General features: G+C 56.9%; 53 protein-coding genes, 1 tRNA gene and 1 pseudogene (1 of these 55 running past the window's edge). 24 read left to right on the forward strand and 31 right to left on the reverse strand.

Features of this window, described 5'->3' with window-relative positions; genetic code table 11:
- The first annotated feature begins 550 nt into the window (after positions 1–550).
- Complete coding sequence (locus ACMGEE_RS11470) at positions 551–1,624, forward strand: acyltransferase family protein (RefSeq protein ID WP_369895599.1); 1,074 nt, start codon at positions 551–553, stop codon at positions 1,622–1,624.
- A gap of 86 nt (positions 1,625–1,710) precedes the next feature.
- Here the strand turns inward: ACMGEE_RS11470 and ACMGEE_RS11475 are convergent, their stop codons facing one another.
- On the reverse strand, positions 1,711–2,922 hold the full coding sequence (locus tag ACMGEE_RS11475) for a sugar transporter (protein ID WP_436830156.1): 1,212 nt from the start codon (positions 2,920–2,922) through the stop codon (positions 1,711–1,713).
- Positions 2,923–3,391: 469 nt separating this feature from the next.
- Positions 3,392–4,582, reverse strand: a complete 1,191-nt coding sequence (locus ACMGEE_RS11480) for a macrolide family glycosyltransferase (RefSeq protein ID WP_253459873.1) — start codon at positions 4,580–4,582, stop codon at positions 3,392–3,394.
- Positions 4,583–4,812: 230 nt separating this feature from the next.
- Between ACMGEE_RS11480 and ACMGEE_RS11485 the strand changes: the two are divergent.
- Together ACMGEE_RS11485 and ACMGEE_RS11490 are read left to right on the forward strand one after the other, a co-directional pair.
- Positions 4,813–4,999, forward strand: a pseudogene (locus ACMGEE_RS11485) (IS3 family transposase); the annotation flags it as partial.
- Positions 5,000–5,123: 124 nt separating this feature from the next.
- Positions 5,124–5,426, forward strand: a complete 303-nt coding sequence (locus tag ACMGEE_RS11490; protein ID WP_436830056.1) for a hypothetical protein — start codon at positions 5,124–5,126, stop codon at positions 5,424–5,426.
- Between the two features lie 436 nt (positions 5,427–5,862).
- Here the strand turns inward: ACMGEE_RS11490 and ACMGEE_RS11495 are convergent.
- From ACMGEE_RS11495 to ACMGEE_RS11505, 3 genes are all read right to left on the reverse strand, one after another.
- Positions 5,863–5,939, reverse strand: a tRNA-Pro gene (locus ACMGEE_RS11495).
- Positions 5,940–6,072: 133 nt separating this feature from the next.
- Positions 6,073–7,821, reverse strand: a complete 1,749-nt coding sequence (gene yejM, locus ACMGEE_RS11500; protein WP_436830057.1) for an LPS biosynthesis-modulating metalloenzyme YejM — start codon at positions 7,819–7,821, stop codon at positions 6,073–6,075.
- Positions 7,822–7,833: 12 nt separating this feature from the next.
- On the reverse strand, positions 7,834–8,061 hold the full coding sequence (locus ACMGEE_RS11505; protein WP_125288209.1) for a YejL family protein: 228 nt from the start codon (positions 8,059–8,061) through the stop codon (positions 7,834–7,836).
- Between the two features lie 156 nt (positions 8,062–8,217).
- Here ACMGEE_RS11505 and yejK point away from each other — a divergent pair, with 156 nt between their 5' ends.
- On the forward strand, positions 8,218–9,222 hold the full coding sequence (gene yejK / locus ACMGEE_RS11510; RefSeq protein WP_436830058.1) for a nucleoid-associated protein YejK: 1,005 nt from the start codon (positions 8,218–8,220) through the stop codon (positions 9,220–9,222).
- Between the two features lie 91 nt (positions 9,223–9,313).
- Here the strand turns inward: yejK and rplY are convergent, their stop codons facing one another.
- Together rplY and radD are read right to left on the reverse strand one after the other, a co-directional pair.
- Positions 9,314–9,598 (reverse strand): 50S ribosomal protein L25, encoded by a 285-nt coding sequence (gene rplY / locus ACMGEE_RS11515; RefSeq protein ID WP_125288207.1) that lies wholly within the window; start codon positions 9,596–9,598, stop codon positions 9,314–9,316.
- Positions 9,599–9,739: 141 nt separating this feature from the next.
- Positions 9,740–11,494, reverse strand: coding sequence for a DNA repair helicase RadD (gene radD, locus ACMGEE_RS11520; protein WP_301251151.1), 1,755 nt, complete (start codon positions 11,492–11,494; stop codon positions 9,740–9,742).
- Positions 11,495–11,659: 165 nt separating this feature from the next.
- On the opposite strand from radD, the gene rsuA reads away from it, so the two are divergent.
- The 3 genes from rsuA to ACMGEE_RS11535 all read left to right on the forward strand — a co-directional run bounded on the left by rsuA (position 11,660) and on the right by ACMGEE_RS11535 (position 14,234).
- On the forward strand, positions 11,660–12,373 hold the full coding sequence (rsuA, locus tag ACMGEE_RS11525) for a 16S rRNA pseudouridine(516) synthase RsuA (RefSeq protein ID WP_253459880.1): 714 nt from the start codon (positions 11,660–11,662) through the stop codon (positions 12,371–12,373).
- Between the two features lie 10 nt (positions 12,374–12,383).
- Entirely contained in the window at positions 12,384–13,592 is a 1,209-nt protein-coding gene (locus tag ACMGEE_RS11530) for a Bcr/CflA family multidrug efflux MFS transporter (protein WP_253459882.1), read from the forward strand.
- Positions 13,593–13,901: 309 nt separating this feature from the next.
- Positions 13,902–14,234 (forward strand): YejG family protein, encoded by a 333-nt coding sequence (locus ACMGEE_RS11535; RefSeq protein ID WP_253459886.1) that lies wholly within the window; start codon positions 13,902–13,904, stop codon positions 14,232–14,234.
- 8 nt (positions 14,235–14,242) lie between these two features.
- Here the strand turns inward: ACMGEE_RS11535 and yejF are convergent, their stop codons facing one another.
- The 8 genes from yejF to ACMGEE_RS11575 form a co-directional block, all read right to left on the reverse strand.
- Positions 14,243–15,826, reverse strand: a complete 1,584-nt coding sequence (gene yejF / locus ACMGEE_RS11540) for a microcin C ABC transporter ATP-binding protein YejF (protein ID WP_436830059.1) — start codon at positions 15,824–15,826, stop codon at positions 14,243–14,245.
- Entirely contained in the window at positions 15,826–16,851 is a 1,026-nt protein-coding gene (locus ACMGEE_RS11545; RefSeq protein ID WP_253459891.1) for a microcin C ABC transporter permease, read from the reverse strand. The genes yejF and ACMGEE_RS11545 overlap by 1 nt, the downstream gene beginning before the upstream one ends.
- Positions 16,851–17,942, reverse strand: a complete 1,092-nt coding sequence (locus tag ACMGEE_RS11550) for a microcin C ABC transporter permease YejB (protein WP_369895602.1) — start codon at positions 17,940–17,942, stop codon at positions 16,851–16,853. The genes ACMGEE_RS11545 and ACMGEE_RS11550 overlap by 1 nt, the downstream gene beginning before the upstream one ends.
- A gap of 10 nt (positions 17,943–17,952) precedes the next feature.
- A complete protein-coding gene (locus tag ACMGEE_RS11555) occupies positions 17,953–19,758 on the reverse strand; it encodes an extracellular solute-binding protein (protein ID WP_253459896.1) in 1,806 nt (601 codons plus the stop codon).
- Positions 19,759–19,860: 102 nt separating this feature from the next.
- Complete coding sequence (locus ACMGEE_RS11560; protein ID WP_253459899.1) at positions 19,861–21,435, reverse strand: cyclic di-GMP phosphodiesterase; 1,575 nt, start codon at positions 21,433–21,435, stop codon at positions 19,861–19,863.
- A 452-nt stretch (positions 21,436–21,887) separates the two neighbouring features.
- Entirely contained in the window at positions 21,888–22,463 is a 576-nt protein-coding gene (mepS, locus tag ACMGEE_RS11565) for a bifunctional murein DD-endopeptidase/murein LD-carboxypeptidase (RefSeq protein ID WP_125288197.1), read from the reverse strand.
- Between the two features lie 518 nt (positions 22,464–22,981).
- Positions 22,982–23,689, reverse strand: coding sequence for a phosphatase PAP2 family protein (locus tag ACMGEE_RS11570; protein ID WP_253459905.1), 708 nt, complete (start codon positions 23,687–23,689; stop codon positions 22,982–22,984).
- Positions 23,690–23,727: 38 nt separating this feature from the next.
- Positions 23,728–24,708: a CobW family GTP-binding protein gene (locus ACMGEE_RS11575; RefSeq protein ID WP_436830060.1), complete on the reverse strand. Its 981-nt coding sequence runs from the start codon at positions 24,706–24,708 to the stop codon at positions 23,728–23,730.
- Between the two features lie 97 nt (positions 24,709–24,805).
- Here ACMGEE_RS11575 and ACMGEE_RS11580 point away from each other — a divergent pair, with 97 nt between their 5' ends.
- On the forward strand, positions 24,806–25,105 hold the full coding sequence (locus ACMGEE_RS11580; protein WP_301730488.1) for a YmdA family protein: 300 nt from the start codon (positions 24,806–24,808) through the stop codon (positions 25,103–25,105).
- 135 nt (positions 25,106–25,240) lie between these two features.
- Here the strand turns inward: ACMGEE_RS11580 and yeiP are convergent, their stop codons facing one another.
- Entirely contained in the window at positions 25,241–25,816 is a 576-nt protein-coding gene (yeiP, locus tag ACMGEE_RS11585) for an elongation factor P-like protein YeiP (protein ID WP_370734304.1), read from the reverse strand.
- A 159-nt stretch (positions 25,817–25,975) separates the two neighbouring features.
- On the opposite strand from yeiP, the gene ACMGEE_RS11590 reads away from it, so the two are divergent.
- From ACMGEE_RS11590 to fruA, 4 genes are all read left to right on the forward strand, one after another.
- Positions 25,976–26,233 (forward strand): YkgJ family cysteine cluster protein, encoded by a 258-nt coding sequence (locus ACMGEE_RS11590; protein ID WP_125288192.1) that lies wholly within the window; start codon positions 25,976–25,978, stop codon positions 26,231–26,233.
- 251 nt (positions 26,234–26,484) lie between these two features.
- Complete coding sequence (gene fruB, locus ACMGEE_RS11595) at positions 26,485–27,618, forward strand: fused PTS fructose transporter subunit IIA/HPr protein (protein ID WP_253459917.1); 1,134 nt, start codon at positions 26,485–26,487, stop codon at positions 27,616–27,618.
- Entirely contained in the window at positions 27,615–28,553 is a 939-nt protein-coding gene (fruK, locus tag ACMGEE_RS11600; RefSeq protein ID WP_253459920.1) for a 1-phosphofructokinase, read from the forward strand. The genes fruB and fruK overlap by 4 nt, the downstream gene beginning before the upstream one ends.
- Before the next feature lie 16 nt (positions 28,554–28,569).
- On the forward strand, positions 28,570–30,276 hold the full coding sequence (gene fruA / locus ACMGEE_RS11605) for a PTS fructose transporter subunit IIBC (RefSeq protein WP_436830061.1): 1,707 nt from the start codon (positions 28,570–28,572) through the stop codon (positions 30,274–30,276).
- A gap of 56 nt (positions 30,277–30,332) precedes the next feature.
- Here fruA and nfo read toward each other — a convergent pair whose 3' ends face one another.
- Together nfo and ACMGEE_RS11615 are read right to left on the reverse strand one after the other, a co-directional pair.
- Entirely contained in the window at positions 30,333–31,175 is an 843-nt protein-coding gene (gene nfo, locus ACMGEE_RS11610; RefSeq protein WP_436830062.1) for a deoxyribonuclease IV, read from the reverse strand.
- Between the two features lie 60 nt (positions 31,176–31,235).
- Positions 31,236–32,276: a YeiH family protein gene (locus ACMGEE_RS11615; RefSeq protein ID WP_436830063.1), complete on the reverse strand. Its 1,041-nt coding sequence runs from the start codon at positions 32,274–32,276 to the stop codon at positions 31,236–31,238.
- Positions 32,277–32,381: 105 nt separating this feature from the next.
- Here ACMGEE_RS11615 and ACMGEE_RS11620 point away from each other — a divergent pair, with 105 nt between their 5' ends.
- The 5 genes from ACMGEE_RS11620 to ACMGEE_RS11640 all read left to right on the forward strand — a co-directional run bounded on the left by ACMGEE_RS11620 (position 32,382) and on the right by ACMGEE_RS11640 (position 37,278).
- Positions 32,382–32,753, forward strand: coding sequence for a YkvA family protein (locus ACMGEE_RS11620; RefSeq protein WP_253459930.1), 372 nt, complete (start codon positions 32,382–32,384; stop codon positions 32,751–32,753).
- Between the two features lie 9 nt (positions 32,754–32,762).
- On the forward strand, positions 32,763–33,629 hold the full coding sequence (gene yieE / locus ACMGEE_RS11625; protein ID WP_253459933.1) for a DNA-binding transcriptional regulator YeiE: 867 nt from the start codon (positions 32,763–32,765) through the stop codon (positions 33,627–33,629).
- A gap of 150 nt (positions 33,630–33,779) precedes the next feature.
- The gene (locus tag ACMGEE_RS11630) at positions 33,780–35,246 is read left to right on the forward strand and encodes an amino acid permease (protein ID WP_125288184.1); all 1,467 of its coding nucleotides are present in this window, start codon (positions 33,780–33,782) and stop codon (positions 35,244–35,246) included.
- Between the two features lie 164 nt (positions 35,247–35,410).
- Positions 35,411–36,493, forward strand: coding sequence for a FecCD family ABC transporter permease (locus tag ACMGEE_RS11635; protein ID WP_253459936.1), 1,083 nt, complete (start codon positions 35,411–35,413; stop codon positions 36,491–36,493).
- On the forward strand, positions 36,490–37,278 hold the full coding sequence (locus tag ACMGEE_RS11640; protein WP_253461271.1) for an ABC transporter ATP-binding protein: 789 nt from the start codon (positions 36,490–36,492) through the stop codon (positions 37,276–37,278). The genes ACMGEE_RS11635 and ACMGEE_RS11640 overlap by 4 nt, the downstream gene beginning before the upstream one ends.
- 106 nt (positions 37,279–37,384) lie before the next feature.
- Here the strand turns inward: ACMGEE_RS11640 and ACMGEE_RS11645 are convergent, their stop codons facing one another.
- The 6 genes from ACMGEE_RS11645 to ptrR form a co-directional block, all read right to left on the reverse strand.
- Entirely contained in the window at positions 37,385–37,723 is a 339-nt protein-coding gene (locus tag ACMGEE_RS11645; RefSeq protein ID WP_253459939.1) for a helix-turn-helix domain-containing protein, read from the reverse strand.
- On the reverse strand, positions 37,720–37,947 hold the full coding sequence (locus tag ACMGEE_RS11650; protein WP_253459943.1) for a hypothetical protein: 228 nt from the start codon (positions 37,945–37,947) through the stop codon (positions 37,720–37,722). Before ACMGEE_RS11650 ends, ACMGEE_RS11645 begins: the two co-directional genes overlap by 4 nt.
- On the reverse strand, positions 37,877–38,098 hold the full coding sequence (locus tag ACMGEE_RS11655; RefSeq protein WP_253459947.1) for a type II toxin-antitoxin system RelE/ParE family toxin: 222 nt from the start codon (positions 38,096–38,098) through the stop codon (positions 37,877–37,879). Before ACMGEE_RS11655 ends, ACMGEE_RS11650 begins: the two co-directional genes overlap by 71 nt.
- Positions 38,099–38,262: 164 nt before the next feature.
- A complete protein-coding gene (gene fghA, locus ACMGEE_RS11660; RefSeq protein WP_253459950.1) occupies positions 38,263–39,105 on the reverse strand; it encodes an S-formylglutathione hydrolase in 843 nt (280 codons plus the stop codon).
- 10 nt (positions 39,106–39,115) lie between these two features.
- On the reverse strand, positions 39,116–40,240 hold the full coding sequence (locus ACMGEE_RS11665) for an S-(hydroxymethyl)glutathione dehydrogenase/class III alcohol dehydrogenase (protein ID WP_253459953.1): 1,125 nt from the start codon (positions 40,238–40,240) through the stop codon (positions 39,116–39,118).
- 75 nt (positions 40,241–40,315) lie between these two features.
- Complete coding sequence (gene ptrR, locus ACMGEE_RS11670) at positions 40,316–41,197, reverse strand: putrescine utilization regulator PtrR (protein ID WP_253459956.1); 882 nt, start codon at positions 41,195–41,197, stop codon at positions 40,316–40,318.
- Positions 41,198–41,313: 116 nt separating this feature from the next.
- Between ptrR and ACMGEE_RS11675 the strand changes: the two genes are divergently transcribed.
- From ACMGEE_RS11675 to mglC, 7 genes are all read left to right on the forward strand, one after another.
- Positions 41,314–42,450: a YbfB/YjiJ family MFS transporter gene (locus tag ACMGEE_RS11675; RefSeq protein WP_436830064.1), complete on the forward strand. Its 1,137-nt coding sequence runs from the start codon at positions 41,314–41,316 to the stop codon at positions 42,448–42,450.
- A gap of 125 nt (positions 42,451–42,575) precedes the next feature.
- Positions 42,576–43,241 carry a GTP cyclohydrolase I FolE gene (gene folE / locus ACMGEE_RS11680; protein ID WP_125288176.1) on the forward strand — a complete coding sequence of 222 codons (666 nt, stop codon included), beginning with the start codon at positions 42,576–42,578 and terminating at the stop codon, positions 43,239–43,241.
- 52 nt (positions 43,242–43,293) lie between these two features.
- Positions 43,294–44,445 (forward strand): DUF418 domain-containing protein YeiB, encoded by a 1,152-nt coding sequence (gene yeiB / locus ACMGEE_RS11685; RefSeq protein WP_301251136.1) that lies wholly within the window; start codon positions 43,294–43,296, stop codon positions 44,443–44,445.
- A gap of 151 nt (positions 44,446–44,596) precedes the next feature.
- A complete protein-coding gene (galS, locus tag ACMGEE_RS11690; RefSeq protein ID WP_253459965.1) occupies positions 44,597–45,637 on the forward strand; it encodes an HTH-type transcriptional regulator GalS in 1,041 nt (346 codons plus the stop codon).
- A gap of 135 nt (positions 45,638–45,772) precedes the next feature.
- The gene (mglB, locus tag ACMGEE_RS11695) at positions 45,773–46,765 is read left to right on the forward strand and encodes a galactose/glucose ABC transporter substrate-binding protein MglB (RefSeq protein ID WP_253459968.1); all 993 of its coding nucleotides are present in this window, start codon (positions 45,773–45,775) and stop codon (positions 46,763–46,765) included.
- Between the two features lie 81 nt (positions 46,766–46,846).
- On the forward strand, positions 46,847–48,355 hold the full coding sequence (mglA, locus tag ACMGEE_RS11700; protein WP_125288172.1) for a galactose/methyl galactoside ABC transporter ATP-binding protein MglA: 1,509 nt from the start codon (positions 46,847–46,849) through the stop codon (positions 48,353–48,355).
- Between the two features lie 17 nt (positions 48,356–48,372).
- Positions 48,373–49,383, forward strand: a complete 1,011-nt coding sequence (gene mglC / locus ACMGEE_RS11705) for a galactose/methyl galactoside ABC transporter permease MglC (protein WP_125288171.1) — start codon at positions 48,373–48,375, stop codon at positions 49,381–49,383.
- 46 nt (positions 49,384–49,429) lie between these two features.
- On the opposite strand, the gene ACMGEE_RS11710 is transcribed toward mglC, so the two are convergent.
- The 7 genes from ACMGEE_RS11710 to metG form a co-directional block, all read right to left on the reverse strand.
- Complete coding sequence (locus ACMGEE_RS11710) at positions 49,430–50,182, reverse strand: SDR family NAD(P)-dependent oxidoreductase (protein ID WP_301251134.1); 753 nt, start codon at positions 50,180–50,182, stop codon at positions 49,430–49,432.
- Between the two features lie 96 nt (positions 50,183–50,278).
- A complete protein-coding gene (gene sanA, locus ACMGEE_RS11715; protein ID WP_253459974.1) occupies positions 50,279–51,016 on the reverse strand; it encodes an outer membrane permeability protein SanA in 738 nt (245 codons plus the stop codon).
- Between the two features lie 164 nt (positions 51,017–51,180).
- On the reverse strand, positions 51,181–52,878 hold the full coding sequence (locus tag ACMGEE_RS11720; RefSeq protein ID WP_253459977.1) for an NAD-dependent malic enzyme: 1,698 nt from the start codon (positions 52,876–52,878) through the stop codon (positions 51,181–51,183).
- A gap of 335 nt (positions 52,879–53,213) precedes the next feature.
- Positions 53,214–54,095, reverse strand: a complete 882-nt coding sequence (gene cdd, locus ACMGEE_RS11725; protein ID WP_253459980.1) for a cytidine deaminase — start codon at positions 54,093–54,095, stop codon at positions 53,214–53,216.
- Positions 54,096–54,221: 126 nt separating this feature from the next.
- A complete protein-coding gene (locus ACMGEE_RS11730; RefSeq protein WP_436830065.1) occupies positions 54,222–54,914 on the reverse strand; it encodes a CidB/LrgB family autolysis modulator in 693 nt (230 codons plus the stop codon).
- On the reverse strand, positions 54,907–55,293 hold the full coding sequence (locus ACMGEE_RS11735; RefSeq protein WP_301251132.1) for a CidA/LrgA family protein: 387 nt from the start codon (positions 55,291–55,293) through the stop codon (positions 54,907–54,909). Before ACMGEE_RS11735 ends, ACMGEE_RS11730 begins: the two co-directional genes overlap by 8 nt.
- A gap of 111 nt (positions 55,294–55,404) precedes the next feature.
- Positions 55,405–56,584: the 3' portion of a methionine--tRNA ligase gene (metG, locus tag ACMGEE_RS11740; RefSeq protein WP_253459989.1), read on the reverse strand. The gene runs 854 nt beyond the window's last position; only the last 1,180 of its 2,034 coding nucleotides appear in the window; the start codon falls outside the window, past its right edge; the stop codon is at positions 55,405–55,407.

Genomic DNA, 56,584 nt, shown 5'->3' on the forward strand with positions numbered 1-56,584 from the left:
ACCTGACACCTGACACCTGACACCTGACACCTGACACCTGACACCTGACACCTGACACCTGACACCTGACACCTGACACCTGACGCCTGACGCCTGAGCCTGAGCCCCGAAGGCTGTAAGTAATTATACGCGGCTGTATCAGGCTGTTGGCCAGTCAGCGCTGAACCACCATACCGCCTTGATCTGGCTGATATCTCAGTAAGCACTGGCTGGTACTTTCTGATAATAATTAATTAGCGCGATATTCAAGTGTGGAAAATGGTTACTTTCACTATCTGAATAAGCTGGGCGGTGGGCAAAAAGGCTGAATTGTAAACGTTTACAGACAGGCAAAGCTTTTTCAGAACTTTCCGGTAAGAGACGTCACCTTATGCTCGTTTTCGTTATACTTTGTAAGTTATTTAAAATTAAGGTGATTTTTTTTACAACCCTGCTTCTCTGGCGGCCAGCTTTTATGCCGCATCCTTTTCTAAGATTCCTCCCATGTGTGAAGTGTTGTTTATGAGTGCTATGTTGCCGCTTTTGTTGTTTTAGGCTATCAGAGGTCACCATGGAAACGCGAATAAAACACCTGGATGGAATGCGGGGACTAGCAATACTGCTGGTGATCGGCTTTCATGCCTGGGCCAGATGGCCTGAATACCTGGGGTACGTTTCGTTTACTAAGGATTTTCCTTTATTCGCCTGGGGCTATCTGGGCGTGCCGCTGTTCTTTATGATTTCCGGGTTCGTTATTTTTATGACCCTGGATAAATCAAAAAGCTTTATAAACTTTATGTTTAAGCGCTGGCTGCGGCTCTTCCCGGCCATGCTGATAGTGACGCTGCTGATCTTCGCTACGGCCAGCTTATTTAGCGAAAGACCGCTCGGCGTCCCGCATCCGGCCAATGCCATTCCGGGCCTGACTTTTATCAGTCCGGAGATACTCCAGTATTTGACCGGTGTGGCCTTTAAACCGCTGGAAGGATCGTTCTGGTCGCTTTACGTTGAAGCCGCGTTTTATATCTTTATCGGTGCCGTCTACTTTACGCTGGGCAGAAAATACTGCCTGCCTTCGCTGCTGGTGCCGATGTTTCTGGTGGCGGGCGCCTCCGCCTTCAAAATGATTGGTCATCCGGCCATTGCGGATTTTATCTCCAAGTTCGGCTTTATCCACTACTCATGGTTTATGATCGGTTGCCTGGTGTATGAGCGGCTGCATCAGCGCGACGCCAAATTCCATTACGCACTGGTGCTGGTGGCGGTGTTGATTAACTTCAGTTATTACATCAAAAACAATGGCTATATCGTTATTTTACCGCTGCTGCTGATGCTGGCGCTGTTTATCGTCAGCTTTTACAGCCGGCTTGTGGAACGACTGCTGTCAGGAAAGTTCCTGACGCTCACCGGCTTTATCAGCTACACCATCTATCTGCTGCATGAAAACATGCTGATCGCTACGTTAAGGAAGCTGGAGCGCCATATCAGCAGCGATTACGTGATGGTCTTTATGCCGATAGCGGTAGTCGCCGCGCTTTACCTGGTTGCCTGGCTGATCACTAAATACATTGAACCGGCCGTCAGAGATACGCTGAGGAACCTTATTCTGTTCCGAGGGAAAAAGAAGGCACTGCCCAACGGCTAAGCGCGAACGGGCAGGGCGGTTGCTGGCAGAGAGGGCACAGCGGCCGTAAAGCCGTAAAAAAGGGCGCAGATGACTGCGCCCTGAGTTTATTTCACTTCGGTAATCACGCTGCCTTCATGGGTAGACCGCTGCTCTTTGGTCTTGCGGAAGATCGCCACCGCCAGCACCAGCGCCGCGACGGCAGGTATAGCGCCGATATAGCCCACCGAGGACATGGAAAGATCCAGGCTAACCTTATTGCCCAGCAGCGCGCCCGCGCCGATGCCAATATTGAAAATACCGGAGAACATCGCCATAGCAACATCGGTGGCGTCCGGTGCCAGCGTCAGCACTTTCATCTGCATCCCCATGCCGATCATCATAAAGGCCATGCCCCAGAACAGCCCCAGCACAATCAGACCGGCCTTGCTGGCCGCTACCGACGCCAGCAGCAGCAGGCAGATCGACAGCAGTGCGATAGAGCCGGTCAGCAGCGGCGACAGGCGTTTTTCGCCGCTCTTGCCAAAAATAATGCTGCCGGTAATGCCCGCAATGCCGAAAATCAGCAGCAGAAGCGTGGCGAAGCTTTGGTCAAATCCGGCTACTTTCTCGACAAAAGGTTCAATGTAGGTAAACGCGGTAAAGTGCGCGGTCACCACGGCGACGGCCAGCACGTAAAGGCCCACCAGCGCAGGGCGGCGCAGCAGGTCCGGCAGGCTTTTCAGCGAACCGGTATGCTCCGACGGCACGCGCGGCATAATTTTTAAAATCAGACCCAGCAGCACTAAAGCCCCGACGCCAATGGCCAGGAAGGTGCTGCGCCAGCCGAATGCCTGACCGATAATTCTGCCCAACGGCAGGCCCAGCACGGAAGCCAGCGCGGTAGCGGTCGCAATCAGGCTCAGCGCCTGCGCTCTTTTACCCGGCGGGGCCAGCCTGACCGCCAGCGATGCGGTGATAGACCAGAACAGCGCATGGGCCAGCGCTACGCCCGCGCGGCTCAGCAGCAGCACGTCGAAACTCCAGGCGAAAAAGGCCAATACATGGCTAAAGGTAAACAGGCCAAAGATCGCAATCAGCAGCACGCGCCGATCGGTATTGCTGGTCATCAGCATTAGCGGCAGCGACATTAGCGCCACAATCCACGCATAGATGGTCAGCATAATGCCCGCCTGCGCCGATTCCATGCCGAAGCTATGGCCGATATCGGACAGCAGGCCAACAGGCATATATTCCGTGGTATTAAAGATAAACGCAGCAACAGCCAAAGCCAGAACGCGTGACCAGGCAACTTTGCGTGAAACGGTAACGGTGTTCATATCAGTCATAGGCTTCTGCTCCGCAAAACTCAAAACGCGTCATTCTAGAGCCGGCCGCATAAAATTCAATCCGAAAGTGATCGTCATCACACTTTTTACATAGTTTGAAGGTTTAGAAAAGGCTATATCCTGCGGCGACGTCGCTGGCCAAAAGACCTGGGGCGTTATCTGCGGGCAGGCAACAGCATGCGGTCACGCGTAGATGTTCAGCAAAGGAGGAAACAGATAAGGTTAAAGAGAGGCGCTAACGGGGGGGCCGAGGACAGTCTTGGTTACGCTGCGTTTACCACCTCGTTGATATCAGCCGCACGCTTTTGGCTTTTCCCTTCTGGTCATTTTCAGCCCCTGAATGCATTTGCGATAAAACAGCCCTGTGAGGGGCTTTGATCTATCTATAAAAGCCTGACGTCTGCCCATCAGTTCAGGCCGTCAGACCGTTGCGGGCCATCACCAGCGGTTTAAAAGCCAGTCAGGCGGCGTGTTGACCTGCTGCCATGATCCGATCGAACACGTCTACGGCAGCGCTGGCACCGCCTGCCTGAGAGATTTCTTGCTGTAAGACGGCCAGGTTTCTCTGACAGGCCGGATCGGCGCTTATCTCCTGCGATGCCATAAGCAGACTGGCTGCAGAAAGGGTTTCCCGAGGCAAATATTTTCCTATGCCCAGCGCCTGAATCCGCCGGGCATTGAGGCGTTGTTCGGCCTGCTGCGGTACGGCTATCATCGGCACCCCGAAATAAACGGCCTCCATCAGGCTGTTCATTCCGGCATGGGTGATAAACAGGCTTGCCGCCTGTAGCACATCAAGCTGGGGTATCTGACGGTGAATTTCAATATTGGCGGGCAGCTCTCCCAGCTGGGCAGAATCGACATAGCGGCCAATAGCCATTACGACATGCCACTCGCTATTGGTGAAAGCCTGAATGCAGGTGCGGAAAAAGGCGGTCTGATGCGTATAAACCGAACCCAGCGAGATGACGACAACCGGCCGTCCTGCTGTTTTTAGTCGCCAGCCAGGCTGCGCGGCCAGTGGCCTGATTTCGGGCCCGACAAAGGTTACGCCAGGGGGAATAGTGTCTGGTTTTTCCTGAAAAGAGCGCGGAATAAAGGCAATGGCAGTATCGCGGGCAGCCAGGATGGCACGAAGATCCACGTTCAAATTATTGTCGTGCAGCATTTTTTCCAGAATCGGTATGCAGGGCCACTCTTCGCCCGACAGGCCCAGCCACTCCTCGGACTGCCCCTGATAGCTGACGTGGGTAGGATTAAGGCTGATGGCCGGAACTTGCCAAAGATGGGCGAATATCTTGCCCAGCCAGCTAAGCGGGCCGTAGGCGATAATGTCGGGCCGGTCGTTCTCAAAGGCCGCCAGCAAAGGGCGACAGGTCGCCTGTGCTTCCCGTGCCAGCTCGCGGACAACGTAGCCCATCTCCTCTGGTCGTGGCTGCTCTTTAGTAAAAGTGGGTTCAAACAGAACCGGCGTGGCGCCGCAGGAAGCGACAAGAGAGGAAAACTCTGGCGAGGTGGTATAGCTGACCCTGTAGCCCCGCGCGACCAGTGCCTTGACCAGCCCCAGGGTCGGGTTGACGTGTCCTTGTTCAGCGCAGTTAAAAATGGCCACGTGCCGTTGGGTATTCTTGCCGCTTATATTCACCGTCATAGTCAGTTTTCCTGAAAGAATGAGAGTTAAAACCGCTTTAGTTTTCCCTGTGCCCGGTCACTGCTGTAACCGCCCGTATAGCTGGCCATTGCTATCAGTCACGTTGGCTCAGGGATTCTCAAAGATATCATTCAGTTAATGAAATTAATATGTCAGGATTTTCTCATAACAAAGAGTGCCGCCGGGCTAACAGCCTTGCACCGGGTATGAGCTGGCATGACAATATTTGGAATAATGTGGTGGCCGAGTCGTTCTTCGATTTACTGAAAAAAGAGCGTATAAGAAAAGGATCTACAAAACTCGCGATCTGGCCCGCGCCGATCTCTTCGATTACATTGAAGTGTTCTGAAATCAGGCCCGGTATCACAGCCATCCCGGGGCATCTGTTCGGAGGCCTTCGGACGGGCCTCAGCGTGAGGACAGGATCTGTCTATTGTTGAGAGGGCCGCGCGGATCTTAGTTTCTGTTGGATAGCTTTTGCCGTGTGTGGTATTGCTGGCTTTGCTGCTTCTCATCTTGTCAGAGAGTGGATGGATAAAAAATGAAAAAACTTTTACTTATAGTCGCTATTTCCATGAATATAGTTAACTTTGCCTGTGCATCTCCTACGCCCAATCATCCCGTTCCTGCTGGTAAGGTTGCGCAGTGGAAAGGGTATGATGTCATTGTTAAGAGGGACAGCTTAGGGATTGTCACTGTAGACGGAAAACCAGCGGCTGTAGATGAAATCACAGAGAAGGCTACAGCCTATCAGCAAGGGCTGTTTAGTGTGATTATCTATAAGAGCGGTAAAGTCGCTCTGATGAAGCAAGGGCAGTTTGTAGGATATTTGAAGAGAAACTGACCAGGAAGGGACTGATGAGCGAGGCATTTGGAAAAATGTACATCATACGAGGACAGGCTTATCAAGCGCTCTGTACTATCCTGATCCCAAAATGAGTCCCTGACTGACAGACACAGTAGTGATGCCTTTGCCAGGCCATACTACTGTGGATTGACCGTAAATAAGCCTTACTTTTGTGCATTACGATGCAAATAAATCCTTACAGCGTGGCGATGAGTGTACAGATAGTGACTATTAACGAAACGACTTACACCTGTCAGGAGCAGTTCGTTGCCCGGTCGGACAGAGTTGTGAGCCTCTCCAGGCCGATCTTAAAAAATCCATTTGTATACGTTAAATCCCGCTACCTACAGGCAACAAAAAACCCGCAAGCTCAAAGAGAATGCGGGTTCTTGCGGGGTTTCCATCAGTAACCGGTACTGACAGAGTATGTATTTGGTCGGCACGAGAGGATTTGAACCTCCGACCCCCGACACCCCATGACGGTGCGCTACCAGGCTGCGCTACGTGCCGACGCGTGAGCTAATAGTACGCAAATTCGCTACGATTGCAAGCGGCTAACACGTTGACTGCTATGAAAATAGCCAACGTTGCCGTCTGGTTTACGCAGAGCAGGGCGCGGGAAATAATCTTTAAAACCCGCGCCTCAGTTAGCGATAAAGCGTTTCTCTTCCGTCAGCACCTGCAACAGCAGCGTCAGCTGCGGCTTGTGATCTTTCAACCGCTGGCCCTGAGCATCCCAGGCGGTATAGCTGCCGTTGCTGTTCAGCTCCAGCGTCAGGTTCGGCGTAGTCACCACCAGCTGGCCGTCATGCATACTGGTTATCCAGTTATGGCTGCGGCGCACGGCAAACAGATCTTCGCCCTGCGAATAATCAGAAGCTGGCGTACGCACGTGCAGCAGCCGCTGCATCAGCGTAGTCATAATATCCTGATGGCTGGTCAGCTTATCAATCTGCTGCGATGGCGTATTCGGCCAGTGGATCACCAGCGGCACCTGTAGGTTTGCACGGTTGCCCATATCGTCATCGTCGTTCAACGCCACGCCGTGCTGCGCCGTGATCACCACCACCGTATTATCCAGCAGGCCTTTCTCCTGTAACGTGGCGAGCACGTTCTGGATTTGCCCATCCACCTCTGCCGCACTGCGCGCGTAGCGCCGTGCCGCTTCTTTCGCCACGCCAGCGTTTTTGCCGCCGGACAAAGAAAGATAGGAGAACCAGGGGGCGCTTTTCGCTTTCTGCGTCTCCAGCCAGCGTTGCCACTGCGCAACGGTTTGTGCATCGGACTGGCTTTCTGAAGTGGGCAGCGAATAGTCCGCCAGCAGCGCCTGACGATAGAGCGGCGAGGCAAAGCCGTCGCTGGCAAACAGGCCAAACTGGTAACCCTGTTTCGCCAGCGCATCCGTCAGCGCCGAAGGCACGCGCGAAGAGAGCACGCCGTCCATATAGCCTGCCGAAATACCGTAAAAGAGGCCGAACAGACCGCTGTCGGCCTGGCTGCCCGCGCTGAAATGCTGCGTAAAACGCACGTTGTCCTGAGCGAACCGGGCCAGATGCGGCAGCTGTTTCGGCATCGTGGCCTCGTTCAGGCCGTCCACGGTGACGATCAGCAGATTGCTGCGGGCGCCGCCATCGCGGAAAGTAATATCGTTCAGCGGATAGGCGACCGAAAGCGCCTCCGGATTACCCTGCTGCACCAGCCTGCGCTGATACTCCTGCGCATCCAGCAGGCCATGGCGTTCCAGAAAGCGGCGGGCCGTCATCGGATAAGAGAGCGGCAGGTTGGAACGCTGCATGGTGACAGGGCGATAGAAATTCGCATCGGCCCAGATATACATCAAATGGCTGGCAAAGAACGTGACGATAAACAGCACGGCCAGCGGCTTGCCAAAGCTGCGGCGATTCAGGCTGCGCAGCTTTTGCCAGCTCCAGGTAGCGAACAGCATCTCGACCAGGAAAATAGCCGGTACGCTGATAAACATCAGCTGCCAGTCACGTGCCATTTCGCTTTGATCGGGATTGACCACCAGCTCCCAGACGACCGGGTTAAGGTGCAGGTGGAAGCGGGCGAACACCGCGCTGTCAATAAGCAGCAGCGTCAGCCCGGTGGTAGCGATGATGGCGGAAAGAAAGCGCAGCAGTCTTTGCGACATCACCACAAACGTCAGGGGAAAAACAATCAGCAGATAGGCGGCGAAAACAATAAAGCTAAAATGGCCTGTCCAGCTGGTAAACGCATAGATACGCCCGACCAGCGAGGCAGGCCAGTCGGCAACAATCAGATAGCGACTACCCAGGATAAGGGCAAAGATAATGTTAAACAGGGCGAACCAGTGCCCCCAGCCAATCATCTGGGAGACTTTATCACGGTAGCGCGGCTGACTTGTTACCATAGCGGGATCACATCAGTGTGCTTTATCTTCACGTACCGAAGCCTGAAGCGCCTCGGCAAATGAACGCGCAAGCGCGCGGCGTTGCTCCGGAGCAACGCTGGTGTTCAGCAGGTTAGTCACCATATTGCCCAGCACCATCAAAGAGAGATCGGTGGGCGCCTTGTCTTTTTCAAGCACGTTGACCATTTCGGCGAGGAGTTTTTCCACGCGGTCGTCGCTGTAACGGGATGATTGTGGCATAGCGTCAAATTTATCGAGTATTAAAAGGCGGCATCTTACCGTAAAAGCGCGATTCTTTCTGCAATTTTATCATGTGGAAAAGGTTAATGTTGTTGCCTGTTGATCCCGACCACGCTCGGTGATTGAATACGCGCTTAAGTTTAAAGGAGAGTTTACATGAGTCTGGATATCGAGCAGATTGCCCTTCATCAGATGATTAAGCGTGACGAGCAGACGCTGGAGCTGGTGCTGCGGGAGTCGCTGCTGCCGGCCACTGGCCCGGTTACGGCGATGATGGAGGAGCTGCATCGCGTCTACAGCGCCAAAAGCAAGGCTTACGGCCTGTTTAATGAAGAGAGCGAGCTGGCCGACGCGCTGCGCAACTGCCGGAAGGGCCAGGATGATTTTCTGGCCTTCAGCCGCGCGGCGACCGGACGTTTACGCGACGAACTCGCTAAGTATCCCTTTGCGGACGGCGGCGTCGTGCTGTTTGCCCACTATCGCTATCTGGCGGTGGAGTATTTGCTGGTTGCGGTGCTGAACAGCCAGAACAGCATGCGCGTTAACGAAGAGCTGGATATCAGCACCACGCACTATCTGGATATCAACCATGCGGATATCGTGGCGCGTATCGATCTGACCGAATGGGAAACCAATCCGGAATCAACTCGCTACCTGACCTTCCTGCGTGGCAGAGTAGGGCGCAAGGTCGCCGACTTCTTTATGGATTTCCTTGGTGCCAGCGTGGGCCTGGATACCAAAGCGCAAAACCGTGGTCTGCTCCAGGCGGTGGACGACTACTGTGCCGAGGCGGCGCTGGATAAAAACGAGCGTCAGAACTATCGCCAGCAGGTTTACAGCTACTGTAACGAACAGCTGCAGTCGGGCGAAGAGATTGAGCTGGAAGGCCTGTCGAAAGAGCTGGCGCCGCTGGGCGAAAAAACCTTTCAGGATTTCACCCAGGAGCAGGGCTACGAGCTGGAAGAGAGCTTCCCGGCGGATCGCAGCACGCTGCGCCAGCTGACGAAGCTCGCCGGCAGCGGCGGCGGGCTGACCATTAACTTTGACGCCATGCTGCTGGGCGAGCGCATTTTCTGGGATCCGGCTACCGATACGCTGACCATCAAAGGCACGCCGCCTAATCTGCGCGACCAGTTACAGCGTCGCAGCGGCGGCAAATAAGCGCAGCGGCAGGGATGCCCGCTGCTGACAAACGCCCATAAAAAAACGCCGCATTAAGCGGCGTTTTCTTCACACAGAGATCGGTCGGCGATTAAGCGCGAACGAAGTCGATGTGGTGCAGTTTTGGCTTGAACGGGTGACGCTGTACAGCCTGCACTTTTACTTTAGTTTCTTTACCGTCAACAACCAGAGTCAGCACGTCGGTGTAGAACTCAGGCTTAACCTGCATGTTCATCACGTAGTCGTGATCCAGTTCGATAGCTACAGCTGCTTCGTTACCGCCATAGATGATGGCCGGGAATTTGTTAGCTGTACGCAGGCGGCGGCTCGCACCCTTACCCTGCTCTTTACGTTCTTCTGCATTGATAGTGAACATTGTTCAGTCTCTTTCTAAGTAATTATCCTGCTACAGGCGACCCAGCAACAGGTTGGATTGTTCAGCTTTCGCCAGCGGCAAAAGCGGGGCGCATTGTAGCAGGCAAGGCCGGTGCGGGCAACGCATTAAACACCGTGTGCCCTAACGGATCTCATTAGCGCGTCGAAAACGGCCCTGATAATCGAACACTTTTTCACGGATCTGCCAGAAATTGCGCTGTTTGCGGGCCACCACAAAATCGGGATGGCGTAGCAGCGGCTGCATCGCTACGATATCCGCCGCGTTTTCCCAGCCGAGCGGCACGCCGGGCGCTCGCTGATGCGGTCGCATAAACAGCTGCTCGAAGGCTTTGCGCTGCGCGGGCGTGCTCAGGCGGAAGCGCTCGCTCACTTCGGTTGCTTCCTCATCGAAATAGCGCGCCTTCAGCCACTCGCCTTTCTCATCGCGACCGTTTTCCAGCACCATCGCAGCGCAGCGCAGCACCAGCGCATCCTTCAGCTTTAGCGCCGCTTTCAGCATATCGTCGGGATCGACCAGCACCGCGTCACACTGATGGCAGCGGCGGGCGGCGATATCGTTCTCGGCGTTGCAGTGCGGGCAGCTTTTAAAGCGGAAGCGGAAGTCGCACTGCTCGCGCTCGCCGTCGTCGTCTTCCATCACGCCCTGACAACGGCGGCCAAAGTGCTCAATAATGGTGCCGTCGGCGGTGGTTTTGCCCCAGAACGTATTGGCAAAGCCGCAGGCCGGGCAGAAAACCTGCACCGGTTTATTGTCGCTTTTGCCCTTGGGCGCGCCCACTTCCGGCGTAAAGATATCGTGCGGATTACCCGCGTAGTCCAGGATCAGGCAGTCGGTTTTGCCAGGGCACAGCCGCAGCCCGCGTCCGACAATCTGCTGATACAGGCTGACCGATTCCGTAGGGCGGAGGATGGCGATAAGATCGACGTGCGGCGCGTCAAAGCCGGTAGTCAAGACCGCCACGTTAACCATGTAGCGCAGCTCGCGCGCTTTAAAGGCGGTAATAAGGGCATCGCGCTCGGCGGCGGGCGTGGTGGCGCTGATCAGCGCCTTGCTGTCGGGCAGCAGTCCCAGCACCTCTTTGGCATGCTCGACCGTGGCGGCAAAAATCATCACGCCCTGGCGATCCTGCGCAAACTCAACGATCTGCTGAATAATATGCGGCGTAATGCGCTGTTGCTGCTTCAGCTCCAGGTTGAGATCCGCCTCGCTGAACAGGCCGTTTTCCCTGGCGGTCAGGCGGCTGAAATCGTACTGCACCACCGGCATATCCAGCCTTTCCGGCGGCACCAGAAAGCCGTGTTTGATCATATAGCGCAGCGGCAGCTCGTAGATGCAGTCGCGAAACAGCGCCCGCTCGTCGCCGCGCACCATGCCGTGATAGTGGAACTGGTAGATCCAGCCCTTGCCCAGGCGATAGGGCGTGGCGGTCAGGCCCAGCAGGCGCAGCTGCGGATTGCGCTGGCGCAGATGGTTGAGGATCTGCTGGTACTGGCTGTCTTCGGCGTCGCCGATGCGGTGACACTCATCCACAATCAGCAGCGAAAACTCGCTGTCGAACTGCGCCAGATTGCGGGCCACCGACTGTACGCTGCCGAACACCACCTTGCTGCGGCTCTCTTTCTTTTGCAGACCGGCGGCAAAGATATCGGCCTGCAGGCCGTAAGCCTGATATTTGCTGTGGTTCTGCGCCACCAGCTCTTTGACGTGCGCCAGTACCAGCACGCGTCCGCGCGCCAGCCGTGCCAGTTCGGCGATCACCAGGCTTTTGCCCGCGCCGGTCGGCAGGACAATCACGGCAGGCTGGTGAGAGCGACGGAAGTAGCTGAGCGTGGCGTCAACGGCTTCCTGTTGGTAGGGGCGCAGGGTAAAGGACATGATTAAATCCGCGAGCAAAGCCGCATTATGCCACGAAAGTCCGCTCCGTGCGCGCGCGCCTCTGTGCCTGAGCCGCAACTCCCGATATACTTCTGCTGTTACTCTCTTCTGACGTTCCCTACAGGAACGGTGAATTCATTCATTGAAACAGGCAGTGCAGATTTAATGCGACTTGATAAATTTTTATCTCAGCAACTGGAAGTCAGCCGGGCGATTGCCGCTCGCGAGCTGCGCGCGCGTAAGGTGACGGTTGATGGGGAAGTGGTGCGCGAAGGGTCTTTTAAGCTCAGCCCGGAAAGCGAAGTGGAATATGACGGCAATCCGTTACGGCTGCAGATCGGCCCGCGCTATTTTATGCTGAACAAGCCGCAGGGCTACGTCTGCTCCACCGACGATCCGGATCACCCAACGGTGCTCTATTTTCTGGAAGAGCCCACCGCGTATAAACTGCACGCGGCAGGGCGGCTTGATATCGACACCACCGGCCTGGTGCTGATGACCGATGATGGCCAGTGGTCGCACCGCATCACCTCGCCGCGCCATCACTGTGAAAAAACCTACCTGGTGACGCTGGAAAACGCGCTGGCCGAGGATACGGCGGAGCAGTTCGCCGCAGGCGTGCAGCTGCATAACGAAAAAGACCTCACTAAGCCAGCCAGCCTGGAAGTCATCAGTGAAAATCAGGTGCGGCTGACCATCAGCGAAGGGCGCTATCACCAGGTAAAACGGATGTTCGCTGCGGTGGGTAACCACGTGGTGGCGCTGCATCGCGAGCGTATTGGCGATATCGTGCTCGATGAGGAACTGGAGCCGGGCGAGTATCGCGCCCTGACGGCGGAAGAGATCGCCAGCGTGAGACTGCCCGCAGAATTAAAATAAGGAAACAGGGATGCGTAAGGAAAAGAACTCGTCGGCGGGACTGGTCGTTATTCTTGGCCTGCTGGCTATGCTAATGCCGTTGTCGATCGACATGTATTTGCCTGCGCTTCCGCAAATCGCCCGCGAATTTGGCGTGTCGGCCGGCAGCGTGCAGATGACGCTGAACCTCTATATCCTGGGCTTTGCGCTGGGGCAGTTAATCTACGGCCCGCTGGCCGACAGCTTTGGCCGCAAGCCGGTGATAGCCGTGGGCACGCTGATTTTCGCCGTCGCGGCGGCGGCCTGCGCGCTGGCGCAAACCATCGATCAGCTGATCTTTATGCGTTTGCTGCACGGCCTGTCGGCGGCGGCGGGCAGCGTGGTGATCAGCGCCCTGATGCGCGACAGCTACTCGAAAGAGGAGTTCTCGCGCATGATGTCCTTTGTCATGCTGGTCACCACCATCGCGCCGCTGCTGGCGCCTATCCTGGGCGGTTGGATGCTGCTGCTGTGGAACTGGCACGCCATCTTCTGGGCTATCTCGCTGGCCGCCGTGGTCACCACGCTGCTGGTGGTCACGCAGATCAAAGAGACGCTGCCGCACGATAAGCGGCAAAAATTCAATATGCGCACCACGCTGCGCAACTTTCTGTCGCTGTTTCGCCACAAGCGCGTGTTCAGCTATATGATGGCCAGCGGCTTTTCCTTTGCCGGGATGTTCTCTTTCCTTAACGCCGGCCCCTTTGTCTATATCGAGCTGAACCATATTTCGCCGCAGGATTTTGGTTACTACTTTGCGCTGAACGTGGTTTTCCTGTTCCTGATGACGCTGCTGAACAGCCGCTGCGTGCGCCGCTTCGGCCCGCTGGCGATGTTCCGTCTGGGGCTGCTGATCCAGTTTACGATGGGCATCTGGCTGGTGGTGGTCAGCGCACTGAACCTCGGTTTCCTGCCGCTGGTGTTTGGCGTGGCAATGTTTATCGGCTGCGTGGCGATGGTTTCTTCTAACGCCATGGCGGTGATCCTGGAAGAGTTTCCGCATATGGCGGGCACCGCTTCCTCGCTGGCGGGCACGCTGCGCTTTGGCGTGGGCGCGCTGGTCGGGGCGCTGCTCTCCACCATGACCTTTACCAGCGCCTGGCCGATGGTTGGCTCCATTTTTATCTGCGCCGCGTTTTCCGTGCTGCTGTTTATCTACGCCACGCGCCCGCGTAAAAGCCGTCAGCGCAGCTTGCCATAACATTGACGCCCGTATCCGCGTAACAGCCTGACCCGCTTAATCCTCGCCAAAACGGGAAGCCTTGCTTCCCGGCTTTTCTGAAGCTTTGCTTCCCGGCTTTTCTGCTGATACACGCTATAATGTTGCCTTATTGTAAAAATAACTAAGCTTAAATTACTTTTGTGCAACAAAATTGATTGTTATTACGGCGCCGACGCGGTAAAAATGAGAACAAAATCACGAACTGGCGGTACTAAGCCCTCGCAGATGGGGTATGTCCACGACCAGAAACAGGCAGAAATGATGATGGCTACGGGCTGGGGAGTAGGGGTGAACAGATTACAACATTCGGTGGTGCATCGCCTGCCGCAAAGCTATCGCTGGGGAGCCGGAAAGCGGCTGGAGCCGCGTGCGCTCAGTGGTACAGAGGCGGAGGATGACCTGGTAGGCCTGAGCCTGCTCAGTCATCAGGGCGTACAGGCCTGGGATATCATGCAGATGCTGAAAGAGGCGCTGGCGGAAATTCAGCTCGACTGCGCCGTGGTCGAGTGGGAAGGCGAGCCGTGCCTGTTCGTGGCGCGTAATGATGAATGCGCCACTACCTGCCGCCTGAAAAACTTTGGCGTCGGCATTGCTGAAGCCTTTAAAAATATACCTGCCTGAGCCCGGCCTCAGGCAAGCGCAATTAGCTCCTGCGTATAGCGCGCTTTCGGCGCGGTAAAAATAGTTTCGCAATCGCCTTGCTCCACGACTTCTCCCTGGCGCAGCACCACCACCTGGTGGCACAGCGATCTGACTACGCGCAGGTCGTGGCTGATAAAAATATAGGCCAGCTGACGATCCCGCTGGAGCTTTTTCAGCAGCGCCAGGATCTGTTTTTGTACGGAACGATCCAGTGAAGAGGTTGGTTCATCCAGCACGATCAGCTGCGGCTGAAGGATCAGCGCGCGCGCGATGGCGATGCGCTGCCGCTGTCCGCCAGAAAACTCCGATGGATAACGATGACGGGTTTCGGCATCCAGTCCCACTTCCTGCATAGCCTGGATCACCAGCGCCTCGCGCTGTTCCGCGTTCAGTTCAGGCTGGTGCACCTGCAAGCCTTCCGCAATGATCTGCTGCACGTTCAGCCGGGGATTGAGCGCAGAATTCGGATCCTGAAAAACCACCTGCATTTCCCGGCGTACCGGCAGCATTTGCCTGCGATCCCACTGGTGCAGCGGTCTGTCGCCCAGCCAGATTTCGCCTTTGGCCTCGATTAGCCGCAGCAGCGCCAGGCCGGTGGTGCTTTTGCCCGAGCCGGATTCCCCTACCAGCCCCAGGCTTTCGCCCGGACGTAGCTCAAAACTCAGCGACTTCAGCGCCTGATGCGCACCCACTACGCGGCGCATCAGACCCTTTTTCAGGGAAAAAGCGACGCTGAGGTTGCTGACCTTCAGCAGCGGTGGCGCCGCGCTGTCGACAGGATCGGGGCTGCCTTCCGGCTCCGCATCCAGCAGCGTGCGGGTATAGGGATGTTCGGGCGCGCTGAACAGCTGGCGACTGGTATTGCGCTCCACGCCCCGGCCGTTACGCATTACCAGTACGTTGTCGGCCAGCTGCCGCACAATATTCAGGTTGTGGGTGATAAACAGCAGGCCCATATTCATCTCCTGCTTCAGCTCCTTCAGCAGAACCAGGATCTGCGCCTGCACGGTAACGTCCAGCGCGGTGGTCGGCTCATCGGCAATCAGCAGCTGAGGCCGCGTCAGCAGCGCCATTGCAATCATTACCCGCTGCCGTTCGCCGCCGGAAAGCTGATGCGGAAAATCGCCCATTCGCCTGGCGGGCTGCCGAATGCCCACCCGATCCAGACAGCTAAGGATCTCGGCCTTCGCCGCCGCCGCGCGCATGCCACGGTGCAGCGATAACACCTCATACAGCTGTTTTTCAATGCTGTGCAGCGGATTCAGCGACACCATCGGCTCCTGAAAAATCATCGCCATACGGTTGCCGCGCAGGCCGCGCAGCGTGCGCTCATCGGCCTTCAGTACATCCTGACCGGCGAACAGAATTTCGCCCTGCGGATAGACCACCGGCGGCGTGGGCAGCAGGCGCATCATCGACAGGGCGGTCACGCTTTTGCCCGAGCCGGATTCGCCCACCAGCGCCAGCGTCTCGCCCGCTGCGACGCTCAGCGACAAATTATCGACAACCTGACGCTCAACGCCGGCCTGGCGAAAGGCAATGCTTAAGTTTTTGACGGTCAGCAACGACATCAGTGCACCTTACTGGGATCGAAGGCGTCACGAACCGCCTCACCGATAAAGATCAACAGCGACAGCAGGATCGCCAGCGAGAAAAAGGCCGCCATGCCGAGCCAGGGCGCCTGAAGGTTATTTTTGCCCTGTAGCAGCAGCTCGCCCAGCGAAGGCGACCCCATCGGCAGCCCGAAGCCGAGGAAATCCAGCGAGGTCAGCGTGGTAATAGAGCCGCACAGAATAAAGGGCAAATAGGTCAGCGTCGCCACCATCGCATTCGGCAGCATATGGCGCAGCATAATAGTCCGGTCGCCGACGCCCAGCGCCTGCGCGGCGCGAATATAGTCAAAGTTGCGCGCGCGTAAGAATTCAGCGCGCACCACGCCGACCAGCTGCATCCAGCCAAACAGCACGTTAATGGCCAGCAGCCACCAGAAGCCGGGCTGCACCACGCTCGACAACAAAATAATCAGAAACAGCGTGGGCATCCCCGACCAGACTTCGATAAAGCGCTGGCCCCACAAATCTACCCGCCCGCCATAATAACCCTGACAGGCGCCGACGATGATGCCGACTACGCTGGACATCAGCGTCAGCATCAGGCCAAACAGCAGCGAAATACGCGTGCCGTAGAGGATCCTTGCCAGCACGTCGCCGCCGTTAGCATCGGTGCCCAGCCAGTTTTGCAGCGAGGGTGGCGAAGGGAAGGGGACGCTGGAGGCGAAATTGATGGTGCCATCGCCAAATTTGATCGGCGCCCAGATGGCCCAGCCTTCCTTATCCAGGCGGGATTTCAGCCACGGATCCTGATAGTCGGCTTTGGTCGCCAGCTGGCCGCCAAAATCGGTTTCGCTGTAGTCCACCAGCAGCGGAAAATAGAAGCGATGATCGTAGCGCACCAGCAGCGGCTTATCGTTAGCCAGCAGCTCGGAGCCAAGGCAGAGCACAAACAGAACGGCAAAAATCCACAGCGACCAGTAGCCACGACGGTTATGTCGAAAACGCTGCCAGCGCGCGTGATTAACGGGGCTTAATCGGCTCATCAGCGACCTTCAAAATCAATGCGCGGATCGACCAGCGTATAGGTGATATCGCTGAGGATATTCAGCAGCAGGCCGATCAGGGTGAAAATGTAAAGCGTGCCGAACATAACCGGATAGTCACGCTGAATGGTGGCGTCGTAGCCCAGCAGGCCCAGCCCGTTCAGAGAGAACATCACCTCAATCAGCAGCGATCCGGTAAAGAACATGCTGATAAAGGTGGCCGGGAAACCGGCGATCACCAGCAGCATGGCGTTGCGGAAAACGTGACGGTAGAGAATTTTGCTCTCGTCCAGCCCTTTGGCCCGCGCCGTGACCACGTACTGCTTGCGGATTTCATCAAGAAACGAGTTTTTGGTCAGCATAGTCAGCGTGGCGAAGCCGCCGATCACCGTCGCCAGCACCGGCAGGGTAATATGCCAGAGATAGTCCGTGATTTTGCCGTACCAGGGCAGCGAGTCGAACTGCGCCGACACCAGCCCGCGCAGCGGAAACCAGTCCAGATAGCTGCCGCCTGCAAACAGCACGATCAGCAGCGTGGCGAACAGGAACGAGGGAATGGCGTAGCCGATGATAATCAGCGAGCTGCTCCAGATATCGAAGGCGCTGCCGTTATGCACGGCTTTGCGGATGCCAAGCGGGATAGAGACCAGATAGATAATCAGCGTGCTCCACAGCCCCAGCGAGACGGAAACCGGCAGGCTCTCTTTAATCAGCTGCACAACCGAGCTGCTGCGAAACAGGCTATCGCCAAAATCGAAGCGCACATAGTTCCACAGCATATCCAGGTAGCGCTGATACATCGGCTTGTCGAAACCGTAACGTTTGGTGATTTCCGCCACCACTTCCGGATCCAGCCCGCGCGACCCGCGATACTGGCTGTCACCGGGCTGAGCGTTCAGCGCGCTGCGTCCCTGCGCCTGCGGCGTATTGCCGGCGCCCGGCATTCCGGTAGTCTGGCCGAATTCGATATTGGCCAGCGCCTGATCGACCGGGCCGCCCGGCGCAATCTGCACGATAAAAAAGTTAATCGTAATAATCGCCCACAGCGTGGGAATGATTAATAGAAGTCTGCGTAGCAAATAGGCGCCCAAACTGCTCTCCTTAACGACGCTGGGCCGGCAGCTGCGCGGCTTTATTAACGTCATACCACCAGCTGTCGAAGCCTAAAGAATAAGTCGGCCGCGTGGCGGGCATCGAAAATTTATCCCACCAGGCATAGCGATCGCTGGCACCATACCACATCGGTATCATGTAATAGTTCCACAGCAGCACCCGATCCAGCGCACGACCCAGCGGCAGCAGCGCGGCTTCATCGCTCTGATGCTGATTTATCTTTTCAATCAGCTGGTCGATTACCGGGCTGGCGACATGCGGCCGGTTGTAGGTGGAATTTACATAGGCGCTTGACCAGTAAATTTGCAGGTTGCTGTCGGGGTAGGGGATAGCCGGGTAGGGCGAAACCAGCATATCAAAGTCGCTTTTGCGCATGCGGGCCAGATATTGCGAGCTGTCTACCTGCCGGATGACCAGGTTGATGCCCAGGCGCGCCAGATTGTGCTGAAAAGGCAGCACCCACTGATCGTTGCCGCCGCTGCGCAGCAGCAGTTCAAAGGTGAAAGGCTGGCCGCTGGCGTTGACCAGGCGCTGATTTTTCAACGTCCAGCCGGCCTGCTCCAGCAGCGCCGTGGCCTTCAGCAGATTGGCGCGATCGTACCCGCTGCCGTCGGTGTGAGGCGGCTGATAAATTTGCGAGAAAACCTCATCAGGAATTTTGCCCTTAAAGGGTGCCAGAATTTCCAGTTCTTTAGCGTCGGGATAGTCGGTAGCGGCATAGTCCGTGTTTTGAAAATAGCTGCGGGTGCGCTTATAAGCGCCGTAAAATAACGCCTTATTCATCCACTCAAAATCGAACGCCAGCGAAACTGCTTCGCGCACGCGGCGATCGGCAAACAGGGGTTTCTGTACGTTAAACGCCAGCCAGTTTGAGGAGGTAGCCACGGTATTCGGCTTTGCGTCTTTTACGATGTAATGGCTGTCGAAATTCCGGCCGCGATACTGGGTGGCCCACTTTTTGGCGGAGCCTTCGGCACGAAAGTCAAACGCGCCCGCTTTAAACGCCTCGAAAGCCACATTGTCATCCAGATAGTAGTCGTAGCGCAGCGTATCGAAATTAAAACGGCCTTTATTGACGGGCAAATTAGCGGCCCAATAATCTTTGACCCGTGACCAGGTCACGGACTGACCAACTTTATAGGCCGACACGCGATACGGCCCGCTGCCGGGCGGCGGTGCAGGTAACGGCTCGCTGAGATTATGATCTTTCCAGAAGCTCTGCGGGAAAACGGGCAGCGTAAGCAGCGAAAGCATCATATCTTTGTTGCCGACCGGCAGCTCAAAGCGCACCGTCAGCTGCGCAATGGCTTTGACCGTGACGCCTTTGTAGAACACCCGAAACTGCGGTACGCCCTGCTGCATAAATTTATTAAAGGTAAAAGCAACATCTTCTGCGGTGATGGATGAACCGTCCTGGTAACGCGCCTGGGGATTCAGCGTGACTTCCACCCAGCGATAGCTATCCGGGTAGCGAGCGAATTCGGCAATCAGCGGATAGTAGCTGCCCACTTCGTCTTCTGAGTTCACGAACAGCGTATCGTAAAGCGTATCCGTGCCCTGCGCCGGATTGCCGCGCGAGGCGAAACGGTTAAAGTTATCGTAAGTGCCGATAGCGGCAAGCGTCGCGCTACCGCCCTTGGGCGCAGCCGGATTGGCGTAGTCAAAATGCGTGAAGTTCACGGCATATTTAGGCTCGCCCAGCTGAGCAAAGGCGTAGCTCTCATGAATTTCTTCAGCCCGAGCCGTCGTCGCGGCGCAGCAGAACAGCAGCAAAGCTAACCAGCGAAAAATCATCTTATTATCCGATCCTGATAAAAAACGCAGCGCGATCCCCAGCCTGCCAGAGCATTGCGCAATGCGCCAGCGAAGCACATTTAAAAAGCGTAGCGCAATAACTCATCCGGCAGCCGGTTCGCTGCGGGGCTCATGCTGAAAATAATCAATCAGCTGCGTCACCGTACGCGGGCGGCTGAATAAATAGCCCTGAAAATGACAGACGCCACGGTGGCGCAGCCAGCGCGCCTGCTCACCGGTTTCTACGCCTTCAGCTACCGTCAGCAGATTGAGTTTTTTCGCCAGCGCCAGCACCGCATCCAGCACCGGCGAAGAAAACGACTCGCGGGCGATGTTTTTTACAAATCCCCGATCTATTTTCAGGTAGTCAAAACGGAATTTTTCCAGATAAATTAAGGCACTGTGTCCGGTGCCGAAATCATCCAGCGCGATACGAATATTTTGGCCGCGCAGCCAGTCGAACACCGACTGGGCGTTGCGGGTTTCTACCATAGTCCGTTCGGTAATTTCAAAAACGTAGCTGAAGTGATCCTTAGGCATCGCTTCCAGCCACGCTAAAACGTCCTGGAAAAAGGTTTTATCGCCCAGGTGAGCAGGCGAAAGGTTCAGGTTGAGATTGATGCCGGCCGGCACGGCATGTTGCAGCGTATGGCAATCGCGCGCCACCAGTTCAAACAGGTGCCGGGTTAAGGGCACAATCAAATTTTTGTTTTCGGCGTAGCGGATAAAAACGTCGGGCGGAATGGCGCCAGCTTCGGGATGCGTCCAGCGCAGTAGCGCTTCCAGACCGCAGGCCTGGCCGGTCGCCGCGGCAATAACCGGCTGGTACTCTACGTGGAATTCCCCGCGCCGAATGCCCTGCAGGATTTCCTTGCCCGGTCGGATAAAGAGCGTGAGCAGGGCATAGCAGGCAAAGCCGCCGGTCAGGCTCAGCAACAAACCGGCCAGCAGCACCAGCGTAATATCGTCACTATTCAGCCTGCCGCCATAAAGCTTTAACTGTAAAGGATAGCCGGGTAGCGTCATGGTTTTTGACGGATCGTCGGGCAACGAGCTGGTTGCCGTTACGCGCTGTTCCCAGCTGGTTAACGCCCGCTTGCCGGTCACGATAGCTATACCTGACATCTCATGCTGCCGTTCGGTATACAGCAGCCAGGGCGTCAGATTAATCTTTAGCGTGACCAGCAGGCCGTTGCCTGCCTCGCCATTCTGCAACCAGAGGTGAAGAACCGGTTTATCAGGCGTCAGCGGCGCGGCGGCAAGCTGAATATCAAGCGGCTTGCGGGTGTCCGTCGTAGGGGAAAACTGGCGCATAGCGATTTGGGTTTCTCCGGCCAGCGAAGAGCACCATGCCCGATTGTGATTAACCATCAGGATAGCCTGAATATTATCATCCAGGGCGGCGCGCTCAATCAGGTCATTTTTTATGGCGGAGCAGGCAGGGCGAGGCGACGTTTGTAGCGGCAACAGTTTCCGCTTTAGTTCATCGAGCATCGTCAGCACATAGGCCTGGGTGTTTCTGGCCATTTCATCGTGATTGTCGGCCCGGCGATGAAGCATAACGGCCAGCGCGATGATGATAAATGCCAGAAAAAGAAGTAAGCCGAGGGTCGCGCTGAAGCAGGCAATCTTGCGAGGATTGAGAAGTGGCCGCGTAAGGCTTGATGAGAGTGGCATGGGGTTTATCTCCCGAAAGTGCCGGTTAAGTCATTGCGCTGTCCTGCACAACAGACGCCGTTTCAATCCGGCAGGATATACCGGGAAAGTGCCGTTTGTCTTCTTATTATTATGATTAGCTTCGGTTTTTTAACGCATTATGTCAGTTATTTCGCTCGTGCGCGCAGGCAGGGCGCAATAAAACAAACCATCAGAACGGCCGATGTAGCCAAAAAGCTTTTGAATATAAATATTTGTGCGTCTGTTATTAATAACAAATTAGTGCCAGTTAATATTAAAGCAAGAGTGTCAGGCTCAGCGGGAAACAGGTTTCTTTGTGCTGGCCTCTCTTTGCCGTTTTCCAACGGGGCTTTAGTGAAAAAGGGGAAGAGCCAGGAAGCAGCCAGCCTTTACCCATAAAAAACCCCGCTTATAGCGGGGCTCGGAACCGTTTTGCACAGACTTCAGGGGGATCAGCTTTGCGTTCGGCTTAGTACCCGGCGGCCTTCGCGATAGCGATTTTTCCAGTAGGCGTCGTTGAGATTGGAAATCATCACGCCGCTGCTGGTAGAGGCATGCACGAAATTATCGTTGCCCAGGTAGATGCCGACATGGCGGCCGGTAGAGCCGGCGCGGAACAGCACTAAATCGCCCGGGCGCAGTTTGCCGCGCTGGATGCTTTTGCCGGTGTCTTCCTGTTCATAGGTTGAGCGGGGCAGATCCAGGCCAAACTGTTCACGAAAGGTGGTCTGCACAAAGGCAGAACAGTCAATGCCGCGTTTACTGGTACCGCCAAGACGGTAACGAACGCCCTTCCAGTCCGAATATTGATCCATCAGGCGGGATTTAATATCCACATTCTGAACCATCTGTTCGAATTCATCCTGAGACGCCTGAAGTAAAAAGCCGTTATGGCCATTAACTGCATGCGTATCAGTTTGTGCATTGCTGTTGGTATTCGTCGAGCTACAGGCTGAAAGCAGCGTGGCTAAAGCCACTGCGGGCAATACCCGCCATATATATCTCAGAATCGGTTGAGACTTGACCATTATGTTTGTGATCCCTTGAAGTCCTTAACGACAGAAGTCGCTAGCTATGCGAAACGGAACGAGATTAATTAGCGCACACGGGCAAAACAATTCCACAAAATTCAAATTGTGCGAAAGCGCACAGTTTAAAATGTAAATAATGGAAATATCTTACAGCTTTGTCCTAATCGGAAATGAGATTACCCGATTAACTGCGTGCTGGCGAGGGGTTTTAACGACTTTTTTATTGATTTTTATCATAAGAAACAGAGAGGTCGTAGTCTGGCCACTTTATCGGCACAAACGCTGAAAACCTGAGGCGTGAAAGGCTAAAAGAGCGTTAAAAAATGCGTGTTAGCCACAATTCAGTTTAATCCTGCTGTACGTTTCTTAAAGGCAGAAGATTCCGCTGGGGATCAAACATCACGGCAGCTGTAGCATAAAGTGGGATTTTGAGAGCTACATCGCATAAAAAAGCAACGAAAGTGGCGTAAATCACTTTTCGTTGCTTCCTGAAAACGGTAAAAAAAGCGGCTTAATTAATTAGCCGGCTTATATTTACCTGGTAAAGCACGATATAAAATATTCACCAGCCAGTCGCTGCCCGGCGTAATTAACCACCAGCTCGTCCCTACCAGCACCACGGAAAGCGAGCCTACCGCGACATCGGTAAACCAGTGCGCGCCAATCATAATGCGCGGCGTAGCGAATATCAGCACGATCCCCACGGCAATTAAAAAAGCACGAACGCCAAAGTAGCGCAGCATAAAGCTGGCAAAAATCATCAGCATCATGCCGTGATCGCCAGGAAAACTATCGGAAGAGGCATCTTTAGTTGGAATGCCGGTTAATGTCGTCACGTGATGAACGTCCGGGAAATATTTGGTCGGGCTGGGATGCGAAACCGGGATCAGATGACCAAGCTGGTTCAGCACCACCGCCGTCAGCAGCATAGCGATGCCGATAGCCAGCAGCCGCCTGCGCCCCTGGGGCGTTTCACGCCGCCAGAAACTGTAATAAAGCGCGCCCATCGCCAGCAGCGACACCGCGTCAAAAGGGCGAAAGTTGGTAATAGCAACCAGCCATAACAGCGCTTTATTGGTTGCCAGCCGCTCGTTAAACCAATAAAAAAGGTTTTTATCGAGCGTAAACCAGGCGCCGTGATTCTCCGGCAAATACCAGGAAAAAAAGAGCGCCAGTCCCAGCGCGTTAAGCACCAGGATAGTGATCAGTTGATTAGCACGCATTTTATTAAGATTAAGTTAAGAAGAAGTGACGGCGTACATTATACAACAGCAGTTAAACGAAGTTTCAACAAAGATGCCTGGAGGCTGTTCCAGTCGGCTTCTTCTTCATGAATAATTTCGATCCGGCTGTCTGGCGGCGCAGCCTGACGCGTTTCGATATTAAGATCCTCGCCCTGACGATTCACGCTCAGCAGGCCTTCCTGAATGCGCACCACGCCTTTTACCCGGCTAACCGGAGCGAGCCGCGCCCACTCCAACAGGCCAACCGTATCGAACATGGTTTCTGCATCAAACACCCAGCCGCAGGAATAGTAGCCCTGGCCCTGATTCAGCGAACGCCGCCAGCGCGTATTCTGCACGGGCGCCAGCGCCGCCAGTCGCGAAGCGGGCCTGGCATGATGGTGTGCCGCCTGCGGCAGCGGCTGCTGATTCAACCGTGGACGCGTCAGCAGTTCGCCAGCGATCTGGCCGAAACGCGCGGGAATAATGGGGCGCTGTAAAGCGTCCTGCGCGCGCCAGTCTTGCAGCGCTGCCAGCGTGGCCTCATCCCAGCGATCCTCTTTATTGGCCACGATAATATCGGCGGCGGCGAGCTGATCGCGGAAGTTTTCATTAGCCGTAATGCGGGCATCGCCTAGCTGACGTGGATCGAGCAGGCAGAGCGTGGCATCCAGCGTCAGCCAGGGCTGATAAACCTCCGCAGACAGCAGGTCGAGGATCTGTTTAGGGTGACCAAGGCCGGTCGGCTCAATCAGCAGACGGTCGGGCCTGGTTTGCTTCAGCAGCATATTCAGGCCCACCTGCATCGGCAGGCCGTTAACGCAGCACATGCAGCCGCCGGGGATCTCTTTTAGCACCGCGCCGCTTTCCGCCAGCAGCGCGCCGTCTATACCTACCTCGCCGAACTCATTAACCAGCACCGCCCACTTTTCTCCCTGTGGTTTCTGCGCCAGCAGATGCAGCAGCGTAGTGGTTTTGCCGCTGCCCAGAAAACCGGTAATCAGGTTTACGCGAGTCATTATTTTCTCCTTGAGTTGTGGCCGGTTGTGCTTATCGGCTTTCGGAAAGCGTATTGCCGACTATGTTAATTAAGAGACGCTAATAAATGAGGTAAGTATGAGCAAACTTAACTTTTCGCTGGCCCTTTTTTTGATGGTTCCGGCAGGTAGCGCGCTGGCGACGGTAGCCGCAGGCACCGGCGTTATCACTTTTTCCGGGGCGATCACGGAGCCGGGTTGCGCTGTGCAACAGGAACAGAATCAAATCAGCGCTACCTGTTATCGCGACGGCCAGCTAAAAGTATCGCCGATCTCGCTACAGGCCAACGGTACGCTGCCATCCGGCATCGCCCGTATCGACGTTGAATGGCTGGACCAGGCGCGACGACAGGGCATACTGATCGTTAACTATCGCTAGTAGTGTAATAATATAACAATAACGGCGAGGCGTGGCGCGCTTGCCGTTTTATTAGTCTGCGCGGCCTATGAGAACTGGCGCGCTTGCCGTTATTGTTATTCTGCGTGGCCCATAAGGGCAGGCGCGAATACCTTTTTATGAGTCTGCGCGGCCCATATAGCGGCGTTCGGCAATATGGATGCGGATGCGCTCGCCGCTGCTGAGGTATTCCGGCACCTGGATCACCAGGCCGGTGCTCATGGTGGCAGGCTTGGTACGCGCGCTGGCGGAAGCGCCTTTAATGCCCGGCGTGGTTTCGATAATTTCCATATCCAGCGTTTGCGGCAGCTCAAGCGCCAAAATTTGCCCGTCCATCGTCAGCACCTGAATGCCCGGAATGCCGCCTTCCGGGATAAACAGCAGCTCTTCTTCGATCTGATCTTTTTTGAAGACGTAAGGCGTGTAGTCCTCGTCATCCATAAAGACGTATTCGTCACCGTCTACGTAAGAGAAGGTAACCTGACGACGGCTCAGCGAGATCGCTTCCAGGATGTCGTCACCCTTGAAGCGCTCCTCGACTTTCATGCCGGTACGAATATCGGTAAAACGCATTTTATAAAGGGTAGAAGCCCCGCGCGCGCTGGGGCTTTGGACATCAATATCTTTGACTAACAGCAGCTTACCGTTATGGCTGACGGCCATGCCTTTTTTGATTTCGTTTGCTCTTGGCATTGTGTTATCTCGATGAAAGGGGCAATGAAAATGTTCGCGACAAATTACTCTTGCTGACGGCTTCAGGCAAGTGCTGAACGAGGAAGAAAAGCGGGGATGGCGACCATAGTATTCCCACTGCGCGCCTGCTATTGTCGCGTCTCTTAAAGGGGATAACCAATGCAATGTCGAGCTTCCTGCGGCGCCTGCTGTACCGCGCCGTCTATTTCCACACCGATCCCCGGAATGCCCGACGGCAAACCGGCCAACACGCCCTGCGTTCAGCTGGATGAACAGCAGCGCTGCAAAATCTTTACCTCGCCGCTGCGGCCGTCGGTCTGCGGCAGCCTGAAACCCGATGCTGAAATGTGCCGTAACAGTCGGGAAGAGGCGATGGTCTGGCTACTGGATCTGGAAAAACAGACCGCCTGGTGTTAATTGCCTGTTGGCTAAAAGTAAGGCATCAGCCATCCATCGGCCGATGAGACCTTTTTCCCAAAAAGAAAAGTCGAAGTGTGCGTCGCTTCAAAAATCTGCTATGCCGTTGGCAGTAAAACTTGCCATAAACGCAGGAACGGGGCCAAAATCATTGAAACGTTTCAGCGTCGTCTGCACAGGCAGTTAGCGGCCTGAAAGCTTATTTTTCCGTCCGCCAGCTGAAACGATTCAATGAAGCAGTGAGGAGAACTATGTTCCAGCTTGAACTGAATGCAATCCATCCCGGTGCCAGGGCCGGAGATAAAGAAGAGGCCATCCGACAGGTGGCAGCCGCTTTAACCTCAGCCGGCAACGTGGGTGAAGGATATGTTAACGGTATGCTGGCCCGCGAGCAGCAAACCTCGACCTATCTGGGTAACGGCATCGCTATTCCCCATGGCACGACCGACACGCGCGATCTGGTGTTGAAAACCGGCGTGCAGGTTTATCAGTTTCCGCAGGGCATCGCCTGGGGCGAAGACCAGACCGCCTATGTGGTGATCGGCATCGCCGCTAAATCGGACGAGCATCTGGCGCTGCTGCGTCAGCTGACGCACGTGCTGAGCGATGACAGCGTGGCGGAACAGCTGAAAACCACAGACTCCGCAGAAACGCTGCGCGGTTTGCTGATGGGGGAAAAGCAGGGAACGGAATTTAAATTCGACACCTCGCTGATCACAGTTGACGTGGCGGCCACCGATCTGATGACGCTCCAGGCGCTGAACGCCGGTCGCCTACAGCAGGCCGGCGCGGTTGATGCGAGCTTTGTCAGCCGCGTTATCGCTTCGCGTCCGCTGAATTTAGGGCAGGGCGTCTGGCTGAGCGACAGCACCGAAGGCAACCTGGGCAGCGCCGTCGCCGTAAGCCGTAGCGCGACACCCTTTGAAGTAGACGGCGAAAAAGCCGCGCTGCTGGTGACGGTTGCCGTAGCCGACGAGCAGCCGCTGAACGTGCTGAACTATCTAAGCGATCTGCTGATTAAGCAGAAAGCGGATCGCCTGCTGAGCGCCGATGCCGCAGGGATCCTGGCGCTGCTGACCAGCGAAGTCTCCGAGCAGGCCGATACGCTGACGGAAGAGTTTACTATCCGCAACGAGCACGGCCTGCATGCCCGTCCGGGCACGGCGCTGGTCAGCGTCATTAAAAAATTCAACTGCGACGTCACGGTGACCAACCTTGACGGCAGCGGCAAGCCGGCTAACGGCCGCAGCCTGATGAAAGTAGTGGCGCTGGGCGTGAAAAAAGGCCACCGCCTGCGCTTCACCGCCAGCGGCGAAGATGCCCGCGCGGCGCTGGATGCGATCGGCGAGGCTATCAGCGCTGGTTTAGGCGAGGGGGCGGCATGAGCAGACGCGTAGCAACCATCACGCTGAACCCCGCTTACGATCTGGTGGGCTATACGCCGGAAATCGAGCGCGGCGAAGTCAACCTGGTGAAAACCACCGGCCTGCACGCCGCCGGGAAAGGCATCAACGTTGCCAAAGTGCTGAAAGATTTGGGCATCGATGTCACCGTTGGCGGCTTCCTGGGCAAAGAGAATCAGGATGGCTTTCAGCATTTGTTCAGCGATCTGGGCATTGCTAACCGTTTTCAGGTGGTCGAAGGCCGGACCCGCATCAACGTTAAGCTGACTGAAAAAGATGGCGAGGTCACCGATCTTAACTTTTCCGGTTTTGACGTCACCCCGCAGGACTGGGAGCGCTTCACCACGGATTCTCTGACGTGGCTGGGCCAGTTCGATATGGTCTGCGTCAGCGGCAGTCTGCCCGCAGGCGTCAATCCCGATGCCTTTACGGAGTGGATGATCGCGCTGCGCACGCACTGCCCGTGCATTATTTTCGACAGCAGCCGCGAAGCGCTGGTGGCGGGCCTGAAAGCCGCGCCCTGGCTGGTTAAGCCAAACCGTCGCGAGCTGGAAATCTGGGCCGGGCGCAAGCTGCCGACCCTGCAGGATGTGATTGAGGCGGCGCATGCGCTGCGTGAACAGGGGATCGCCCACGTAGTGATTTCGCTGGGCGCAGAAGGCGCGCTGTGGGTTAACGCTTCAGGCGAATGGATCGCCAAACCGCCGGCCTGTGAGGTGGTGAGTACCGTGGGGGCCGGGGATTCAATGGTGGGCGGGCTGATTTACGGCCTGCTGATGCGCGAATCCAGCGAGCATACCCTACGCCTGGCTACCGCCGTAGCAGCCCTGGCCGTAAGCCAGAGCAACGTGGGCGTAAGCGATCGTACCCAGTTGGCCGCGATGATGGCGCGCGTCGACCTGAAACCTTTTAACTGACAGCAGGAGAGGCATAATGAAAACGCTGCTGATACTTGATCCTTCGCTGGGACTGGCTACCGGTCATCTGGCAAAAAATATCACCAGAGCGAGCGCGGCCGCAAAAGGACTGACGCTAACGGAAAATCTGGCCGAAGCGGACCAGGTGATCCTGGTGGGCGACACGCAGCCCGCCAACATCGACCTGACGGGTAAAACCGTTTATCAGACCACGGCGGAGCAGCTGCTGCGCCAGCCGGAAGCAGAGCTGGCCCGCGCGCAAACCGAGGCGAAAGCCTGGCAGGCGCCTGCCGCCGTAGCTAAACCTGCCGCGGTGAACACGGCCGACGCGGTTGCCAGCGGGCCAAAACGCATCGTCGCCATTACCGCCTGTCCAACCGGCGTGGCGCACACCTTTATGGCGGCCGAAGCCATTGACGCCGAAGCGAAAAAACGCGGCTGGTGGGTGAAAGTCGAAACGCGCGGCTCCGTAGGCGCGGGCAATGCCATTACGCCGGAAGAAGTGGCCCAGGCTGACCTGGTTATCGTGGCGGCGGATATTGAAGTCGATCTGGCTAAGTTTGCCGGTAAGCCGATGTATCGCACCTCGACCGGCCTGGCGCTGAAGAAAACCGCACAGGAGTTTGATAAGGCGCTGGCGCAGGCCAAACCTTATCAGCCGCAGGGCGGCGGTCAGCCAGCGGCGCAGGGCGAGAAAAAAGAGGGCGCAGGCGCCTATCGTCATCTGCTGACCGGCGTTTCCTATATGCTGCCGATGGTGGTGGCGGGCGGCCTGAGCATCGCACTCTCTTTCGCCTTCGGCATTACCGCTTTTAAAGAGCAGGGCACGCTGGCGGCGGCGCTGATGGAAATCGGCGGCGGCAGCGCCTTCAAACTGATGGTGCCGGTGCTGGCGGGCTTTATCGCCTTCTCAATTGCCGATCGTCCTGGTCTGACGCCTGGCCTGATTGGCGGCTGGCTGGCCAGCACCATCAACGCCGGTTTCCTTGGCGGCATTATTGCCGGTTTTATTGCCGGTTACGCCGCGAAGTTTATCAGCGCTAAGCTTAAGCTTCCGCAGAGTATGGAGGCGTTAAAACCGATCCTGATTATTCCGCTGGTCGCCAGTCTGATCACTGGCCTGCTGATGATTTATGTGGTTGGCGGCCCGGTTGCCCAGATTATGGCGGGGCTGACCCACTGGCTGAGCAATATGGGCACGGGTAACGCGGTTCTGCTGGGTGCGGTACTGGGCGGCATGATGTGTACCGATATGGGCGGCCCGGTGAACAAAGTGGCCTATGCGTTTGGCGTCGGCCTGCTCAGTTCGCAAACCTATGCGCCGATGGCGGCCATTATGGCGGGCGGCATGGTGCCTCCGTTGGCGATGGGCGTCGCTACGCTGGTGGCGCGCCGGAAATTCAACAAAGGCCAGCAGGAAGGCGGCAAAGCGGCGCTGGTGCTGGGCCTGTGCTTTATTTCCGAAGGCGCTATTCCGTTTGCGGCGCGTGACCCGATGCGCGTTCTGCCATGCTGTATCGTTGGCGGCGCGCTGACCGGCGCTATCTCTATGTGGGTAGGCGCGAAGCTGATGGCGCCGCACGGCGGGCTGTTTGTGCTGCTGATCCCTGGCGCTATTACGCCGGTGCTGGGCTATCTGATAGCGATTATCGTCGGCACGCTGGTTGCCGGACTCTCTTACGCGGTGCTGAAGCGCCCGGAAGCGGAAATGGCTAAAGCCTGATCCAGGCGGGCATAATAAAAAAGCGCGGGCGACCGCGCTTTTTTTTCGTCTATAGATCAGACCTGCTGCGACTTGAGCCAGGCGATTTCATCTTTCCAGATATCAGGATTGACGGTTTCCAGGATCAGCGGAATACCGTCGAAGCGAGCATCCTTCATCAGCCAGCTGAACACCGTATTGCCGATATTACCTTCGCCCAGGCTGTGATGACGGTCAACGCGGCTGGCAAACGCGCTTTTGGCATCGTTAAGATGCATCCCGCGCAGATACTCAAAGCCCACCACGCGACCAAACTCCTCAAAGGTTTTCACGCAATCTTCTTCAGTACGCAGATCGTAACCGCCCGCAAAGGCGTGGCAGGTGTCAATACAGACGCCGATGCGCGACTTATCCTCTACGCCGTCGATAATGGCCGCCAGATGCTCAAAGCGAAAGCCCAGATTGCTGCCCTGACCGGCGGTATTTTCAATCACGGCGGTGACGCCCTGGGTTTTATCCAGCGCGACGTTAACCGATTCGGCGATGCGCTTCAGGCAGGCGTCCTCGTCAATCTGCTGCAAATGGCTGCCGGGATGGAAGTTCAACAGCGTCAGGCCCAGCTGCTCGCAGCGCTGTAGTTCGTCGATAAAGGCGACGCGGGACTTTTCCAGCGCCTCTTCCTGTGGATGGCCCAGGTTAATTAAAAAGCTGTCGTGCGGCAGGATCTGGGCGGCGCTGTAGTGATATTTTTCGCAGGCGTTGCGGAAAGCGGCAATCACCTCTTTGCTCAGCGGGGCCGCGCGCCACTGACGCTGATTTTTAGTGAAAAGCGCAAAGGCCGTCGCCTCGATTTCATGGGCGCGAAGCACCGCCTGATCCACGCCGCCGGATGCGCTGACGTGGGCGCCGATATATTTCATGCCTGCTCTCCTGTTGGTTTTACTGTAAAGCGGGCCATGATAACCGGAAACGGCGCGGATTTATGCCAGCAAATGCTGGATAGCCAGGTTTATCGCGCCGCCGCCCAGCAGCAGCCAGATGAATAACAGCAGGCCCAGCAATAAAGGCCTTAGTCCTGCCTTTTTCAACAGGCTGAACTGCGTGGTTAATCCCAGCGCCGCCATCGCCACGGCCAGTAAAAAATTGTCCAGCTCGTTCAGGCCGCTAACCAGCGACGGCGGCAGCAGATGCAGCGAGTTAAACAGCGCCACGCCGATAAAACCCAGCGCGAACCAGGGAAAGCTTACTTCGCCGCCGCCGCTGTCGTCGGCACGCACGAAACGGCTGAGCAGCAGCAGGAAGGGCGCCAGCATCATCACGCGCAGCATTTTAGTAATGACCGCCGCGTTCTCCGTTTCCGCGCTCACGGCGTGCCCGGCCGCCACTACCTGTGCCACTTCATGCAGCGTAGAGCCGGTAAAGATCCCCCATTGCGTCGGCGTCAGGCCCGGCAGCAGAGCGGCCAGCTCATGCCATAGCAGTGGATAAAGAAAGATGCCGAGCGTGCCGAACAGCACCACGGTAGCCACCGCTACCGCCACTTTTTGCGGCTCCGCTTTAATTACCGGCTCCGTCGCCATAATCGCCGCCGCGCCGCAAATGCTGCTGCCCGCGCCAATCAGCCAGGCGGTATCGCGATCCAGATGCAACACGCGACGGCCCAGCCAGCAGGCCAGCAGAAAAGTGGAGGTCAGCAGCAGCAGATCGGTCAGCACGCCGCTTAAGCCGATATCGGCAAGTTGCTGAAAGGTCAGCCGAAAACCGTACAGCATGATGCCAAGCCGCAGCAGCTGCTGTTTGGCAAAGTGTACGCCTGTGCCGCAGCGCGCAGCCAGGCGGCCATAAACCGTATTGCCTGCTACGATCCCCAACAGCATCGCCAGCGTTAAGGTGCCCAGCCCGGCCGTTTTCAGCACGGGCAGGTTGCCAGCCTGAAGGGCAGCAGCGGCCAGCAGCATTGCCAGCCCGAGGCCTGCGCCATAGCGCAGCGGACGAGAAGAAGGAAATGCCAGTTCAGCCATATCAGCCTCCTTAGTAGACAGACGCAGCATGGCGCAGGCTGGCTTAAAAGAGAAATTGATTATATATTTATAATTAACCAGAATAAGTGATATGAGAGGGCGGGGATGTTCAGGCGATTAACAAGATGGGTAAGCGTAATCAGAAAAGATGGCGTCACGCTGTGGTATGCCTGCCGCGATCCGCGTACGCCACTGTGGCAAAAGGGCATGGCCGTGCTGCTGGCGGTTTATGCGCTAAGCCCCGTTGATTTTATTCCCGACGTTATTCCCTTTGTTGGGCTACTGGACGACGCTATTATCGTGCCGTCGGGCATGATGCTGCTGCTGCGCCTGCTGCCGGCGGAGGTCAGGGCCGCCAGCCAACAGCGAACCGCCCGGCAGGCCCACAGGAAAAAGAAGCTTGGCGGCTGGCTGGCGATAGTGCTGCTGGTATGGCTGGCGATGATTATCTGGCTGGTGAAGACATGGAGTCAGTAAGGAAGAACAATGCATATCACATTAAGGCAGCTTGAGGTCTTTGCTGAGGTGCTGAAAAGCGGCTCGACAACTCAGGCCTCGCAGGTGCTGTCGCTGTCGCAGTCGGCGGTCAGCGCGGCGCTGGCGGATCTGGAAAATCAGCTGGGCGTTCAGCTGTTCGACAGGGTCGGAAAACGGCTGGTGGTTAACGAGCACGGCCGCCTGCTTTATCCACGGGCGGTGGCGCTGCTGGAGCAAACCACTGAAATCGAACAGCTGTTTCGCGAAGATAACGGCGCGCTGCGGGTTTACGCCAGCAGCACCATTGGTAACTATCTGTTGCCGGGCATGATTGCCGGCTGGCGGCGCGACTTTCCCGAGCTGCCGCTGGAGCTGAGCGTGGGCAACAGCCAGGATGTGATTAACGCCGTGGCTGATTTTCGCGTCGATGTGGGTTTTATCGAAGGGCCGTGCCACGTCAGCGAGCTGGTTGGCGAACCCTGGCTGGAAGATGAGCTGGTGGTTTTTGCCGCCGCCGACGCGGCTATTCTGCGTCAGCCGGTGACGCTGGAAAGCCTGGCGGCCGCGTCGTGGATCCTGCGCGAACACGGCTCCGGCACGCGCGAAATCGTCGATTATCTGCTGCTTTCGCATCTGCCGCAGTTTAGCCTGGCGCTGGAGCTGGGCAACTCAGAGGCAATCAAGCATGCCGTGCGCCACGGGATGGGCATCAGCTGTCTGTCGCGGCGGGTTATTGCGGAACAGCTGGCGGCAGGCACGTTAAAAGAAGTGCCGATCCCGCTGCCCAAACTCAAACGCACGCTGTACCGTATTCATCATCGGCAGAAGCATCTCTCGAAGGCGCTGCTGCGTTTTCTAAGCTACTGCGCGGAATAAAGCGGAGCAGTCAGAAAAACGGGGCTTAATCAGGCGCTAATAATTCGCCGCAGATCATGAAGCTATCTTATAACGTCGCGGAATGACTTCTTCTGACGAAGGAGTTTGTTACAATCGCGCCTCATTTTAGCCAGAGCACAGCATTTACCAATGGATCATGACACAAAAACAACACAACAGCCTGAATTACAGCGCAAACTAAAGGCGCGTCATTTGACGATGATCGCCATCGGCGGTTCCATAGGCACCGGCCTGTTTGTCGCTTCCGGCGCGACTATCTCCCAGGCTGGCCCCGGCGGCGCGCTGCTTTCCTATGCCCTGATCGGCCTGATGGTCTATTTCCTGATGACCAGCCTCGGCGAACTGGCCGCCTTTATGCCGGTATCCGGCTCCTTTTCTACCTACGGCTCCAACTTCGTTGAAGAAGGCTTCGGCTTTGCGCTGGGCTGGAACTACTGGTACAACTGGGCCGTGACCGTGGCGATTGAACTGGTTGCCGCGCAGCTGGTGATGACCTACTGGTTCCCCGATACGCCCGGCTGGATCTGGAGCGTACTCTTTCTGAGCGTTATCTTCCTGCTCAACTACATCTCGGTAAAGGGCTTTGGTGAGGCAGAATACTGGTTCTCCCTGATCAAAGTGGTCACGGTAGTGATTTTTATCGTAGTGGGCGTGATGATGATCCTCGGCATTCTGCGCGGCGACCAGCCGGTCGCGGGCTGGGGTAACTGGCAGATCGGCGATGCGCCTTTCTCCGGCGGCTTTTCCGCCATGATCGGCGTGGCGATGATTGCCGGCTTCTCCTTCCAGGGAACGGAACTGATTGGTATCGCCGCAGGCGAATCGGAAGATCCGGCCAAAAATATTCCGCGCTCGGTTCGTCAGGTCTTCTGGCGCATCCTGCTGTTTTATATCCTGGCGATCCTGGTGATCAGCCTGATTATCCCTTACACCGACCCAAGCCTGCTGCGTAACGATGTGAAAGACATCAGCGTCAGCCCGTTCACGCTGGTGTTTAAACATGCCGGGCTGCTTTCAGCGGCGGCGATCATGAATGCCGTGATCCTCACCGCTATTCTGTCAGCGGGCAACTCCGGCATGTATGCGTCGACCCGTATGCTGTTTACGCTGGCGCGCGAAGGCAAAGCGCCGCGTATGTTTGGCAAGCTGTCAAAAGGCGGCGTGCCGCGCAATGCGCTGTATGCCACCACCGTGGTTGCCGCGCTCTGTTTCCTGACCTCAATGTTCGGCAACCAGACGGTCTATCTCTGGCTGCTGAATACTTCCGGCATGACCGGTTTTATCGCCTGGCTGGGGATAGCCATCAGCCATTACCGTTTCCGTCGCGGCTTTGTCTCGCAGGGCTACGATATCAACGATCTGCCGTACCGCTCTAAGTTCTTCCCGCTGGGGCCGATCTTCGCTTTCGTGCTCTGCCTGATCATCACCCTGGGGCAAAACTACCAGGCGTTCCTGGCGGATCGCATCGACTGGTACGGCGCGGCGGCAACCTATATCGGCATCCCGCTGTTCCTGATTATCTGGTTCGGCTACAAGCTGACGAAGCGCACGCGCTTTGTGAAATACAGCGAAATGCAGTTCCCCAAATTTAAATAAGGGTGAAGGCGCGGTTTCCGCGCCTTTTTCTTTGACATACTCTGTTACATATAGGATTGATAACTATTATCATTTCCTTTATTGTTAGCGCCGTACGTTTTCCGCTTTGCTAATTTTCAGGGTTTGCAGCCGGCCTGGTGCGAACTCCATGACAGGTAGAAACCATGAGCGTGACCCACAACACCGACCGCTACGCCAGCGTCCAACAGCACGAAGGCGCGATGGATCGTTATCATCATCTGCTGCGCCGCCGCCTGTTTTTTATGGGCGTGCTGGTGTTGGCTATCCTCGCTTCGCTGCTGTTCGACTTTACTTTAGGCCCGTCGGGCCTGTCGCTGGAAACGCTGTGGCAAACGCTGCTGTCGCCGCAGAGCGTGGATGCCGGTTCGCGCGTTATCGTCTGGGATATTCGTTTACCTTACGCGCTGATGGCAGTGGTGGTCGGGCTGGCGCTGGGGCTGGCCGGGGCGGAAATGCAGACTATCCTGAATAACCCGCTGGCCAGTCCGTTTACGCTGGGCGTCTCTTCCGCCGCCGCCTTTGGCGCCGCGCTGGCTATCGTGCTGGGCATCGGTTTGCCCGGTATCCCGGATCAGTGGTTTATCTCAGCTAACGCCTTTATTTTTGCGCTGCTGGCCGCGCTGATGCTGGACGGCGTTACCCGCTGGACGCGCGTGGCGACTTCCGGCGTGGTGCTGTTCGGCATCGCGCTGGTGTTTACCTTTAACGCGCTGGTATCCATGATGCAGTTTATCGCCAGCGAAGATACGTTGCAGGGCCTGGTGTTCTGGACGATGGGCAGCCTGGCGCGCGCCTCCTGGGAGAAACTGGGCGTGCTGACGCTGGCGCTGCTGCTGGTTCTGCCGTTCTCCATGATGAGCGCCTGGAAGCTCACCGCGCTGCGCCTGGGCGAAGATCGCGCCGTCAGTTTTGGTATTGACGTGCGCCGCCTGCGTCTGGGCACGCTGCTGCGCATCAGCGTGCTTTCCGCGCTGGCGGTGGCTTTTGTCGGCCCAATCGGGTTTATCGGCCTGGTGGCGCCGCATATCGCTCGCCTGATCTTTGGCGAGGATCACCGTTTTTACCTGCCAGCCAGCGCGCTGACCGGCGCGCTGGTGCTGTCAATGGCGTCGGTGGTGTCGAAAAACCTGGTGCCCGGCGTGATTATCCCGGTCGGCATCGTCACTTCTCTGGTCGGCGTGCCGTTCTTCCTGAGCATTATTCTGCGTCATCGGGGGAGCGTCTGATGGACGGTTTAGCTATTAAAGGCTTTCACGCCGGTTATCCTAAACGCAAGATTATCAGCAACCTGAACGTGCCGCTGCTGCCGCGAGGCAAAATCACCGTGCTGCTGGGGCCGAACGGCTGCGGAAAATCCACGCTGCTGCGCTCGATTGCCGGACTGAATCAGGCGCAGGGCGAGCTGTGGCTGAACGGCACGGAGCTGCTGAGCCAGCCGTTTGCCCGCCGGGCGGAAAAAGTGGTGTACCTGCCGCAGTCGCTGCCCGCTGGCGTGCATCTGCACGTGCTTGAATCCATTATTGTCGCCCAGCGCGCTTCCGGCGCACGCGGTAGCGCGACGAGCGAGGCGGAAGTGATGGCGCTGCTGGAAAGGCTGGGCATCGCGCATCTGGCGCTGAGCTACCTCGATCAGCTTTCCGGCGGCCAGAAGCAGCTGGTTGGCCTGGCGCAGTCGCTGATCCGTCGCCCGGAGCTGCTGCTGCTGGACGAGCCGCTAAGCGCGCTGGATCTTAACTATCAGTTCCACGTCATGGATTTAGTGCGCCGGGAAACCAGCAAGCGGAATATCGTTACCGTAGTCGTGGTGCACGATATCAATATCGCTCTGCGTCACGGTCAGCACGTGCTGATGCTGCAAAACGGCGGCCTGATTGCTGACGGTCTGCCGGAAGAGGTGATTACACCGGAAAGCCTGGCGAAGGTATACGGCGTGCGGGGCCGTATTGAGCGCTGCTCGCAGGGGACGCCGCAGGTGCTGATTGATGGCCTGGTCAGCGAGCCGGTTTCCTGAATGGACGAGTCGGTTTCTTGCCGGCTCTCTTGTGCATTGCTTCCCTCTCTGTCTGGCGCATCATTGTTAATTCCCTGACGCTCAGATTTTTACCCTGCGTTTGTGCTCAAATAGCGAAAACATCCGGGCCTTTTACCGCCAGCGTGTTCAGTATGCGCAGAACCGGGCCGCTTGGGGTAATCTCGCCACGCTCCCATTTGGAAACGCTGTCTACTGTCATGCCCAACGTATAGGCCAGCGTGGCCTGGGTCAGTCCCCAGCGGGCGCGAACGGCTTTGATTTCGCTGGCGGACATGGTGCGGACTGCGGCAATACGTTGACGAAACTCACGCAGGCTGACGCGGGCAGCGATTTCCTGCACATCGTTATTGCTCATTAGCCCCAGCGCCTGTAGCTCTTTAGCATCGTCAAGCATCTCATGTAACTCGGCCGGTTTCGTTTTCATTGTTTTACCTCTCTGAACGTCCCGCTTGCTTTCAGTCGATCCAGCATGTTTTTATCCGCTTTAAAATAAGCTCTGGCGAGCTTCTTATAAATCTCCAGCTCATCCTCGCCAATCTCTTTTGCCGCTTTTTTCGAACCGTCTTTCAGCCAGCCATCATAAAAAAAACAGATTGTTATCTTTTTTAAAAAATACCACTGTGCGGGCGCCGCCGCGTTTGCCTGCATTCAAAGCAATCCGCTTTTTTTTAACGCCCCCGCCCAAATCTGCCTCATAGTTGCCGCACTCAATCTCCCTTGCGGCCAGACAAAGGTCGGTATCTGCAATGCCAGCTTTTGCAAACATCTTGTCCAGGCGCTTATGGATATAAATCGCCATTTCCCTGGCCTCCGCTCCATATAGTAACCATTATTATAATAACCATTACGGCTTCACTACAAGTGGTTATGGCCATGCCGACAGGAGGATGTATTGCTATTGCAGGGCGGATCCTGAGGGGAGCGCAAGAAAAAAAAGGCCGGGAAGATCCCGGCCCTGAAGGGTTACGCCAGCAAATAGCGGGCATGGAAGCGCAGATGATCTTCCACGAAGCTGGCGATAAAGTAGTAGCTGTGATCGTAACCGGGCTGAATGCGCACGGTCAGCGGATAGTTTTTCTCGCTGGCCACCGCTTCCAGTCGTTCCGGGCGCAGCTGATCGGCGAGGAACTGATCGCTGTCGCCCTGATCCAGCAGCATCGGCAGCGGATGCGTCGCCTGCTGCATCAGCAGACAGCTGTCCCAGGCTTCCCACAGCGCGCGATCCTCGCCCAGATAGGCCGTAAAGGCTTTTTCGCCCCACGGCACCTGCGTTGGATTAACGATCGGCGCAAAGGCGGAGGCCGAAACATAGCGCTGCGGATTACGCAGCGCCAGCATCAGCGCGCCGTGACCGCCCATAGAATGGCCCATAATCGCCTGCTTATCGCTGACGTTAAAGTTGCCGGCAATCAGCGCGGGCAGCTCTTCCGTCAGGTAGTCGTACATCCGAAAATGCGCATCCCACGGCGCCTGGGTCGCGTTCAGATAGAATCCGGCACCCTGGCCCAGATCGTAGGCTTCGTCATTGGGCACCACTTCGCCGCGCGGGCTGGTATCCGGCATCACCAGCACCAGACCCAGCTCTGCCGCCGCGCGCTGCGCGCCCGCTTTGGTCGAGAAATTCTCGTCGCTACAGGTCAGCCCGGCCAGAAACCAGAGCACCGGCGGGGCGGTATCGCCTTTCGGACCCGGCAAAAAAATGCTGAAGGTCATAGAGCAGTTCAGCGTGGCCGACTGGTGGCGATAGCGCTGCTGCCAGCCGCCAAACATGCGGTGTTCTTCCAGTAACTCCAGGGTGGATACCATCCTTGTCTCCTTATTTAGAAAAATGCACCACGGAACGGATAGATTTCCCTTCGTGCATCAGATCGAACGCGTCGTTGATCTCTTCCAGCGGCATATTGTGGGTGATGAAATCATTCAGCTGGAATTCACCATCCAGGTAGCGCTGGACGATCCCCGGCAGCTCCGAGCGGCCTTTCACGCCGCCAAACGCGGAGCCGCGCCAGACGCGTCCGGTCACCAGCTGGAACGGGCGGGTAGAAATCTCTTCGCCTGCACCAGCCACGCCGATAATCACGGACTCGCCCCAGCCTTTGTGGCAGCACTCCAGCGCGGAACGCATCACGTTAACGTTGCCGATGCACTCAAAGGAGAAATCGACGCCGCCATCGGTCATTTCAACAATCACATCCTGAATGGGCTTATCGTAATCTTTTGGATTAACCAGGTCGGTGGCGCCCAGCTTTCTGGCGAGATCGAACTTGCTGGTATTGAGATCGATACCGATAATCCGGCCCGCTTTCGCCATCTTCGCGCCGATAATCGCCGAAAGGCCGATGCCGCCCAGACCGAAGATCGCCACGGTATCGCCTTCTTTTACCTTGGCCGTGTTCATCACCGCGCCCATACCGGTGGTGACGCCGCAGCCCAGCAGGCAAACTTCTTCCAGCGGCGCTTCTTTACTGATTTTCGCCAGTGAAATTTCCGGGATAACGGTGTACTCAGAGAAGGTCGAGGTGCCCATATAGTGGAAAATCGGCTTGCCGTCCTTAAAGAAACGGGTGGTGCCGTCCGGCATTAGTCCTTTGCCCTGGGTGGCGCGGATAGCCTGGCACAGGTTGGTTTTGCCGGAGAGGCAGAACTTACATTTGCCGCATTCCGGCGTGTACAGCGGAATGACGTGATCGCCGACCGCCACGCTGGTAACGCCTTCGCCAACCGCTTCGACAATACCGCCGCCTTCGTGGCCCAGAATAGCCGGGAACACGCCCTCAGGATCTTTTCCTGAAAGGGTATAGGCATCGGTGTGGCAGACGCCGGTCGCGACGATGCGTACCAGCACTTCGCCTTTCTGCGGCGGCATCAGGTCGACTTCTTCAATCGACAGCGGCTCGCCGGCGGCCCAGGCAACAGCGGCGCGAGTTTTAATCATCTGCATATCAGTTTATTCCTTGTAGAGGTTGCCATTTGGCAGGGATCTGGCGAGCGGCCTGACGCCGCTCAAACCATTTAATTATGGCTGAATTTCATCGTCCGGGGATTGCTCTATAATCAGGTACTTCAGCGCCTTGACGTTGGGGGTAAACGCATCCCGACGCCACACCAGGTAAGTCGTGGTCTCGCTGATATCCGCAGGCAGCGCATGTTTTTGCACCTGGCCCGGCGCGGCGATCCTTTCCAGCACCGATTCCGGCAGTATCGCCAGCCCGGCGCCGCTGGCTACGCAGGCCAGCATGGCGTGATAGGACTGGATCTCCATAAACGGGCCGGGTGAAATCCCCGCCTGACGAAACCAGTTTTCTAAACGAAGACGGTAAGAGCAGCCGGGACGGAAGGCGAACAGCGTATCGCCTGCGGCATCTTCAGGGCGCTGAATGGGCGCATGGTGCAGGTTGCTGATCAGCACCATGCGCTCGCTAAAGGTTTTGCAGCTGTTCAGCTCGTCGGCCACGACCGGGCCTTCGGCCAGCGCGGCGGCCAGCGTGCCTTTCCGCACCTGCTCAATGATTTCACCCGAGGTACCGGTGACCAGCGACAGCGTGACCTCAGGATAGCGCTGATGGTAGGTTGACAATAAAGAGGGCAGGTGGACAGCGGCGGTGCTCTCCATCGATCCCAGCGCAAATATGCCGCCAGGCTCGCCGTTGTGCGTCATTGCCAGCGCTTCCTCGCTGAGCGCCAGGATCCGCTGCGCATAGCACAAAAAATTATGGCCCATCGGCGACAGCCGCAGGCGCTGCTTTTCGCGGATAAAAAGATCGATGCCCGTTTCCTGCTCCAGCTGGCGCAGCCTGGTCGTCAGGTTGGACGGCACGCGATGCAGCTGTTCGGCGGCGCGCGCCAGCGAACCGGTCTCCGCTACCGCGCAGAACATTTTAAGCTGGGTCAGATCCATTTATTCTCTTTTCGTAAACAAGTTGGTTTGTATTATTCACTTTTTGTAAGTCTATCCATGATGCAGACTGACTGCAACACTTTCATCAAGCCGGATAAAGCCGGAAGGGAGAACAAATGGCAATACGGGTAGCGCTAAGCGCTTTTATTACGCTGATTGTCGCGATGGGCATTGGGCGGTTTACCTTTACGCCGCAGGTGCCGCTGATGATTACGGAGCATCAGCTGACGCTGACCAGCGCGGCGGTGGTCGCGGCCTTCAACTACCTGGGCTACCTCTGCGGCTCCTGGAACGCGATGCGGACGACCACGCACGTGGAGGCCAGGCTTAAGGCAGGCATCGGCGGCGCGGTGATCCTGACGCTGCTTTCCGCCTGCGTGTCCGATGCCTGGCTGCACGGCGTGGTGCGCTTTGCGATCGGCTGGGCCAGCGGCTGGGCGATGGTGCTGGTAGCGGCATGGAGCAACGAGCAGCTGCATAAATATGGCCGTCCCGGCTTAAGCGCCGCCGTCTTCGCCGGGCCGGGCATGGGCATCTTTCTGAGCGGGCTGCTGGCCGTGTTTCTTCACGCACAGCAGGTCAGCGCCGCGCAGGCCTGGTGCGCCTATGGCGTGCTGGCGCTGGTGCTGGCTTCTCTTATTTTTCGTTTCCTGCCGCGTAAAGGCGAGCTGCACCGGCCCGAAACCACGCCGGAACCGCTGGTGCTGACCAGCGGGCTGAAAAAGCTGGTCTGGAGCTATAGCCTGGCCGGCTTTGGCTACATCATTCCCGCCACGTTTCTGTCGCAGATGGCGGCGGCCCGTTTTCCTGCCAGCGCTTTTGCGCAGTTTGTCTGGCCCATTTTTGGCGGCACGGCGGTGTTAGGCGTCGGGCTGGGCATTGTTATGCGGCATATCGGTTCATCCAATACGCGGCTGGCGTTTAACCTGTGGGCGCAGGCGCTGGGCGTGCTGTGCGCCGCCGTGGTGCCGGGTTTGAGCGGGCTGGTGGTCGGTTCAATACTGATGGGCATTGGCTTTCTTAACCTGGTGTCGCTTTCGCTGCAATATGCCCGCGAGATGGCGCCGCGCCATAGCCGGTATATGGCGGGTCTGCTGACCACCGGTTACGCTATCGGCCAGCTGGCCGGGCCGCTGGTTTCCGCACTTTCCACCACTTTTACCCATCGCCTTGAGCCAGCGCTTTACGTCGCGGGCGCGGGACTGCTGGTGGCCGGGCTGCTGGTCTGGCGGCGCGATCCCGGTGCTGCATGAAACAGTTTCAGGGTGGTTTAGCTTGATTCGCTGGATTAACGACGCGTTGTGTACCAAAATACGCCCTCTGAAATTGTACCGGTCCCGTCGGGACCGGCGTTACACCTGCTGGAGAATAGATCGCCATGGCTACGTTAAGTCAGGAAGCCACACTTGTTCACGAAGCGCTGCTTGCGCGTGGACTGGAAACACCCCTACGCTCGCCTGCGCGTGATATGGATGACGAAACCCGCAGGCGGCTGATCGCCGGGCACATGACCGAAGTCATGCAGCTGCTTAATCTTGATTTAGAAGATGACAGCTTGATGGAAACGCCGCACCGCATCGCTAAGATGTATGTGAATGAGGTGTTCTCCGGCCTGGACTACGCCAACTTCCCGAAAATCACCCTGATTGAAAACAAAATGAAGGTGGACGAAATGGTGACGGTGCGGGATATCACGCTGACCAGCACCTGCGAGCACCACTTTGTGATCATCGACGGCAAAGCGACGGTAGCCTATATCCCGAAAGATAAAGTGATTGGCCTGTCGAAGATTAACCGCATCGTGCAGTTTTTCTCTTCCCGTCCACAGGTACAGGAAAGGCTGACCCAGCAGATCCTGGTTGCGCTGCAAACGCTGCTTGGCACCAATAACGTCGCGGTTTCCATCGACGCGGTGCACTACTGCGTAAAAGCGCGCGGCATTCGTGATGCGACCAGCGCCACCACCACCACTTCACTGGGCGGCCTGTTCAAATCCAGCCAGAACACCCGTCAGGAGTTTCTGCGCGCCGTTCGCCACAGCTAAGCTACGGCGCGCCGTCGTAGTCGTTACCCTTCACCACAGTCAGGGCCTGCCGATGCCTCGTATTCAGACGCTGGATTTTATTCGGGGCATCGCCATTCTGGGGATCCTGCTGCTCAACATTAACGCCTTCGGTCTGCCGGGCGCCGCCTATCTGAACCCGGCGTGGCAGGGCAGCGTTACGCCGGGCGATGCCTGGACGTGGGCGCTGATCGATTTCTTTGCCCAGCTGAAATTCCTCGCGCTGTTTGCGCTGCTGTTTGGCGGCGGCTTGCAGCTGCTGCTTTCGCGCGGCAAACGCTGGCTACAGGCGCGCCTGAGCTGGCTGGTGCTGCTCGGTTTTCTGCACTGTCTGCTGTTCTGGGAAGGGGACATCCTGCTGGATTACGGGCTGATTGGGCTGGTAGCCTGGCGGATGATCCGCGACGTCTCCTCGACGCGGCAGCTGTTTAATACCGGCGTGATGCTTTATATCGTGGGCTGCGGCGTGCTGCTGGTGTTCGGCCTGCTGTCGGGCCATCAGCCTAACAATTCCTGGCTGGCGGGGGCGGCGGATATTCAGTATGAAACCTTCTGGAAAACCCACGGCGGTTGGGAAGCGGTGCGCAACCGTCTCGATCTGCTCTCGTCAGGCCTGCTGTCGCTGGCGGCGCAGTACGGCTGGCAGCTGGCCGGCCTGATGCTGATTGGCGGCGCCTTGATGCGCAGCGGCTGGCTACAGGGGCGCTGGAGCCTGACCCACTACCGGCGTACTGCGCTGATCCTGCTGCTGCTGGCGGCCATCATCGAAATACCGGGCATTTATCTGCAGTGGGCTTGCGGCTGGGCATTTTATCCGTCAGCGTTCTATTTACAGCTGCCGCGCGAGCTGAGCGCGCCGCTTCAGGCTATCGGCTATGCCGCGCTTTGCTTTGGTTTCTGGCCTACGCTGGCCCGTTTTACCCTCACGCGCGCCATCAGCAGCGTAGGGCGGATGGCGCTGAGCAACTATTTACTGCAAACGCTGCTTTGCACCACGCTTTTTAACCATTTCGGCTGGTTCAACCGGCTCGATCGGCCGCAGCTGCTGGTGGTAGTGCTGCTGGTCTGGCTGGTAAATCTCCTCTTTTCGCTGTGCTGGCTGCGCTATTTCCGCCAGGGGCCGGTCGAATGGTGCTGGCGTCAGCTCACCCGTCTGAGCAGCCGCGACGTAATGTTACAAAAATGATAAGCGTCACAAATGTGACGGAAAGGGATGTAACCGTTTTCATCAGTGTGACCTGATTCACGCAGTCTTGCCTTGCCCTTTGTCAGAATAGCCCCGCAAACAACGCATCCGGGAGGGCTATGCAAACCTTATCTTCCACAGGCAGTCAGCCATGATCACCATTCGCGATGTAGCCCGTGAGGCTGGCGTGTCGGTGGCGACGGTTTCACGCGTGCTTAACCACAGCGCGGCGGTCACACAGGAAACGCGGGAAAAAGTGCTGGGCATCGTCGGCCAGCTGGGCTACCGACCCAACGCCAACGCGCAGGCGCTGGCTTCCCAGGTCAGCGATACCATCGGCGTGGTGGTGATGGACGTCTCCGATCCCTTCTTCGGCGCGCTGGTCAAAGCGGTGGATACCGTCGCGCAGCGTATGCAAAAACACGTACTTATCAACAACTCCTATCATCAGGCGGACAAAGAGCGGCACGCTATCGAGGTGCTGATCCGTCAGCGTTGCGGCGCGCTGATCGTTCATGCCAAAGCCCTGGCAGACGACGAGCTGGCCTCGCTGATGGATCAGGTGCCCGGCATGGTGCTGATCAACCGCGTCGTGCCGGGCTACGCGCACCGCTGCGTCTGCCTGGACAACGTCAGCGGCGCGCTGATGGCGATGCGCATGTTGCAACAGCAGGGCCACCGGCGCATCGGTTATCTGGGGTCGAGCCATACTATCGAAGATACAGACCAGCGACGCGCGGGCTGGCGGCAGGCGCTGGCCGAGCAGGCTACCCAGCCTGCCGAAAGCTGGATCGCCAGCGCCGAGCCGGATATGCAGGGCGGAGAGGCGGCGATGGTGGAGCTGCTGGGGCGTAATCTCCACCTCAGCGCCGTGTTCGCCTATAACGACAGCATGGCCGCCGGGGCACTGACCGCGCTGAAAGATAACGGCATTGCGGTGCCGCAGCAGCTGTCGGTGATTGGCTTCGACGATATCCCCATTTCCCGCTATACCGACCCGCAGCTGACAACCGTCCGCTATCCTATTGTTTCCATGGCTAAACTGGCTACCGAACTGGCGTTGAAAGGCGCGGCGGGCCTGCTGGACGAGTCGGCCGGTCACTGCTTTATGCCAACGCTGGTGCGCCGTCATTCCGTCGCGCCCTGCCAAAGTGTGGCGGCGATCACTATACGCAACGATACCGCCATGTAACCGTTTTCAATCCGTGAGTAAGTTCACAGTTAATTAACATCTGCTTCACTAAGATGGCCGTGCCTGGCCGGGACAGAATAACAACACGGTCCGGCTGCACACGCATACCGACCCTACAAAGAACCGGAGAGAACAATGAAGAAGGCATTCACCCTCACAGCCCTGGTTGCCAGCATGATGTTTGGCGCAACGGCGCAGGCGGCCGATACCCGCATTGGCGTAACCATTTATAAATATGATGACAACTTTATGTCCGTGGTGCGCAAGGATATCGAGAAGGAAGCGAAAAACAGCAGCGGCATTCAGCTGCTGATGAACGATTCGCAGAACAGCCAGTCAACGCAAAACGATCAGATTGACGTGATGGTGGCGAAAGGCGTGAAGGCGCTGGCGATTAACCTTGTTGATCCGGCGGCGGCGGCGGTGGTTATCAGTAAAGCCAAAGCCAACGATATTCCGATTGTTTTCTTCAACAAAGAGCCTTCTGCTAAAGCGCTGGCCAGCTACGACAAGGCTTACTATGTCGGTACCGATTCTAAAGAGTCCGGCGTCAAGCAGGGCGAGCTGATTGAGAAACACTGGAAAGCCAATGCCAACTGGGATCTGAACAAAGACGGCGTGGTGCAGTTTGTGCTGCTGAAAGGCGAGCCGGGCCACCCGGATGCCGAAGCGCGTACCAAATACGTGATCGAAACCCTGAATAAAGACGGCCTGAAAACGCAGCAGCTGCATCTGGATACCGCCATGTGGGATACCGCTCAGGCAAAAGACAAGATGGACGCGTGGCTCTCCGGCCCGAACGGCAACAAAATCGAAGTGGTGATCGCCAATAACGATGCGATGGCGATGGGCGCGGTAGAAGCGCTGAAGGCGCATAACAAAACGTCCGTACCGGTCTTCGGCGTGGATGCGTTGCCGGAAGCGATGGCGATGGTGAAATCCGGCGCGATGGAAGGCACCGTGCTGAACGATGCGGAAAACCAGGCCAGAGCCACTTTTGAAATGGCGAAAAACCTGGCGGCGGGCAAACCGGCGACCGAAGGCACCAACTACAAGCTGGAAGGTAAAGTGGTGCGCGTGGCCTATGTGCCGGTTGATAAAGAGAACCTCGCTCAGTTCAGTAAATAAGTCTTTCCGGGCGCACTCGCGTCCGTTACCGGGCCCGTCGCAGAACGGGCCCGATCGTAAAACGATCCGCCAGGTAGAATTATGAGCAGCGATCAGGGGCAGTATCTGCTGGAAATGACTAACGTCAGCAAGTCCTTTCCGGGCGTAAAGGCGTTAGATAACGTTAATTTAAAAATTCGTCCCCATTCGGTTCACGCGCTGATGGGGGAAAACGGCGCGGGCAAATCGACTTTATTAAAATGCCTGTTTGGTATTTATAGCAAAGACACGGGAAGCATTCTTTTTCAGGGCAAAGAGATCGACTTTAAAAGTTCCAAAGAGGCGCTGGAAAACGGCGTATCTATGGTGCATCAGGAATTAAACCTGGTTTTACAGCGCACGGTCATGGATAACATGTGGCTGGGCCGCTATCCGCGAAAAGGCTTTTTCGTCGACCAGGATAAAATGTATCGCGATACCAAAGCCATTTTTGAAGAGCTGGATATTGATATCGATCCGCGCGACAAAGTGATTAACCTTTCCGTTTCGCAGATGCAGATGATAGAGATAGCTAAAGCGTTCTCTTATGATGCCAAAATTGTCATTATGGACGAGCCGACCTCTTCATTAACGGAAAAAGAAGTGAACCACCTGTTCACTATTATCCGTAAATTAAAAGATCGCGGCTGCGGCATAGTTTATATCTCCCACAAGATGGAAGAGATTTTCCAGCTGTGCGACGAAATTACTATTTTGCGCGACGGCCAGTGGATCGCTACCCAGCCGCTGGAAGGGCTGGATATGGATAAGATCATCGCCATGATGGTAGGGCGCTCGCTGAACCAGCGCTTCCCGGATAAGTCCAACGTGCCGGGCGAAACTATCCTGGAGGTGCGTAACCTTACCTCGCTGCGCCAGCCGTCTATTCGCGATATTTCGTTCGATCTGCGCAAGGGCGAAATCCTTGGCGTGGCCGGGCTGGTGGGGGCTAAACGTACCGATATCGTGGAAACGCTGTTCGGCATCCGCGAAAAGTCCGGCGGCACCATTAAGCTGCACGGCAAAAAAATCAACAATAACTCGGCTAACGAAGCGATCAATCACGGCTTTGCGCTGGTGACGGAGGAGCGTCGCGCCACGGGGATTTATGCGTTTCTGGATATCGGTTTTAACTCGCTGATTTCAAATATTCGCAAATATAAAAACTCGATTGGCCTGCTGGATAATAACCGGATGAAAAGCGATACCCAATGGGTTATCGATGCCATGCGGGTAAAAACGCCGGGACACGCGACCTCTATCGGCTCGCTTTCGGGCGGCAACCAGCAGAAAGTCATTATTGGCCGCTGGCTGTTAACCCAGCCGGAAATATTAATGCTGGACGAACCGACGCGCGGCATCGACGTCGGCGCAAAGTTTGAAATTTATCAGCTGATTTCCGATCTGGCGAAAAAAGAGAAGGGCATCATTATTATCTCTTCCGAAATGCCGGAGCTGCTGGGCATTACCGACAGGATCCTGGTCATGAGCAACGGCATGGTCGCAGGCATTGTCGAAACCAAAACTACCACGCAAAACGAAATATTACGTTTAGCATCCAAGCACCTTTAATGAGGTAAGGGCTGTCCATGAATGCTGTGAATAAGAAGAATGCGCTCACCTGGCTGAAAGAGGGTGGCATCTATGTTGTGTTGCTGGTTCTGCTGGCAATTATTATTTTCCAGGATCCGACATTTTTAAGCCTGATGAACCTGAGTAATATTCTGACCCAGTCCTCCGTGCGCATTATTATTGCGCTTGGCGTGGCCGGGCTGATTGTAACGCAGGGCACCGACCTTTCCGCCGGTCGTCAGGTTGGTCTGGCCGCGGTAGTGGCGGCGACGCTGCTCCAGGCGATGGATAACGCCAACAAGGTGTTTCCACATATGGATACCGTGCCGATCCCGCTGGTTATCCTGATTGTCTGCGTTGTCGGCGGCCTGATTGGCCTGATCAACGGCGTGATCATCGCCTATCTGAAGGTGACGCCTTTTATCACCACGCTGGGCACGATGATTATCGTTTACGGCATTAACTCGCTTTATTACGACTATGTAGGCGCTTCGCCGATCGCCGGGTTCGATGAGAAATTCTCGACCTTTGCGCAGGGCTTTATTCGCCTGGGCGACTTCAAGCTCTCCTACATTACGTTCTATGCGGCTATTGCTATCTTCTTTGTCTGGATTTTGTGGAACAAGACCCGCTTTGGCAAAAACATCTTTGCTATCGGCGGCAACCCGGAAGCGGCAAAAGTGTCGGGCGTGAACGTTAACTTCAACCTGATCCTGATTTATGCGCTTTCCGGCGTGTTCTACGCCTTCGGCGGGATGCTGGAAGCGGGACGTATCGGCTCGGCAACCAATAACCTGGGCTTTATGTACGAGCTGGATGCGATTGCGGCCTGCGTAGTAGGCGGCGTCTCCTTCGCCGGCGGCGTGGGCACCGTGGCCGGTGTGGTAACGGGCGTGCTGATTTTCACCGTTATCAACTACGGCCTGACCTATATCGGCGTTAACCCTTACTGGCAGTACATTATCAAAGGCGGCATCATTATTTTCGCCGTGGCGCTCGACTCCCTGAAATACGCCCGCAAGAAATAGTGTGCTTCTATAGAGAAAGGCCAGCCCGGCCTTTCTCTTTTTCCTGTCAGAACTGCACGCCTTTGGTCAGCCCGCCGTCCACCAGGAGATTAGTGCCGGTGGTGAAACTGGCCGCCTCGCTGGCAAGAAACACCGTGGCTTTCGCTACTTCCTGCGGCGTCGCCATTCTTCCCAGCGGATTCGCCGCCAGGCATTTGGCAAAGGTTTCCGGCTGGTTGCGTTCAATATCGCCCCACACGCCTTCACTGAAATAAACGTTGCCCGGCGAAACGGTATTCACGCGAATGCCGTCTGCCGCGTGGCGTTCCGATAAGGTTTTGCCGTAATGGATCAGCGCCGCTTTCATGATGCCGTACGGCTCGGCAAACATATCGACCTCGCGTCCCGCCACGCTGGAGATCAGCACTATGGATGCCGCAGAGGATTTTTTCAGGTAAGGAAGGGCGGCCTGCACCATCGTTACGGTGCCCATCAGGTCGGTGTCGAACGCTTTACGCCACACGTCCGGATCGCTGCCTGCCGCCAGCGCACTGACGTTAGGCACGATAATATCCAGCCCGCCAAGGCGGTTTGCCGCTTCCTGAATCCATGTTTGCATCTGCTCTGGGGAGGTGACATCGACCGCCGTGCCGTTTGCGCGTGAACCCAGCGCCTGTTGCGCTTCCTGCACGCCTTCAGGGCTGCGCGCGCAAAACTCCACTCGTGCGCCTTCGGCAAGAAAGCATTCCACAATTGCTCGTCCAATGCCGCGCGAGCCGCCGCTGACCAGTACGCGACGATCCTTCAAGTTCAGATCCATTTGTCTCTCCTGTTAACGTTTAGTGATCTATTCGGCAGACAGACTGACAGAAGAAGCGGGCAGGTTCATAACAATCAGTGCGTTAACGGCGGCATGTCACGCTGGCGGACGGGCATCCGCCTTCATTTTTTGTTCCAGCTCCAGCAGCTGTTCAGGCGTGACCGCCGGATAGCTCTGCGCATCTTCCGGGACTTCGTGCCGCGCCGGGATCGGCACCAGCGGCCCCAAAAAGCGCGGTTCGCGCTTCATCAGATACAGATCGGCCAGCGCGCCCAGGCGAGCCGCCACTTCCCTGGTGCGGATATTCAGCATGTTCTTCGGCGAGGGCACCGCGTAACACTGCGCCTGAATACCCATATGCAGCGCAATAAACAGCGCGCGCTCGCAGTGGAAACGCTGGGTGATGATGATGAAGTCGTTGGTGTCGAAGACCTTGCGCGTGCGCACGATAGAATCCAGCGTACGGAAGCCGGCGTAATCCAGCACAATATCGGCAGGCGCCACGCCGGCGGCAATCAAATCCCGCCGCATGGTCATCGGCTCGTTGTAGCTTTGCTGCGCATTATCGCCGCTCAGCAGCAGATAGTTAACCTTGCCGCTGTTATAGGCGTTGAGCGCGCCCTGCATCCGATAAAGGTAATACTGATTGATGACGCCGGTACGATAATATTTTGCCGTGCCTAATACGACGCCGACCTGACGATGGGGCAGGGATTTGAGATTATCGTAGACGTAAGGCGCGGTTTTGACGCTTATCCAGCGATCCAGGCCGAGCGCGGTTATTACCATCAGGGTAACGATGATAATCAGGCCGTAGATCAAGCGTTTTATCATGCCGTACGGTACTCAGACTGAAGCCGAAAAGGTGGCTCAAGGCTACTGTACCCGACGAGGTGAAGCAAGCGGTAGCGCACCGGCTGGCGGCTTTTTGCACAAAATCGTCAAACGCTGTGGAAAGGGGATAAAAACCGGGCGCACGGCGCGCCCGGTCAGCGGTATTAAATAGAAGTACGGCGATAGTTACGGTACTGCGGCAACCAGAAATTGGCGGCAATCGCTTTGGACAGCACATCTTCCGAGGTGACCACCGCCACGCCGGCCAGCTGCGCCGCTTTGCCTACGGCCATCGCAATTATTTTCGACACGCCCTGAATATCTTTCACTTCCGGCAGCACCGGGCCAGCGCCGTCGTTGACCAGCGGTGAACAGTCGGCCAGCGCGCGGCTGGCGGCCATCAGCATACTGTCGGTCACGCGGGTGGCGCCCGAAGCGATCACGCCCAGGCCGATGCCGGGGAAGATATAGGAGTTGTTGCACTGCGCGATCGGGAACGTTTGCTCTTTCCAGGTGACCGGCGCGAACGGGCTGCCGGTCGCGACCAGCGCGGCACCGTCGGTCCACGCCATAATATCCTGCGGCGTTGCTTCCACGCGGGAGGTCGGGTTGGAGAGCGGCATGACGATTGGGCGCGCGCAGTGCTTGTGCATCTCGCGGATAATCTCTTCGCTGAACAGGCCGGGCTGGCCGGAAACGCCGATCAGAATATCCGGGCGCGCGTTACGCACCACGTCCAGCAGCGACAGGGAATCGGAACTGGAATCCCAGTCGGCCAGATCCTCGCTCTTCTGCACCAGCTTGCTCTGGAAGCTGAGCAGGTTTGGCTGCTTGTCGGTGAGCAGGCCGAAGCGATCCACCATAAAGACGCGCGCGCGGGCTTCTTCGTCGCTCAGACCTTCTGATTTCATCTGCGCGATAATCTGCTCGGCGATGCCGCAGCCGGCAGACCCCGCGCCCAAAAACACTACTTTCTGCTCGCTCATTTTGCTGCCTGCTGCGCGGCTGGCGGCGATCAGCGTGCCCAGCGTGACGGCGGCGGTGCCCTGGATATCGTCATTAAAGCAGCAGACTTCATCGCGATAGCGCTCCAGCAGCGGCATGGCGTTTTTCTGCGCGAAATCCTCAAACTGCAGCAGCACGTTTGGCCAGCGGCTTTTTACCGCCTGGATAAATTCATTAACGAAGTTATCGTACTCTTCGCCGGTGATACGCGGATGACGCCAGCCCATATAGAGCGGATCGTTCAGCAGCTGCTGGTTGTTGGTGCCGACGTCCAGCACCACCGGCAGCGTATAGGCCGGGCTGATGCCGCCGCAGGCGGTATACAGCGACAGCTTGCCGATAGGAATGCCCATGCCGCCGATGCCCTGATCGCCCAGGCCAAGAATACGCTCGCCGTCGGTGACTACGATGACCTTCACGTTCTGCTTGGTGGCGTTTTGCAGCATATCTTCAATGCTGGCGCGGTTCGGATAGGAGATAAACAGCCCGCGCGCGCGACGATAGATTTCAGAAAAGTGTTCACAGGCCGCGCCGACGGTCGGGGTATAGATAATCGGCATCATCTCTTCAAGATGATTATCCAGCAGGCGGTAGAACAGCGTTTCGTTGGTGTCCTGAATGTTGCGCAGATAAACGTGCTTGTCGTTGGCGTTTTTGAAATCCTGAAACTGACGCCAGGCGCGCTGGGCCTGCTCTTCAATGGTTTCCACCGTCTCGGGCAGCAGACCGTTCAGGTTAAAGTCATTGCGTTCTTCTATAGAGAAGGCGCTGCCCTTATTCAACAGCGGAAATTCCAGCAGGATAGGGCCAGCGTAGGGAATGTAGAGAGGGCGTTTACTTTCGTAGTCGAGTTCCATGTAATCAATGCTCACTGGGATCGGTAGTGGCCCAATCCTAAAATAATTCATCCGAAAGTACAGCATTTGTTAACAGCTTATAACAAATGCGGGCACTTTTTTGGCAATAAAAAGCCAGCCGGCAGCGGGGCTTGCGGGCTGGCAAAGCGGCAACGAAGCGATACGGTTGCGAAATAGCAAAACGGCGGCGAAGCGATACGATTGCAAAGTAGCGGATCGGATCGGCGCAGCGGCACGGTTTGCAAAGTCGCGAAGCGGATCGGCGCAGCGGTATGTTTTGCAAAGTCGCAAAGCGGATCGGCGCAGCGGCACGGTTTGCAAAGTCGCGAAGCGGATCAGCGCAGCGGCACGGTTTGCAACGTCGCGCAGCCCAGCGCCTGAAGCGTCGCGGCGGTTGCCTGTCGCTGGATAAGGCGGGCATCGGGCGCTTCCGCCAGCACGGCGCGCTGAATTTGCAGCACGTCGTAGCCTGCAAGGTTCAGCAGGATCAGCGCGGCCTGCAGCGGCGGCAGGCTTGGGTTAAAGGCGGCGTTTTCCGCATAGCTGCCGGCAAAAATCGCGCCGTCGGCCATTTGCAGCGCCACGCCGCTTAACGCCTGCGAGTAAGGCGCATGGCTGCGGTTAGCCGCCTCAAGCGCGGCCCTGACCAGCGCGTCGCCGGTAATGGTCAGGCCGTGATCGACCTCGTCCAGCAGCAGCGTCTCAATCGCTAAATCGCGCGGGCCGAAAGCATCTGGCAGGTAATCGCCCAGCGTCGCCGGTTCACGTCCCGGCAGATGAATGCGCAGCGCGGTGCCGCTGTTCAGCTCGTTCATAAACTGGCGGCAGTGGCCGCAGGGCGTGTAGTTGACGGTAATCGCCTCAAGGCCTTTTTCGCCGCGCAGCCAGGCATGGGTTACCGCGCTCTGTTCGGCGTGGACGGTTTGCTGCATGGTCGCGCCGGAAAACTCCATGTTCGCGCCAAAATAGAGATGGCCGCTGCGGCCCAGCGCCAGCGCGCCGACGTTAAAGCGCGACAGCGGCGCGACGGCACAGGCGGCCGCCAGCGGCAGCAGCGCAAAGGTAAGTTCGCGGTTGTCCAGACCGGTTTCGGTTCTGATGGCGGCCATTTGTTCTGGGGTAAAAAAAGCGGGAAAGGTGTCGGTCAGCAAAGGCTGCAACGCCGCCTGCAGCGGGGAAGGCAGCGCGGCGAAAGCCGCTTGAAAACGTGGTTGCATAGTGGCTTCTCTTGCATAAGTGGCCGCTTATTCTGGCGGGCAGCCAGGCTAATGTATGTGATTATAATCACACAGATTATGCAATTTATGAAAGAGAACCACAAAATGCGCGACGCATCGCAAGTTTTATCGCCAGAAATGCATCAGTAGCGGAAAAAGAAACGGTGCCAGCAGCGAAGTGATAATGCCGCAGATCACCAGCGCCAGCGAGCTGTAGGCGCCTTCCTGGTAATCCAGCTCCGAGCAGCGCGCCGTACCCAGCGCGTGAGAAGCGTTGCCGATCGCCAGACCGCGCGAGGCCTTGCTGCGGATCTTCAGCAGGTTAAGCAGCATATGACCGAAAACCGCGCCGAGTACGCCCGCAATCAGCACGCAAATGGCGCTGATGGCCGGAATGCCGCCCAGCGTGGCGGAAACCGCCATGGCAATCGGCGTGGTCACGGATTTAGGCATAATCGTCGCCGCTATCTGCGGCGTGGCGCCCATCCACAGCGCGATAGCCGTACCGGAGATCATCGCCGTCATGCTGCCGATAAAGCAGACGCCGATAATTGACTTCCAGCGCGCGCGGATCTGATGCATCTGTTCATACAGCGGCAGCGCCAGCGCCACCACGGCGGGCTGCAACAGCTGGTTCAGAATAGCGCTGCCCTGAAAATAGCGGGCGTAGGGCATCTGCATCAGCAGCAGCAGCGGAATGATGACCGCCATGGAGATCAGCAGCGGATTGAGCAGGGAAATTTTCACCTTCGCCGCTATCCGGCGAGCGCCGAAAAAGACCAGCATGGTCAGCGGCAGAGACCACCAGATATCACTCATCGCCTGTTCCTTTCACTTTGCCATGCAGCTGATGCGAAGCCAGCCCCACGGTCAGCAAAACAATAAAGGTGCTGACCACGCAGGAAACCACTATCGGGCCGAACTGCGCGCTGAGCAGGTCGGTATAGCTCATCACGCCGACGCTGATCGGCACAAACAGCAGCGCCATATAGCGAATTAGCAGCAGGCTGCCGGGCCTGATCCAGTCGGGTGGAACCAGTTGAAAAGCCAGCAGAAAAAACAGGATCAGCATACCGATAATGCTGCCCGGGATCGTGACCGGCAGCAGCAGCGCCAGCGCGTTTCCGGCATAGAGGCAGAGATAGATAATCAGAAAGGCGCGCAGATAGCGCCAGAGGATCAACAGTACGGTACGCATGATAAGCTCCGGTTTTGCAACGCATTAATCATACGATCGGCAGGAGATTTGTGCCAGAGATCACAGTGGGCCGCAAAAAAACGGGCGAATCGCTTCGCCCGTCTCCGTTGCTTATTTTACCTGCATTCCCGGCTGAGCGCCGCTGTCCGGCGACAGCAGGAAGATCTCTTTGCCGCCGGGGCCGGCGGCCATCACCATACCTTCCGAAATGCCAAAGCGCATCTTACGCGGCGCCAGGTTAGCCACCATCATGGTCAGTCGGCCTACCAGCACCGACGGATCCGGATAGGCGGTACGAATGCCGGAGAAAATGTTGCGGGTTTCGCCGCCCAGATCCAGCGTCAGGCGCAGCAGCTTATCGGAGCCTTCGACAAACTCGGCGTTCTGGATCAGCGCGATACGCATATCCACTTTGGCAAAGTCGTCAAAGGTGATGGTTTCCTGAATCGGATCGTCCGCCAGCGGGCCGGTCAGCGCCGGTTTGTTCGCCGCCGCCGCGTCCTCTTTCGAGGCCTCGATCAGCGCGTTGACCTTGTCCATCTCGACGCGGTTGTACAGCGCTTTAAAGGCGGAAAGCGTGTGATCGCGCAGCGGCTGCGCAATACCGTCCCAGCTCAGCTCCTGGTTCAGGAAGGCTTCGGCGCGCTCGCTCAGCGAAGGCAGCACCGGCTTCAGCCAGGTCATCAGCACGCGGAACATATTGATGCCCATTGAGCAGATCGCCTGCAGGTCGGCATCGCGGCCTTCCTGCTTCGCCACCACCCACGGCGCCTGCTCGTCAACGTAGCGGTTCGCTACGTCCGCCATCGCCATGATTTCACGCACCGCACGGCCAAACTCACGGCTCTGCCAGGCTTCCGCAATGCTGGCGGAGGCGTCCACAAAGGATTGATACAGCGCCGGATCGGCCAGCTCGGCGGACAGCTTGCCGCCAAAGCGCTTGTTGATAAATCCGGCGTTACGGGACGCCAGGTTAACCACTTTATTAACGATATCCGCATTCACGCGCTGGACGAAATCTTCCAGATTCAGGTCGATATCATCAATGCGCGAAGAGAGCTTGGCGGCATAGTAATAGCGCAGGCTGTCGGCATCCAGATGCTGTAGCCAGGTGCTGGCCTTAATGAAGGTGCCGCGCGACTTGGACATTTTCGCGCCGTTAACCGTCACGTACCCGTGGACAAACAGGTTGTTCGGCTTGCGGAAGTTGCTGCCTTCCAGCATGGCTGGCCAGAACAGGCTGTGGAAATAGACGATGTCCTTGCCGATAAAGTGATACAGCTCGGTCTCG

Origin of the sequence: Erwinia artemisiae (genome assembly GCF_051400835.1) — a bacterium.
Taxonomy (GTDB): domain Bacteria; phylum Pseudomonadota; class Gammaproteobacteria; order Enterobacterales; family Enterobacteriaceae; genus Erwinia; species Erwinia aeris.

Coding starts and splice junctions, on each gene's coding strand:
- rsuA (WP_253459880.1), top strand. CDS start 11,660: ATGCGACTTGATAAATTTTTATCTCAGCAACTGGAAGTCAGCCGGGCG.
- ACMGEE_RS11555 (WP_253459896.1), bottom strand. CDS start 19,758: ATGATTTTTCGCTGGTTAGCTTTGCTGCTGTTCTGCTGCGCCGCGACG.
- mepS (WP_125288197.1), bottom strand. CDS start 22,463: ATGGTCAAGTCTCAACCGATTCTGAGATATATATGGCGGGTATTGCCC.
- ACMGEE_RS11560 (WP_253459899.1), bottom strand. CDS start 21,435: ATGCCACTCTCATCAAGCCTTACGCGGCCACTTCTCAATCCTCGCAAG.
- sanA (WP_253459974.1), bottom strand. CDS start 51,016: ATGATAAAACGCTTGATCTACGGCCTGATTATCATCGTTACCCTGATG.
- ACMGEE_RS11505 (WP_125288209.1), bottom strand. CDS start 8,061: ATGCCACAATCATCCCGTTACAGCGACGACCGCGTGGAAAAACTCCTC.
- radD (WP_301251151.1), bottom strand. CDS start 11,494: ATGTCCTTTACCCTGCGCCCCTACCAACAGGAAGCCGTTGACGCCACG.
- ACMGEE_RS11470 (WP_369895599.1), top strand. CDS start 551: ATGGAAACGCGAATAAAACACCTGGATGGAATGCGGGGACTAGCAATA.
- ACMGEE_RS11475 (WP_436830156.1), bottom strand. CDS start 2,922: ATGAACACCGTTACCGTTTCACGCAAAGTTGCCTGGTCACGCGTTCTG.
- yejF (WP_436830059.1), bottom strand. CDS start 15,826: ATGTCGTTGCTGACCGTCAAAAACTTAAGCATTGCCTTTCGCCAGGCC.
- ACMGEE_RS11635 (WP_253459936.1), top strand. CDS start 35,411: ATGAGCGTGACCCACAACACCGACCGCTACGCCAGCGTCCAACAGCAC.
- folE (WP_125288176.1), top strand. CDS start 42,576: ATGGCTACGTTAAGTCAGGAAGCCACACTTGTTCACGAAGCGCTGCTT.
- ACMGEE_RS11570 (WP_253459905.1), bottom strand. CDS start 23,689: ATGCGTGCTAATCAACTGATCACTATCCTGGTGCTTAACGCGCTGGGA.
- mglA (WP_125288172.1), top strand. CDS start 46,847: ATGAGCAGCGATCAGGGGCAGTATCTGCTGGAAATGACTAACGTCAGC.
- ACMGEE_RS11575 (WP_436830060.1), bottom strand. CDS start 24,708: ATGACTCGCGTAAACCTGATTACCGGTTTTCTGGGCAGCGGCAAAACC.
- ACMGEE_RS11655 (WP_253459947.1), bottom strand. CDS start 38,098: ATGGCGATTTATATCCATAAGCGCCTGGACAAGATGTTTGCAAAAGCT.
- ptrR (WP_253459956.1), bottom strand. CDS start 41,197: ATGGATCTGACCCAGCTTAAAATGTTCTGCGCGGTAGCGGAGACCGGT.
- yeiB (WP_301251136.1), top strand. CDS start 43,294: ATGCCTCGTATTCAGACGCTGGATTTTATTCGGGGCATCGCCATTCTG.
- yejK (WP_436830058.1), top strand. CDS start 8,218: ATGAGTCTGGATATCGAGCAGATTGCCCTTCATCAGATGATTAAGCGT.
- cdd (WP_253459980.1), bottom strand. CDS start 54,095: ATGCAACCACGTTTTCAAGCGGCTTTCGCCGCGCTGCCTTCCCCGCTG.
- ACMGEE_RS11720 (WP_253459977.1), bottom strand. CDS start 52,878: ATGGAACTCGACTACGAAAGTAAACGCCCTCTCTACATTCCCTACGCT.
- ACMGEE_RS11615 (WP_436830063.1), bottom strand. CDS start 32,276: ATGGCTGAACTGGCATTTCCTTCTTCTCGTCCGCTGCGCTATGGCGCA.
- ACMGEE_RS11730 (WP_436830065.1), bottom strand. CDS start 54,914: ATGAGTGATATCTGGTGGTCTCTGCCGCTGACCATGCTGGTCTTTTTC.
- yieE (WP_253459933.1), top strand. CDS start 32,763: ATGCATATCACATTAAGGCAGCTTGAGGTCTTTGCTGAGGTGCTGAAA.
- nfo (WP_436830062.1), bottom strand. CDS start 31,175: ATGAAATATATCGGCGCCCACGTCAGCGCATCCGGCGGCGTGGATCAG.
- yeiP (WP_370734304.1), bottom strand. CDS start 25,816: ATGCCAAGAGCAAACGAAATCAAAAAAGGCATGGCCGTCAGCCATAAC.
- mglC (WP_125288171.1), top strand. CDS start 48,373: ATGAATGCTGTGAATAAGAAGAATGCGCTCACCTGGCTGAAAGAGGGT.
- ACMGEE_RS11645 (WP_253459939.1), bottom strand. CDS start 37,723: ATGAAAACGAAACCGGCCGAGTTACATGAGATGCTTGACGATGCTAAA.
- ACMGEE_RS11620 (WP_253459930.1), top strand. CDS start 32,382: ATGTTCAGGCGATTAACAAGATGGGTAAGCGTAATCAGAAAAGATGGC.
- ACMGEE_RS11710 (WP_301251134.1), bottom strand. CDS start 50,182: ATGGATCTGAACTTGAAGGATCGTCGCGTACTGGTCAGCGGCGGCTCG.
- fruA (WP_436830061.1), top strand. CDS start 28,570: ATGAAAACGCTGCTGATACTTGATCCTTCGCTGGGACTGGCTACCGGT.
- ACMGEE_RS11665 (WP_253459953.1), bottom strand. CDS start 40,240: ATGCAGATGATTAAAACTCGCGCCGCTGTTGCCTGGGCCGCCGGCGAG.
- ACMGEE_RS11490 (WP_436830056.1), top strand. CDS start 5,124: ATGAAAAAACTTTTACTTATAGTCGCTATTTCCATGAATATAGTTAAC.
- mglB (WP_253459968.1), top strand. CDS start 45,773: ATGAAGAAGGCATTCACCCTCACAGCCCTGGTTGCCAGCATGATGTTT.
- yejM (WP_436830057.1), bottom strand. CDS start 7,821: ATGGTAACAAGTCAGCCGCGCTACCGTGATAAAGTCTCCCAGATGATT.
- ACMGEE_RS11650 (WP_253459943.1), bottom strand. CDS start 37,947: ATGCAGGCAAACGCGGCGGCGCCCGCACAGTGGTATTTTTTAAAAAAG.
- ACMGEE_RS11530 (WP_253459882.1), top strand. CDS start 12,384: ATGCGTAAGGAAAAGAACTCGTCGGCGGGACTGGTCGTTATTCTTGGC.
- ACMGEE_RS11545 (WP_253459891.1), bottom strand. CDS start 16,851: ATGAGCCGATTAAGCCCCGTTAATCACGCGCGCTGGCAGCGTTTTCGA.
- ACMGEE_RS11480 (WP_253459873.1), bottom strand. CDS start 4,582: ATGACGGTGAATATAAGCGGCAAGAATACCCAACGGCACGTGGCCATT.
- ACMGEE_RS11580 (WP_301730488.1), top strand. CDS start 24,806: ATGAGCAAACTTAACTTTTCGCTGGCCCTTTTTTTGATGGTTCCGGCA.
- galS (WP_253459965.1), top strand. CDS start 44,597: ATGATCACCATTCGCGATGTAGCCCGTGAGGCTGGCGTGTCGGTGGCG.
- fghA (WP_253459950.1), bottom strand. CDS start 39,105: ATGGTATCCACCCTGGAGTTACTGGAAGAACACCGCATGTTTGGCGGC.
- ACMGEE_RS11630 (WP_125288184.1), top strand. CDS start 33,780: ATGGATCATGACACAAAAACAACACAACAGCCTGAATTACAGCGCAAA.
- ACMGEE_RS11675 (WP_436830064.1), top strand. CDS start 41,314: ATGGCAATACGGGTAGCGCTAAGCGCTTTTATTACGCTGATTGTCGCG.
- fruB (WP_253459917.1), top strand. CDS start 26,485: ATGTTCCAGCTTGAACTGAATGCAATCCATCCCGGTGCCAGGGCCGGA.
- ACMGEE_RS11590 (WP_125288192.1), top strand. CDS start 25,976: ATGCAATGTCGAGCTTCCTGCGGCGCCTGCTGTACCGCGCCGTCTATT.
- fruK (WP_253459920.1), top strand. CDS start 27,615: ATGAGCAGACGCGTAGCAACCATCACGCTGAACCCCGCTTACGATCTG.
- ACMGEE_RS11735 (WP_301251132.1), bottom strand. CDS start 55,293: ATGCGTACCGTACTGTTGATCCTCTGGCGCTATCTGCGCGCCTTTCTG.
- rplY (WP_125288207.1), bottom strand. CDS start 9,598: ATGTTCACTATCAATGCAGAAGAACGTAAAGAGCAGGGTAAGGGTGCG.